Origin of the sequence: Paenibacillus zeirhizosphaerae, assembly GCF_030705605.1 — a bacterium.
In the GTDB taxonomy this organism is placed as follows: Bacteria; Bacillota; Bacilli; order Paenibacillales; family Paenibacillaceae; genus Paenibacillus; species Paenibacillus zeirhizosphaerae.
Genome location: NZ_JAPCKK010000034.1, coordinates 173015 through 230685 on the forward strand (window position 1 = coordinate 173015; position 57671 = coordinate 230685).

Sequence of the window (57671 nt, forward strand, 5' to 3'; positions counted from 1 at the left end):
GTCGGCGCCGGGGTGAGTCCTCCTCCTGACAGCGTCCCCAAAGCATATTGAATCTTCTCTGCTTCGGCATTGATAATGTGGCTCAGCCCTAGCTCCTGCATTGCGATTGATGACAAGATCAAGTTGATGGATTCGTCTCGGGTGATGGTGATCGTAGGAGAAATATTAGGTATATTTGCCTGCGACATGTTTATACATCCTCTCCCTTACTTTAGCCGCTTAATCCGGGGTTGGATTAAGTTCTACAACAATGTATGTAATTCTGCTGAAAGTGTTATTGATGAACGCCTATTTGGGCGGCCATGCCAAATAATTTTTAAAGAGAAGTCATAGTACAAGGCAAGCGGCTTATATACTAAACCATCGATAACAGGTTTCCTTACTCGTCGACAGATGAACTTGTAGGAAAGGAGGGGTTAGCCCTGTCACAACCATCAATCCCCAATATTACACCGCTGATCACCGTCACGAAGAAAGAAACCATCTCGCTCTTATTGGGTTCAATAGCGATGAACGAACTGTCCATGTCCCATATCATTAATGCGGAGGCCGAGAAAATGCAGGCTTTCGTTCAGCATGCCGAACGCTCCATGTCGGTCAAGACGAAGGACTATATCTCATTTAACAATGCGGTCTCCAGATTTATGGAAGAAATAACGATGGAGCAATGGCTGAGCCTTAACAAGCTGGATCGTGTTATTCAGCTTGTTGAGGAACATTTCCACGAAGGGGATTATGACAGCGCGGACGATTGTAGGGAAACTTCAGAAGAATACTACGATGAATAAGGTTAACTCTGTAAGGAGGTGAGGCAATTGCGTACTATTGCGGTTATAACATAACGAATCACCAGCAGACATACTTCCCGGGAATTGCCGATTGTACAGTAATGAATTCAGACTTCCTCAAGGAGTGATAACATGTCTTATCCGAACATCCCGAATATTACCCCTAACATCACGGTTGACTACTGTGATGCCGTTAACCTGCTGCTGATTTCCATCGCCATGGAAGAAATCGGCCTCAGCCACATCATTAACGCCGAAGCAGAGAAGATCCAGTATGTGCTCGGCACCCTGAATGGAGCAGCCCCATCTGCCTCGATCGATGACATCTTAAAGGTTAACAAGGATGTTCGGGCAACTTTGTCGGAAGTCGTTCGCAAAGAACTACTGCTGCAAATGAAGCTGGAGACGATCCTGTGCGCCAAGAATCCTTGTCAGTGAATGCCTGTAACTGCTTAGAACATCGATTTTCAATTACTTAATTTTCCGTACATTTAAGGAGGAATTTATTCATGTCTTACCCTAACGTCCCGAATATCACGCCTACAATCACGATCGACTACTGCGATGCCGTCAACCTGCTGCTTGTCTCCATTGCAATGGAAGAAATCGGCCTCAGCCATATCATCAACGCCGAAGCCGAAAAAATCCAATATGTTCTGGGAACCCTGCATGGAAATGGCACATCTGCCTCGATCGACGACATCCTGAAGGTCAACAAGGATGTGCGCTCTACACTTTCGGAGGTCGTTCGCAAGGAGCTGCTGCTGCAAATGAAGCTGGAAACGATCCTGTGCAGCACCAACCCTTGCGCAGGCGGTGGTACCCCTACTCACCAGCCTTGCCCTCCTGACGGCCACCCAGGCTCAGGTTCATCCTACCCTGTATACCGTTAATCGTCCCGCATAGACGATTCGGTTAAACTAACCCTAACACGGTTCATCTAACAATAGTTTTGTACGACTGCCAACGACATGGTCGATGGCGGTCGTTTTTTTGTATATGGATAAGCTTTGAAAAAATGTCCAGCGTGGCGGGCACCCTGAGGGCGCCTCCACACGCTGAACCTTGGCTTGCGACTTACATTTTATTGGGTTCTCCGTTCATTCTATGTGGTCTCAATCTCCGGCGTGCCTTCTCCCCTGACAAACCGGTCGCCCAAAACATTCATGAAATACTGACGGTTGTAGAGCATGCTCGGATGCTGCGGGCTGAAGGCGAGCGCCTTCTCGTTATGCTCACTGGCCAGCTCACGCTGTCCGAGCTTGTCATAGCACAGGCAAATCTGCAGATGAGGATACCAGGTGGTGATCATTCTGCTGGTCATGGCCATGCTATCCGGCGGCGGGTCCATGGAGATGGCCTGCTTATACCAGTAGACGGCGATCTGATGGTGGCCCAGATGCAGAAAGATATCGCCCAGATTGGAGCAATATTCCGGCCGCGGTGCATCATACCACAGCGAGCGGCTCATGGCGGCGACGGCTTCTTGATGCTTCTCCATTTTATTGTAGCAATCGCCCATTTTCAGGCAGGCTTGTATGTTATCCTCTATCCAGCCTTGCTTCGTATCCAGGAATTTGATGTAGTATTGGATTGCCTCTTCATGTCGTCCGTTATCCCGCAGCTCGTTGCCGTAGTAATACAGATCACGTGGTGTGAACTCCTCGCCTCTGCGCTCCCGGGCCATATAAATTTGCAGGTTGCGGTCCGTATACGGCTTATTCTTATTGTGAGCTACCGCCACTTCACTATTGAACATCGGTCCGTCCGTGATCAGGACCTCATGCACCGGTCCTTCCCATTTGAAATTGCGGGATCTGCGCACCAGCCTGAACCTGCGCAGGCTGAACGTCACATTGCCCGAAGCGTCGAAGCCCAGATTGTACGGCATCGTTACCCGGTCCGTGCCCGGAGGCAAAGTGCGCTTCAGCTCCTTTAATCTGGCCACACTGGTCTCGTCGATCACATCATCGGCATCCAGCCACATAATGAACTCCTTCGTGGCCTTGCTGAAGGAGAAGTTACGGGCAGCGGCGAAGTCGTCGATCCATTTGAAATCATAGACCTGCTTCGCATATTTCGAGGCGATTTCTTTCGTGCGGTCGGTCGAGCCGGTGTCTACAATTACAAACTCGTCCACTACATCCTTGATGGAGGAAAGGCAGCGGTCCAGCCCTTCTTCTTCGTTCTTCACAATCATGCACAAGCTAATCGTAATCATCTTGACTCTCCTCTTCAGTTGTCTGTGGCAGATTCGGACACGCTCAGCTTCTCCAGCGCTTCCCGGGCCTGCTCCATCGAATCCGACAGCTCCAGCGATTTACGGTAAGCTTCTTCTGCCTTCGGAAGGTCCTCCATCAGCTCATAACAACTGCCGATATAGTACCAGGGCAAGAAGCTGCTCGTTCCGACCATGGTCAGGTAGGAAGGGTGCTCCTCATCCAGTTCGAGGCAATATTCGAAGGTTTCGATGGCGTCGGTGAAATTTTTCATACCCATCAGAATGATGCCTTTATAGAAGTGCAGGTCCACATAATCGGGGTACAGCTTAATGGCAAGCTCAATGCTCGGCCATCCGCCCTCATAGCTGCCAAGGGCCATAAGTATGGAATACTTCAGTTTATATAATAAGGAAGGCGGCTTTTTCTGGGCCTTCAGAAAGTTGCCGATCGATAAGTTCACCTGTTCGAAGGCTTCATTCAGCTTTTCGTTGCGGTACAGCTCGCTTGCGTAGTGATAATCGAGCCAAGGGTCGTGGTCTTCGTTCTCCAGCTCCTTCTCCAGAAGCCGCAGATTCCGTTCCTTCTTCCCCTTCTCTGTAACCGCATCCTCCAAATAACCGTGATGATGCAGGACAGCAGGCAGCTTGAGTACGGAGCTCGCCGTCAGGTCCAACGATTCGATGTTCAATTGCTCATGGATCGCCCCGGTAAACCGCAGCTTCGGATCATTGCGGAACAGCCGATATTGGTTCATAATATGAGAACGGTCATAGCTGATCGGGTAGGTCCCGTAATAATTGACAACCTTGATGCGGCCGAAGTAGCATTCCGGGTGTGAGAGGACGTCCCGCAGATGCTCCCGCTCCTCCGGATCCACCTGTTCGTCCGCATCCAGCCAGAGAATCCATTCCCCCTTCGCTTGCTCCAGGCCGTAATTCCGTGCATCCGCGAAGCTATCGTTCCACTCATAGTCGAAGATGACCGCTCCGTACTCCGACGCGATCTCTTTCGTCCGGTCTGTTGAGCCGGTATCCACGATAATGATTTCATCCACCACATCCTTAATGCTCTCCAGGCACTGTGGCAGCCATTTCTCTTCGTTCTTGACGATCATGCATAGGGATAATATTCCTTCTTCTTTCACCTGCACCCCACACTCCTCTCCCTCTCAGGATGTTGTCTCGACCGTAATTCCGAATAGAACGGTCGACAATTTACGGGCCGCCAAGTCGCGTTTGATCAAATAACGCCGTGCTATAGGGGCCAAATACTCATTTTTGTTCAAACCCTCGCCGAAGTCGACCGCAATCATATCCGGCTCGCCTTCCGCCGCGAACTTCATTGCGCGCACAAGGCGAACATCCTTGTCTGACAGCACGTCGCCTTGATACAGCCACAGCACGTACTCAGACTTCATCTCTTCAAAGACGCTGTAGGTGTTGTGGAGCTTGTCGTTGACTTCTGTTATGGAATGGAACTCGATGGGGTAGGAGCGGGCAATCTCGCTGGTGGCGTCTGTGGACCCTACATCGACCACGATGATCTTCTCGAAATCATTCGTCAAGGATGCCAGGGTGTCGCGCAGAATATTCTCCGCATTCATGACCACTAGACATCCTGCAACCGAGAGCACCGGCTTGTAAATGATCTGGTGGATATTGCCTCCCCATTTCTGGGTTGCGATCGCGGCGTTCCGCTGCAGCAGCAGCGAGAGGTTGCTGTCGGGGAGCTCATTCTGGGTTGTCGCATGGCCGACATGATGGATGAAGGAGTCCAGCACCACACGCATCCCATATCCGCTCCGAAGCATCCTTAGGCTCAGGTCATCGTCCTCGTAGTTGCCAAGCCCATAGATTTCATCGAATAGGCCGACTTCCTCCAGCACAGCTCTCTTGGTCAGCAGACAGAATCCGACGAGCCTGCGAACCTCGTTATAGATCCCCGCATAGATTTCTTGATGCTGTCTTGAGAAGCTCTCCAGCCCCTCCATCGTGGTGTACCCTACGCTAATCTGCTGATGACCGCTGGAGTAGTTGGTCACAGGCCCCACCATTCCGATTCTCGGATCCTCATTCAGCGCGCGCAGCAGATGAGTCATCCAATTCTCGGTAACGACCGTATCGTTGTTCAGAAACATGATGTAATCCCCGTTCGAGCGCTCGAACCCCTGATTACATCCTTTGGCAAATCCCTTGTTCTCCCCGTTCTCAATCAGGATCACGTCCGGCTGCGAGCGCAGGTAATCCAGTGTCCCGTCAGTCGAACCATTATCGACGAGGATGAGCTCATACGGCTCCCGGGTATGGCGCCGAATGCTGTCAAGGCACGCTTGGGTTAGCGCCATCTGGTTCCGGGTTAAGATCACGATACTGATCAGAATAACATCGCCCCGCTTTCCTGGTTTATATCAGTATGTTTGCGAGCAAAACCATGTGCAGAGAGACTTCTCAACTGGTTCCCCCTATATTTATAAGCGCAGGAGCACGGAAGGATGCCTGTTTACGAGACATTTCAGTTTTTTTATTTCACACGATTCACTGAGCTATTTGTCCCTGAATATACTTCATTAACACTTATACAAAGGAGGAAGGAGCATGCAGCAGCCTTATGATGAGTTGTTAACGACATTCTCCAGAACGAAGGAGGATGCCGCGAGACGAATCATGCAATCCTTTCAAGCAGCAGGCTTGCAGAATATCGACCTGCGGGCTCAGCTCGGGGACACGATCGCCACGCCGAAGAATACGATCACAGAGGAGTTAAGAAGGACCTTTGACCAAATCCAAGGGGCCTTAAATGAGCATTATCCTCATCACGAGGACACTACGTCATACCAGGATTTATGGAGTGAAGTGAACCGTGTTGCTTTTCCCCCTTTAAACAGATAAGCCTCACGAATCCGGAGGAACAAGGCCACCCTCTCTTCTTCACTGGAAGGGTGGTCTTTATCATGCGCAGCGCATGGATTCCAGGCCTGCGTAACATAAAGCGCCAAGGCTCCACATAAAATGAACCAGTTTTGAATACCGGATAGAAAGGTTGATTGTACATGGAATTATTCGACAAGGCGGATCGCCTGGGCATCAAATGGATTTCCAACACAGAGGGACACGATACGCTGCTCCACATTGAAGATCTCAGCTACTGCATTGTACGTGCCCCGCTAATCTGGTATTCCGAGCAGCCCGCCTCCACGATTGACATTGTGACGGAGAGCAACACCTTGACGCTGGAGGCCGAATCGGAGTTCCAGGAGAGCTCCACCGGGCGTTATCTTCATATCAAGGACATTACGTTCTTCGTGCAGGTGAACTCCCGCGCCGAGTATGCCGTGATTCCGAAATCCGGTGCTTCGGACACCCTCGTCTGGCATCTTCCCATCATCTATAACTGTCCGTTCCTTCCTCCATGCCATCTCTCCCTTCATGTTCAATCAGAGCCCGCAGCTCCATTATGGGAGACGTGGCTGGACCAACTGCCTGAGATCACGACCGACATTTCCTTGCCCGCCGAGCTGCACGTGCTTGAAGGAAACACACACCGTACTTATATGGATTCCTTCTCCATGGAGAAGGGCTTGAAGAATCAGCCGTTCTATCCCAAGGTCCGTGAAGACTCGCCCCACCCCTACCTGATCACCCAGCGCGTGCTGGGTCGGGATGCCGTGATGAACCTGGCCCAATCCGCAGACCATAGCGTCATCAAGCTCGGAGATATCGTCACCTGCCGAACGGTCATCACCAATACCGGTACGACCACCTGCATGTATGTTCAGTACCGGACCACCTTGCTGAGCTGTGCCCGTCTGGTGCCGGGGAGCTTCGTCATTAACGGTATTGAGGTCCCCATGGCAACGGATTCGATGAATGTGATCACGGTCATTCTGCGGAATATGCCTGTCGGGGATCTGCTGGACGTCTCCTTCCGGATGGAAATCCATGAGAAGGCCGAGGTTGAGAAATTATATATGAGCTCTGTGCTCGATTATCACTTCCAGCCGGTTGATGACCGCCTGCTGATTGGCAACCAGCCCAGCAATGTAGTGGAGTTCATATGGGGTGAGGCCGAGGGTGAAGGTGAGGCTGGAGATGAGGCGGAGACGGAGGAAACAAGCGGCTAATCATTTTGATCATAGGTGAAGTCACTATCCCTCCGCTATTGACATACTGTATGGTATCCAGAAGTTCAAGGAGGGAACTGTATGTCGCAAGCGAGCATCCCGAATATTACACCCACGATTACCGTGCGTCGGGAGGATGCCATTAATCTGGTACTGATATCCATTGGTATGGAGGAACTGGGACTCAGTCATATTATTAACGCAGAGGCGGAGAAGCTGCAGTATGTCTTGGGCACTTTGCCAGGCCTGCCGCCCTCGTTCAAGCCCACCTTCGCCGATCTCATGACGATCAATTGCAGCATTCGTGAGACCCTGCAAGAGGTGTACAAGAAAGAATTTGCACTGGCCAACAAGCTGGATATCCTGTCCTGCGCGATTGAGGATGAAGATAACAACTGCTGCTGTTAAGCGGCTTCCAACTTCAGGAGAATCCTATCAGGGGCTGCCAAAAGTCATGAAAATGGCTTAGGGCGGCCCCTTTTTCAATATGCACGTGGCAGCGGAGAGAACGAAGCCATTCCGGAAAAGCGGAGCGGTCGCCTTTGGCCCGAAGGGTCAACAGCGATTGTAGGAATGCTTCGTTCTCGGAGCCGTAGATATAGGTGTCTATCCTATGAGATATGAGTCTATTTCTACGAGAAATAGATTTATGCCGTTGCTGCTATACCTAGAAGAACATAGGTTATAGGGAAATCAAATCCATTGAAAAGGTGTGGAAGCTATGAAATGCTCTTGCGGAGAATGCCAGCGTCAACATCACCATCAACCACAGCCACAGCAGCAACCGGTTACTAAACGGAAATGTATCTATAAAACGAATTTCAAATCCTACTATGAAGAAATTGTGTATGTACCGAAGGTAAGAAGATATACCAAAACCGTCGCGAAGAAGAGACCTTGTCCAAACACGAACCCTTGTCGTAACCGCTGCCGTTGCCACTGTAGTTGCGGTTGTGGCTGCAGGTAAGCATTCCAAGCCCATATGTATGTAGGTAGGTAGGTATGATTACGCGATCTGAGGGAGGAGAGGGAGCAATCCCTCTCTTCTTGATTTGCACAGGCGGTTACCGCTCCCCTAATTTAATACACTCGTCCACGCTTTCATGAAAATCCTCATGCCTCGCATGCTGCGGACCCTGGGTGGCGGAGCTGGAAATCCTTCTGGCTACAACCCATTTTTGGCTCAGTGTATGAAAAATCTCAATCAGTTCCTGATCGCTGGAATCATAGACTATCAATATTTTCCAATCCCCTTCCACTCTAGCCGTGTCAAACCAATCTTCATAAATCGCCAGATGGCAGGAATAATATATGCCCTCGAATTCAATCCCCTTGGCTGTGACATGCCCCAAACTTACATTTTTCAATACAATCAGTTCCTCTCCGGTAGAATATATTAAGAATGTATTCAGGGACAGCCGTTTTATTACATATATTCGAAGATACTTTAAATTCCATATTTAATATTTTATGGTTCCGTTTGCAACATTAATTAAGTAGCGGCCATAGTCCGTTTTCTCGATTTTTTCACCATTGATGAGCAGCTGCTCCCGGCTGATCCATTGGTTCAGAAATGCGATTTCCTCCGGAGCGCCCACCTTGATCCCTTGATGCAGCTCCAGCGTCTTCACGAATTCCGTGGCCTCCGCCAGACTCTGATGGGTCCCGGTATCCAGCCATGTGAAGCCTCTCCCGAGCAGCACGACCTCCAGCTCTCCCGCTTTCATGTAGGCTTCGTTGACGGCGCTGATCTCCAGCTCTCCCCGTGCCGACGGCTTAATGCCCTTCGCAATCTCCACCACGTGATTGTCATAGAAGTACAGTCCCGTGATGGCGTAGTTCGATTTCGGTTGCTGCGGCTTCTCTTCGATCCCAATGACCTTGCCTTGCTCGTCGAATTCAAGCACCCCGTACCGTGCAGGCTCGTTGACATGATAACCGAAGATCGTCGCTCCCACGCCCTTGGCCAAGGCATTTCTTAGCAATACGCGCATCCCGCTTCCATAGAAAATATTATCCCCCAGAATCATCGCTACAGAATCGCCGCCAATGAAGGATTCGCCGAGAATAAAGGCCTGCGCCAGCCCTTCCGGGCGCGGCTGAACCAAATACTGAAGATGGATGCCGAAGCTTGAGCCGTCCCCAAGCAGCCGTTCAAATCGAGGGGTGTCTTCCGGGGTGGAGATGATGAGAATGTCCCGTATGCCTGCAAGCATCAAGGTGGAAAGCGGATAATAAATCATCGGCTTGTTGTATATCGGCAGCAGTTGTTTGCTAGTGACCAGGGTGAGCGGATACAGCCGGGTCCCGCTTCCTCCCGCAAGAATAATTCCTTTCATGCTGATTGCCTCCTTCGTTCATGTCACACGATAATGGATGATTGCGTATTATTCCATGGTATGTGCGGCCGTATGGATAAATGCACAAGGAGCTAATGCCTGCATACAATGCCTGAGAGGTGAAACCATGAGTGACATGTTCAAGAAGGAGCAGCTTGCTAAATTCAACTTGTCCTTGAGACGCAGGATTCGCAAACTATATACCTCTAAGGGTGGACCCGTCGGGATGCCAGTCATTATCCGGTTCAGGCATAAAGTAACTTCGTCCCGAATTCATGCCTTACAGAAGCATATGGGGTCTCACTCCTTCTCTATCAAGCATCACATTCCCCTACTTAATGCATTATCCACCCAAATTACAATCAAGGGTCTGAAGCGGCTATGCAGTTGGAAGGGGGTTCATCGCATCTATTTGGATGACCTCAACAAAGCTTCCTTAAATGTAGCGCTTCCGTCGATTGGTGCCTCGATTGTGCAAGAGAACCCGGGGCTCACCGGAAAAGGTATCAACATTGCAGTCCTGGACACCGGTGTGTACCCTCATCCTGATTTGACGAAACCTGTGAACCGGATTGTGGCTTTCAAAGATTATATTCATAACAAGTCCGCCCCCTATGATGATAACGGTCACGGCACCCACATTGCGGGTGTGATCGCAGGTAACGGCTTGTCGAGCGACGGGAAATATAAAGGGCCTGCTTCGGAAGCCGGGATTGTCGGGGTGAAGGTGCTGGATGAGTTCGGGGAAGCATTTGACTCTACGGTCATTAAGGGAATTGAGTGGTGCATTTCGAATCGGATTCGATACAGTCTGCGTATTATTTCGTTGTCGCTGGGCAGAGCGCAGCTTGCCCCCATTAAAGATGATCTCGTCGTGCAGGCTGTAGAAAAAGCGGTGAGGTCCGGGCTCGTGGTGGTTGTCTCCGCAGGCAATAGCGGTCCAAGCCCCAGATCCATCGAATGCCCCGGAACCAGTCCATCCGCGATTACGGTCGGCGCTGTGGATGACCGGGGTACGGTGCAGCAGAAGGATGACCGCGTATGCTCCTTCTCAAGCCGTGGTCCCATTTCCGGTACAGGCGGTTCCAAGCCGGATATTGCAGCACCGGGTGAAGGAATTATTTCGCTTCGTGCCCCAGGGTCAACCCTTGTCCGTGAAAGTCCCCGTAAAAGCATGGGATCGCACTATTTTATATTATCGGGAACCAGTGTAGCCACTCCTATCGTCTCCGGCGTGGTGGCACAAATTTTGCAGGATCGGCCTCATTTGACCCCGCTCCAGGTGAAGACTCTGTTGAAGAAGAATGCCTATCGCAGGAAAGGAATGAGTCGCCATGCGTATGGCAGTGGTGTGCTCAATGCGAGGTTTCTATCAAATAGTAAAGAGTAGAGAGTAGAGGCTTGCGGATGAGGCGTTCTTGGGTGTTCTGAGACGCTCCGAGAACGAACCATTTCTCCAATCGCGGTTACCCCCGAATTTCTGATTCGTATTTTTTAGCGGATGAAATTCGGGGGTAAAGGCGAGCGCTTCGCTTTTCCGAAATTGCTTCGTTCTCTGCGCTGCTGCGTGCTTATTCCTACCTCAAACCATCCATAGTATTGCACAAAAGTGCTATATACGGAAACAGAACCCAGTTCTATAATATCTCTTAACAGGAAGTCTTCCATTTCGCTGCGCCTAGCAGGGCGCACAACCTATCACGCGAAAGGAGGAATGCGCGGTATTCCACGTTAGTATACACATGACTTGCCTCATGACGATACAAAATGAAAGCGCCATCTTATTGAATTAACCGGGAGGAGTTTAGATGAGAACAAGGATCAGGATATTCGGATGGATGACAATCTTCACTTTGCTGCTGATTCTGGCCGCGGGAATCGGAAGCTTCGGCAGCTCAACGGCCGTCGAGGCACAAGCTGACAGCTACAAGTTTGATTTTGGCAGCGGTGGTGTAGAGGCAGGCTATATCGGTGTCACTGCAACGGATCGATATGACGCCACCAAGCATTATGGCTTCAATACTCCCGAGAACATGCGGAATGTGCCTGCTTCCGGGACAGGCGTGGGAAGCGACGCCGTACAATTCGTCACCTACGGCACCAAAAGCGACAATACCTTCAATGTGGACTTGCCTGACGGGCTATATGAAGTCCGTGTGACCCTGGGAAATACCGCCCGGGCCAGCGTTGCGGCGGAAGGTGTGTATCAAATTATGAATATGACGGGGAACCAGGCCACGGATTCCTTTCAGCTTCCGGTTACGGACGGGCAATTGAATCTGCTCGTCACGGAGGGAAAGGCCGGTACCTCCTTCACCCTGAGCGCGCTGGAAATCCGCCTGCTCTCCAGTCAGCCGGTCACGAACCGGACGATCTACATTGGCGGGGATTCTACGGTCTGCAATTACTACCCTCTGAACTCCAGCGTGCAGGCCGGTTGGGGACAGATGCTTCCGCAGTTTGTGGATCAGAGTGCATTTGTCGTCCGAAATCTGGCCACCGGCGGCCAGATCGCCAGAGGCTTCCGCAATGACGGACAGTTAGAGGCGATTCTGAAATACATTAAGCCAGGCGACTACTTCATTCTGCAGCTTGGCATTAACGATACGAACAGCAAGAACAATACGACAGAAGCGGAATTCAAGGAATTGATGCGGGACATGGTCCGGCAGGTCAAAGCGACGGGCGCAACGGTGGTTCTGTCCACTCCACAGGGAAGAGCTACGGATTTTAACGAAGCAGGCGTACATTCCTCCGTGAACCGATGGTACCGACATGCCACTATGGCATTGGCGGCAGAGGAGCATGTTCCGCTGGTGGATCTGAATGTATTAAGCTCGGCCTATTTCACATCCATAGGACCGGAGGCTACGTTGGGACTCTATATGACAGGAGATTCACTGCATCCGAACCGGGCGGGTGCCACGCAGCTTGCCCGCCTCATGGCGGAGGAATTAAAGAGACAGGGCTTGGACGGGTTGTAAGCTACGCACACAGCAGCGGAGAGAACGAAGCAATTCCGGAAAAGCGAAGCGTTCGCCTTTGGCCCGAAGGGTCAACAGCGATTGTAGGAATGCTTCGTTCTCGGAGCGACTCAGAACACGAACTTACTTCAATGTACGAAGCCGCTCGTCCAGCATTCGAAGCGCTTGCTGTATCACTTCTGTAGGCACTCCCGCATACCTGTCCCCAATGGTTACTTCGTAACGGCATGGAGACGAAGCCCCCTCCTCCGTGCTGAGATAACTGGTTAGCCCCACCCCTGTAGCTGCATAAATCTCAAGCAGCACAGGCTCAAGCTTCTCCTTCGGCACATGGATGTGTACATGAAACATGTTGGATACAGGAACCTCCGGCAGGGTAGTTACACCGTGACACTCGTTATACAAGGCCGCCAGCTCTACGGCCTCCCTGTAGTACCGCTGCATTTGATGCTCATGCTGATTGAAATAATAATCGGCGCTCAGAATATAGGGGTAGAGGCTGATCAAATCACCGCCATGACGTCTTTTCCATACCTTGGACTCCTCCATAACATCGCGATCCCCCGCCAGTATGGCCCCCGCGACCCCTCCGATGCCTTTATATACCGATATGTATACACTATCGAACAGCTTGCTGATTTCTGCGGCAGACTTCCCATAATATGGCGTAACCTCCAGCAGACGCGCTCCATCCATATGCAGCTTGATTCCTTGATTGCGGCAATAAGCCGATATGGCCTCCAGCTCCTCATAATCGGGCAACTGACCGCCAATCTCGCGCTGCGGCAGTTCAAGCAGCAGGCAGGCAATATCCTCCGGCATTTGCTGCACATCCTCCAGCGTGATCACCCGGTCTTTATCTGCCAGCAAGACGCTCTCGATCCGATGCAGCTCCTGTAGACCGTGCTCCTCATGGATTTCCAAATGGCATAACGGATGGTACGCCACCCTCTTCAGTTGGTTACGATCACACCAAATCCGCAGGGCAATCTGCTGGGCCATCGTCCCGCTCGGAAAAAACACGGCTGCTTCCTTCCCCAAGTAGTCGGCCATCCGGTTTTGATAATCCTCAATGACCTGTCCCGATCCGTAATGATCACTTTCCAGACTGCCGTCCACAGCATCCAGTGCATTCTTGAGCACCTGCACATCACGCTTGCCATGACCCGTCAGGGGATAATCCGCCTGCTTGAACGCCTCCAGCAGCGTTTTTCTTTCGTTCATCTATCTGTTCCCCTCTCTGCGACTTACTATAGTTATGCTTAATGTTATCATATTCAACATTCTAAAAGGCAGATATCCGCCAATACTAAAAAGAAAAGCCGGTCGATACCCCATACAAAAGGGATAAAACCAGCTTTAACACCTTCAACCGTCTACCTCATATAGCTCCTGAGGAGCCTAGTGAACTTATAAATTACAAAAGGAAAAATCAACTCAAGGGGATAGGCAGGCATGTGATCTCCCCTAATTCGGATACAACCGGCACGCAGTCTTGACCTATTGTAGAAATGGGATAACATGTGACACCTGTTGGAATTGGGATAGGTACGCATGTCGCACCTGGCGGAACTGCTATACAAGTTGCACCGGTCGGCAGAAGGACAAATACACATCCTGTGGTTGGCTGTGAAATACAGGTTGCACCGATGTTAGACAGATAGTAACATGCTATACCTGGTGGTGGGTTTATACATATTAGAGATGATCCAGTCTGGATGGGTACACATGGTAAGAATGTTGCGCCTGTCGGACCAGTTGGTCTTGTCGGACCGGTTGGGCTCGTTGGGCCTGTTGGGCCTGTCGGGCCTGTCGGGCTTGTTGGGCCTGTTGGGCTCGTTGGGCCGGTTGGGCTCGTTGGGCCGGTTGGGCTCGTTGGGCCGGTTGGGCTCGTTGGGCCGGTTGGGCTCGTTGGGCCGGTTGGGCTCGTTGGGCCGGTTGGGCTCGTTGGGCCGGTTGGGCTCGTTGGGCTCGTCGGGCTCGTTGGGCTTGTTGGGCCTGTTGGGCTCGTCGGGCCGGTTGGGCTCGTTGGGCTCGTTGGGCTTGTTGGGCTCGTTGGGCCTGTCGGGCCCGTTGGGCCCGTTGGGCTGGTGACTCCTGTTGGGCATTTAGGGTATTTCAGCACCGTTTCCAATTTGTTACTGAGCAGCCAATCCTTCTTGGCTGTTTCTTTTAGCGTTTTACGGATGCTATTATTTATTGCCAACAAGTCACTCATGGACGGTGCTGGCACGGATACTCCAGGCAAAGTACCCAATACGTATTGCAGCTTCTCCCCCTCAGCATTCAAAATATGACTTAGTGCCAGCTCCTCCAACGCGATGGATGAAATGATCAACGTTATCGCTTCTTCTCTGGTGAGCGTGAACGACGGTGTAATGTTGGGCACATTGGCTTGAGACATCCAACCACTCCTTTCATTTTGATCAGTCCAGCCTAATCATCTGCCTAGGTACAGGTGTGTGTACCGGATTTACTAATAACCAAGACGAAAATGCTTTACAGAAGGAAAGCCGATTCAGAGCGGGATGGGCAGACATATAATCTCCCCTGTTACGGATACAATCGGCAAACAGGTTTGACCTATTGGGGAAATAGGATAACATGTAATACCTGTTGGAATTGGGATAGGTACACATGTCGCACCTGGCGGAACTGCTATACAAGTTACACCGGTTGGCAGAGCGACAAGTACACATCCTGTGGTTGGCTGTGAAATACAGGTTACACCGGTGTTAGGCAGATCGTAACATGCTGTACCTGGTGGTGGGGTTTCACATCCTAGAGCTGATCCATTCAGGACGGGTACACAGGGTAAGAATGTTGCGCCTGTCGGACCGGTTGGTCTTGTTGGACCGGTTGGGCCGGTCGGAGTTGTCGGACCCGTCGGACTCGTTGGACCGGTCGGAGTTGTCGGACCCGTCGGACTCGTCGGGCCTGTCGGGCCGGTGATTCCTGTCGTGCCTGTGGGGCACTTGGACGCCTCCAAGGCCATTTCCAGCTTGTTGCTAAGTATCCAATCCTTCTTCATCGTTTCTTTCAGTGTTTTAAGGATACTTTCATTGACGGCCAACAATTCACCCACCGTCGGTGGCGGTAAGCATATTCCGGGCACGGTGAGGGTGCCCAGTACGTATTGCAGCTTCTCTCCCTCGGCATTCAAAATGTGACTTAGTGCCAGCTCTTCCATCGCGATGGAAGAAATGATCATTGTTATCGCATCTTCTCTGGTGATCGTGAACGATGGGGTTATGTTGGGCACATTGGCTTGAGACAATCCGTTCACTCCTTTCATTTTTCATCAGTCCAGTCTATTCATCCGCCTATGCGCAGGTGTGAGTATGTATCAGATTTTGCAAAAAGGAGACCGCCTTAAGCAGATCATGGGCTTAGGCAGTCCCATTTCATCCATTTCAAGATATTCCATATCATGCAGATACGTTTTTATGGCAAGCAATATGGATAAAAATCAGGGGCTGGATTGCCAGTAACATAGCCTATTGCTGTAGGACCAAATACCAGTATGATCGTGCCTGGAATTAGTGGGACACATGTTGTACCTGGCGGGTCTGATAGGGTTGAGACTTGCACACATGGTGTTGGACCATCTATGATGGGCTCACAATGAAATGGCCCGATCCCATATAGAACTGGTGCACACGTTGCTACGCAGCTTGGGCCCGTCGGGCCGGTAGGCCCTGTCGGAGTCGTTGGACCTGTCGGAGTCGTTGGGCCTGTCGGAGTTGTCGGACCCGTCGGAGTCGTTGGGCCTGTCGGAGTCGTCGGACCCGTCGGAGTTGTCGGACCCGTCGGAGTCGTTGGGCCCGTCGGAGTTGTTGGGCCCGTCGGGCCGGTGACTCCTGTCGTGCCTGTGGGGCACTTGGACGCCTCCAAGACCATTTCCAGCTTGTTGCTAAGTATCCAATCCTTCTTCATCGTTTCTTTCAGCGTTTTAAGGATACTTTCATTGACGGCCAACAATTCATCCACCGTCGGCGGCGGCAAGCATATTCCGGGCACGGTGAGGGTGCCCAGTACGTATTGCAGCTTCTCCCCCTCGGCATTCAAAATATGACTTAATGCCAGCTCCTCCATCGCGATGGAGGAAATGATTAATGTTATCGCATCTTCTCTGGTAAGCGTAAATGACGGGGTTATGTTAGGTATGTTGGCTTGAGACAATCCATTCACTCCTCTCATGTTATCTGTCCAATCTATTCACCTACGGGCTCGCGGGTATGAGGCAATAGCGGATTTCGAGAAAATACTTCAACGCAAATAAGGCCGTCCTACAAGCAGATCATCTGCTCATAGGACGGCCTCGATATCTATCTATCTCTAGTCTTTAACCTGAAGAGTTCGAAGCACACAAGACGCTTTGCAATTTGTTGGTCAGGATCCAGCTTTTTTTCACGGCTGCCCGCACGGTTTTACGGATACTTTCATTGACAGCCAATAATTCACCAATGGTCGGTGGCGGCAACGATGCTCCTGGCAGGGTGCCCAGTACGTACTGCAGCTTCTCCCCTTCGGCGTTCAGAATGTGGCTTAATCCCAGCTCCTCCATCGCAATAGAAGCAATGATCAACGTTATTGCCTCTTCCCTGGTGAGCGTGATCGTTGGTGTAATGTTGGGTATATTCGCTTGAGACAATCCAACCCCCCCTTTCGTCTTGCTCACTCTATTCTATTCAACTATCAATCTACAGGTGTGGTATATCTATCATTACAAATGATATTTTACAAAAGATAGGAAACCAGATCATACCCTCATAACCACTAGGTGAAAAAATGCAAATGCTGTGCTACAATACTTGAATTGTGATGTAACTTAGGGAGGGTTATTGGAACACCATGCTTATTATTGGTATAGCCGGCGGCACCGGCTCCGGCAAAACGACGGTAGCCCGCTCCGTCATCGAACGTCTTGGAACAGGCAAAGTGACCTTCATATCCCAGGATAACTACTATAAAGACCATGTACACCTCAGTATGGCCGAACGCGAAGCTATCAATTACGATCATCCGTTTGCCTTTGACAATGAGCTGCTCATTGAGCACCTCAAGCTGTTGAGGGAAGGGCAGCCCGCACAAGCCCCCGTCTACGACTTCTCGGTGCACGGCCGCTCCACCACCGAGGCCTTGGAACTCAAGCCGAACAATATCGCGATCATCGAAGGACTGCATGTGCTGTCTGATGAAAATCTGCGGAATATGCTGGATATCAAGGTATTCGTGGATACCGACCCTGATGTGCGCATTCTGCGCCGGGTGCTGCGGGATATCGAGGAACGCGGACGGACGATTCAATCCATTCACAATCAGTATCTGACCACCGTGAAGCCGATGCACGAGGCCTTCATTGAGCCGTCCAAAAAATACGCCGATCTGATCATCCCGGAGGGCGGACAGAATGAGGTAGGCATTCAGTTGCTGGCTGTGCTGACCGAGAAATATTTGACCGGCGACCGGAAATGGTCCGGGAATAAGTAATGTTAGATGATGAGCTGCCATGGAATTCTCCTGGCGGCTTCTTTTTTGTGGATGATTTTCCTCAGCTTGAAGCATGATAAGAAATGCAACTAACAATGGAAAAGGAGTCCTCAACCATGCAGCAAAATCAGACACAGGGCCAGGGACAGCAGCAGCCGATCCTGTCTGTTCCCCCGCAAGTGATTACGATCAAGGACCATCTATACTTAAAAGACCAGTTATCCTGGGAGCTTATCACGATGAAAAAATGCAGCCATTTTGCCGCCGAATGCTCCGACCCGGAAATTGCCCAAGCGATTCAGCAGGCCGGACAGATGCACGAGCGCCATTACGAGCTGCTGCTGAAGCATCTGCACAATAACAATACCATGGAAATGCAAAGGGTTCAGCAGTTTCAACAATAACAAGGAGGATTCGCGGCATGAATCAGAACCAGAGTCAGAATCAGAACCAGAATCAAAATGCAAATGTGATCAAAAATCCGAAGCCATCCTACGAGCCTCAAGTCAAAGGACCGGAGATGAACGACCGGGACCGGCTCAATGACCTACTGGCTACGGAAAAATACCTGACAGACAGCTTCAACACCTCTGCCCGCGAGGCCAGCCATCCGTCTCTGCATCAGGACATCATGACCGTGCTGAACGAGACGCATCAGTGCCAATACGATATGTACCAATTGATGTTCCGCAAAGGGCATTATAAGCTGGAGGCCGAGCAACAGCAGAAGCTGGACCAGACCTATCAGCAATTCAGCGGCTATTCCTCGCAGTTCCCATATCAGGGTACGACGATGCAATAGGCTGGAGCTCCCCAAACCTATGAGAACCCAACACCTTCAAGGGCTTGCAGCCATGTCCCAAGACATGGAGACAACCTTGAAGGTGTGTTTGTTGCCGGTTATGAGCTGCGCTTTAAACAGCATGTGCTTTTTTTCAGAGAAGACTTTCTAATCATATAAACGGTCTTCTTCCTTAGCAACGGCCACTTCTTCGCTGCCGGTGGCAGCACCCTTCTCCTCAACCCTTGCTGACGCTTCAGCCGTCTTATTCTTCTTATGGAGCGGTATTTGCCGCTTTTCTTCCGCAGTTTTGGCCTTAACCGCAGCCTTACCGATCGACAGCGTTTCCGCTTGACAGGGGCTACGGGAATTTGCGGCAGCAGCCTGGCCGGGATGAGGTGAAGCGGATTCGCCTGAGGCTGGATCACCACGGGCTGGGCTATTAGAGCCGGCGGCCCAACAGGCTTGGCAAACAACGGAGGCTGTACAGCCCTGCATTCTTTCTCCGGCCCGGGCTGCGGGTTAGCCACAGGCGCTGGTGTACAAGCTCCTGCCCAAGGGGTCATGGCAAGGAATGAATGATAGATCGGTGCCGCAGGTGAATGGTGATCCCACCACTTCTTATCTTCCCCGGCGAAATGCACAATTTTGTTGTCCGGATTGAGACCTTCGTAGGCGAATGTATTAAAGCGCTGATCCAATTGCAGGTAGTTGGAGCCATACATGAAATTCAAGGCATCCTGATCGGGCATGGTCGTTATAGGGTATTTGCGTAAGAAATACAGCATTTCATCATACCAGTTCTCTTTTTTGCGGATATTGTCCAAATGAAACAGAATGACGCCAGAGTTAAAATATGTGTCTCCGCACAGCCCAACGGTGGGAAAATAATCTCCCAGGCCTTCCTTTCCCTGATCCAGTATCGCGCCCAGATAATGCTCTCCCAGGTCAATGCTCCACAATTCGCTGATATCCATATTGACCCACACGTCACAGTCCAGATAAATGACCCTGTCAGCCGGAAGAAAATTCGGCAGCAATAATCGATACATACTGGCCTTGGTCCAATGATCAATCTTATGCACCTGGGCCGAAGCCTGAAGCATATCCTCAGGGATTGTCACATGATAGAAAAAGATATAATGATGATAGGCCCTGGCAAGCGCAGTGAGCTTTGCTCTGTTTTCTTCAGTTAAGGTTTCATCATACAAAATGTGTATATTTATTGTTTTCTTGATATTGGAAAAAACAGATGCAAGAACAACGGCCGCATGCTTCGCATATTCCCCGCTTCGGTCATTGAGCGAAAGAACCAGTTCAACCATTCTCAAGGATCGCCACCCCCTTAAAGTAGTATTGGGTCTCGTCTTCTGTTTCATTGGACTACTTTAAGTGTATGTTTGCCCTTGGGAGCGGATTGGACTATTCCCTATTGGCCTTCGATTTATTGCGAATCCGCATGGCAACAAGCTGACGCCGATAGAGTACCTGCGCCAGCTTGAATTTTGTCACATCAACCTCATCGCTATACGGTTTAATTATTCACTAAACCGGACGGCCAGTTGCCATACCAGGAGTAGCCGGTTCTTCTTTCCTGATCGATCTCACTGAGCTTATATTTCACCACGCCATCCCGCCCGACGAAGATCGCCTTATTCGTTCCAATCTCGTAAAAGCGGGCCCAGATCGGAGGCGCACTCGGGTCCTCCACGACAACCACATCATCGCTGGTCTTGACGACCTTGATGCCGGTGATCTTGACATTTCTGAACCAATTTTCCGCGGCTTGAATGGCAGTCGTTATTTGCGGTGTGGCTGGTCTTGTTTTCAGAAATTTAACGATTCCTACGCTTTCACCCGTACAAAGGGAAGGCACTTCATAGGCTCTTGCCCCGGCAGGCGCCAGGGTTACCGAATCATGCTGCTGCCCCCACACGGTTAATTGCCCGTTCACCTTCACCTGGGTGGCCAATATAACGCTCACACCTTTGGCAACCGCCGCTTTGCTGCGATCGGCCAAGGCTGTGTCTACAAAGGAAAAATCCCCTTTTTTATTGGCTACCTCATCGAGCAGGATCATGACATTCATCATGGCATTGTCGTTATACGTAATGTGCTTGTGGTAGCTCGTACCTTGGTACACCTGCGGCCAGCCGCCGTTGCTGTACTGCATGTTGAGCAGGAAGCTGATGCCTTTGATCGCTGCTTGCGAGTATACACTATCTTTGGTTTTTTGGTATTCGCTTGCCAATCTTCTGATTTCGGTATACGTAGCCTTGTTGTCAATCGTGGACTTGGCCCATTCCCCGCTGGTGACCGAGTAATCCTTCTTCCAGCCGCCATCCGGCTGCTGATTTTTCAAAATATCCGCGATGCTTGCCGTCGTACCTGAAGCATCCGCAGCGAATACCGCTGCAGAAGGTTGAAACGCTAATCCGGTTACAGTCAGGACCATGGTTAGAATCCATACGAGAGAGATCTTGCCCCATTTTGCTTTGAACATCCTACTCATCTCCTCTTCGTTTTTTGTAAGCGATTACATTTCTTGTCCACATCATACGCCGTCGCCCATCATATGTCAATGTTTTCCACAATTTATAATCATTGAAGAACCTGAATGACATTTTTTTATCGCCTTTCTCCGGGATGGTTGAGGACCCTGTCACGGGAAACGCCGTTTAGGTTAAGGGGTTCGAGGTGGCCATTCTCCCGTGAATTCTTGTTCATCATAAGTCACAAAGTTACTCAGAATCTCTTCCCGGTTATCCAGGAAAAGCTGATCCGCCACCGCTGCGACCAGCTTCGGAATCGCATATTTCATGCCGGACAGCGCCGAGGCCGACAGGCCGCAGCTCACCAGCGCGGAATAGTTGAAGGAAAAGAGTCCGTGCAGCAGCTTCTCTCCTTGCTCATCACGGCTGGTAAATGCAAAGCCGGGAGTTAGGTAGGGATGCGTATCCAGCAGCGGATGGGCCGTGTCTGCCGGTGGCGTGTAACGGTCGCCCCAGCGTGCAATATGGCCTTCCACCAGCTTCAGCTCAGGGCGCAGGGCAGGATCGGTCAGCAGGCCTGTGCTAATCACCAAAAAATCAAAGCTGTACGTACCGTGCGGCGTGGTCACTAGTACTCCCTCACCAGACGGCTCCACATCTAACCACGGTGAGCCCAGGTGGAGCCGAAAGCCCGGCCAGGAGCAGGCGCGCGCAAAGGTATCGTTGGTCGGCGGCTGATTATGCTTGAAGAAATGAGCGATCACGGCATACTTTTCCGCATCCGACAGCGTTGGAAAGCGCTCGATCATGCCGGAGCCCTCCATCTGGCGAATCGGATTGATGCGCGGCAGCTCCTTGCGGCGGACGAACACATGTGCCTCTGACACCCCTTCCGTGAGGGCAAAATTAGCGTTATCGAAGGCCGAGGCACCGCCGCCCAGCACAGCTACCTTTTTTCCCTTTAACCGCTCAAAATCAATGGCTTGCGAAGTATGAGCATAGAGATGCTGGGGCAGCTTCTCCGCAATCATGGGTGGCACATGCCATTCTCCTCCGCCCTGAATCCCGTTAGCGAGGATCACCTTACGTGCCAGTAATGGATCGGACGGTGCTCCCGCCCCTTCAAGATGAAGACGGTGAAGACCTTCTTCTGTTGGCTCAATCAGCTTCAATCTGACCTCATTGCGGACAGGAAGCTGCAGCACCTTGCGATACCAGCGCAGGTAGTTCATCCAGTCGCCGCGCGGAATCTTGACCACCTCTTCCCAGCCCTGCGGTCCGGTCTGCGCCTCCCACCAGGAGCGGAAGGTCAGGGAAGGAATGCCGAGGTCGATGGAGGTCAGATGCTTCGGCGTACGCAGTGTCACCATACGGGCGTAGGTTTCCCACGGGCCTTCGAGCCCTTCCGGGTTCTCATCGATCACCAGAATGTTGGATATCCGCTCACGCAGCAGTCCAAAGGCAGTCCCCAAGCCGCATTGGCCGCCTCCTACCACCACCACATCATAGACATGCCCTGCCGGATGGCTGACAGGACGCACCCAATCCGCACCTCCGAAGGCCAGGTAAGCCAGATCTGTCTTCACTCTCTCGTTCAGCGCTTCTATGCTCATATGTTCTGCATCCTTTCGAGTGGCGGCGTAACGATCCGTATACTCATTTCCGCTCTATGTTATGTAAGCTGTCTTCAGCTTATCGTTTGGCTGGCACCATTACAATTTGTCGGCAGGGTTCTTGTCACGATTTCTAAATTCCCGATTCCCGATTATTCATCATGACCATCTGTCATTTGCAGCAGCGTGTGAGCCGCTTGAAATGAACAAAGGCCAACCAGAAAGAACAACTCTGGTTGACCTTATGATATGCTGCTGTTCTCCTATGAGACCGCTCGAATCTCTCCAGACTCAGTCAATCAAGCGGTGTGCATACCACTTTTTGCCGCGGAAGCGCCATAGGAAGACCGCTCCCCGTATCCCCCATTCCAGGTTCATCGCCAGCCATACGCCGATAATGCCGAAGCCCAGCACAATGCCCATAATGTAGCCAAGCACGACCCGGAACAGCCACATCGACAGCATGGAGGTAACGGATGTGAACTTCGAGTCTCCCGCCGCCCTGAGCGCCGAAGGAAGAATGAAGCTGAGCGCCCATAACGGAACCTGAGCAATGGCATTCATTAGCACAACCCAGTAAATATCGTCCACAATCTCCGCCGGCGGCTGGAACAGACTGACGAGCGGATAGAATAAGGACATGAGCAGCACACCCATAATGATAAACGAGAGGGTGCCCAGCCACAGAAAGGCTTTCGTAAATTTCTTCGCATCCGCAATATTCCCCCGCCCCATACACTGGCCAACGACGGTCACAATGGTCAGGGACAAGGCGGTCGCGGGAATCTGGAACACCCCGGCCAGCGAGGAAGCAATCGCATTGGTCGCAATGGCATATGTACCCAGGCTGACAATGAAAATTTGGGTCAGAATCTTGCCGCCGTTAAAAAACATCTGCTCTGCGGCAAACGGTACGCCAATGAACATAATTTTCTTCAGCATGGCATAGTTCACCCGCAGCAGATCCTTGATTCGCACGTGCAGCTCGGCATCCATTCTGACCAGATAGTAAATCGCACAAAATGCCCCCGTAAACCTGGCGATATTGATGGCCAGCGTCATACCCTGCACGCCCATATCCATGATGTTGATAAACACGACATTCAGAAGCACGTAGGATAAATTCATGATCAGGGAAAGCGCCAAGGATGCCCTTGTTCTCCCGATCCCCCGCAGTACACCGCAGACCGCTTGCTCAATCGCAACGCCCACGTAGGATACACCACTGCCGATCAGATACACTCGGGCTTGATCCAGTACATCCGGCGAGGCTGTGCCGAACAGTATACTCAGAATCGGGTTGTGGAGCAGGATGACCACAAGACTGATCACAAGCGACAATAAAGTCACTGAAGTCACCGAACCGGAGGCTGCCTTGGACACCATCAGGCTGTTGCCGCTGCCCTTATACTGGGCCACCACCACCGTTCCCCCGGTCGCCACCGCGACAAACACACTCACAAGGAAAATGTTCAGCGAATCGATCATATTGACCGCACTGACCGCCGCCATGCCCGCCGAGCTGATCATTGCGGTGTTCACCAGGTTCAAGCCGATCAGGAATAGCTGATCGATCAGCAGCGGAATAAACAAGGCCTGAATCTGCCGGTAATCAATAGACTCCCCGCTTAAATATCTTTCCAGGAAGGGCTGTTTTCTGTTTTTTAAGTTGGGCTCCCCCATATCATCACATTCTTTTCGTCACATTATTATAGGAGTATCACACCCAAATGGCATCCTGTCAATGATTAGGAGGGATTTTAAAAATTCCGGCAGGGCCACTATCTACTTCATATACTCTTCCACCAGCTCATAACATCTTTCCTTCGTAACTCCCGCCTGAGTAGCGACATATTGCAAGCCTTCCATCGTTCCGCCTTCATATTGGGCCGCTTCCTTTGCTGCGGTTTCGTCCCGTTGTTGGATCCAGTTCAACTGCTCTTCCTTTAGTGCCGCCATTTCGCTGTCAGGCAACTGCTGCTTCAACTCACTATAAATCTCGTTTAGAGCGGTATCCCACCGTTTATAGGTTTCTTCTGCCGCTTTATTCATGGACACTGTTGTTCCCTCTTCGTTCAATGCTTTTAAGTCGGCCAAGCTCTCTTCCACCTCGTCCAGCTTTTGAAGGTACTCCTGTTTGGTCTCCACAGAAGCCGTGCCCTGCTCGGCTGGAGACGCTGCGTCGGCCGGGTTCTCTTCTTCAGCAACGGCCGGAGGAGCCTCTTCGGCAGGCTCCTCCTGTCCGGTTGCCGGCTGTTCCACTGTCGTACTGTTCCCTGCTGGCTCCGTCGCTTGGGTTTGGCCTACATTCGCAGCTTCGTTTGTACTGCCACACCCGGTCAGCACAGTGCCCACGAATATAGTCAAGATTAGCAGTTTTTTCATTTAAGATCCCTTCATTTCTTTAATTTTATAGAATAAACATTTGTAACCCTATACATTAGACACAAAACAGTTTAAAAAAGTTTCATTTATTTCCCAATTCATTAATTCGCCACGACTCAGTAGCCTCCAAGACCAAAAAAAGACGCCACTTAGGAAGCGACGCCCATTTTCCATCCTTAACGTTCCCTCTGCACGATATAATCCAATAAATGCTTCAGAAAAGCGTTGCTGCGCGGCAGCTCCTGCAAGGCTTCCACGGCCAGACAATAATGATTCCACATTTCTCTGGCGGCACCCTCCCGGCCCAGCACTGTGACAAAGGTCGAGTTGTTGTTCTCCACATCCTGACCTACCGGCTTCCCAAGCAGGAGCACATCTCCCTCCAAGTCCAGCAAATCATCCTTAATCTGAAAGGCGATGCCCGCATGATAGGCAAACCTCTTCAGACCGTCGATCTCCTCCTCCGCAACCCGGGCCAGAATGGCAGGCATCACCAACGAAGCCTCAAACGCTATGCCCGTTTTGTAAAAGCACAGCGTGTTCAGTTGCTCCAGCGTTAACGGTTTGCCTTTGGAGTCCAAATCCATCATCTGCCCCATGCACAAATCCTCCGCCTTCTGGGCCGAGTACCGCATCAAGGCAAGCACCGCTTGCGGGTCAAACGGTTCAAGTGACGACTGTTCCTGTACCGCCCGTTGGATCAAGAGCAACCCGGTTAATTCTGCCGTGGCACTGTTGTGCACCTCGTGCAGCGTCGGGCGTCCTCTACGGGCGGACGCATTATCCTGCGTTGGCAGATCATCGAAGATCAGGGATGCGGTATGCATATACTCCAGCGATCTCAGAAGCGGCATGATGGCTGCGCCATCCAGTCCGTATTCGTGAACCCCCATGACCCAGGTCATGATCGGCCGCAGCCGTTTCCCGTCCCCATTGAGACTGTAATTTGCCGCATCAATCAGCGGCTCTTTCATCGGCGGCATGCCTTCATGCTTGGAAATCTGTAAATTGCGGTTGAGCTGGTCACGAACCTGATGGAGTGTTTGGACAAAATCTTCTTTTTCCTTGCGGTCATTCTTGAAATGGGTGATCACCTGGTCCCGCAGCAGCTTATCGAAGAAATCCACATCCACCGCTTTGCGGACCATATGCTGAATCAGACGGTTGAATTCTGGGATATCGAAAGTCAGGATCTCCATGATCTCGTTGTATTTCTCAACTCCGACACGCTCCTTGCAGCGCTTGAGACCATTAATGGCACGATCCAGAATAACCTCGCGGCTCTTGGGGTCGGATTGATACACGTTATGGATCAGATGGGAGATGACCGCCCAGTATAATTCAAAAGGGTTGATCAGATCGGAGCGCTGCTCCCGGTACGTTAAATAATAGGTATAAGGCGTGACTGCGCCGTCTCTCATATCGTCAAACATGTCCGCAAAATCATCCGCCAGCTGATTATAGATGCCATAATAGAAGGTTCGATGGTCAAAGCCCTCATCCTCAGGCGCGCTTAGCACAGAACGGGCGATCAGACGGGAGGAGGACGATTTGAGAATGATGGGGATGTAGAGATCTTCATTTGCGTAATCCGCATGCGACAGGTCCTTCATCCGATCTATCTCCTGGGAATGAAAGAACACATAAGACTGCTCGAAAAAAGTTCTCTGCGTTTCCGGCCGCTGCACACCCTTAATATACTCGAAGGCATCACGCAGCTCCGCATGTACATAGCGGATCATGGCCATATTGCTTCCGGTCCACTCACCCAATTTGGGCACAGTGCCCGTCAGCAGCGCGGTGCGGATCATATGGGAATACTTCTTTTTTTCTTGAAGGGTCAGCACCTGTGAATCCAGTAAATCGTCAATGAAAGGATAGGTCAGGCCATAGGAGTAACCAAGCCTGATCGCCTCATCCAATCTGCGGGAACGTTCCTCACGCGATGTATCATCACCCATCTCTTCCATCACATGCAGCACAACCCCGAGGATGATCTTGATCAGCTTACGCTGCGCCTGCTCGGCGTCCAGTCCTTCGGGAATATGGGTGGATACCCTTCGAAGCTTGTGGATCAACCAGATCACGGCATTCTCGATACCTTCCTTCTGCCCCCACCGATATAGCTTGGACAAGCTAATAACCTCCGGCTGCTGTCCGCGTTTCGTGTGGAGCAGGTGTTGCTTAATATCAGCAGCCATACGCTGTATCCGCGTCTGCGTGTCAGGCGAATCCAGGGCTTTCCCCAAATCGCGCATGTACAGATAGGACACACTCCGGTCCAGATAATCATCCAGCTTGCCTGTGTGATTGAGCCATTGAATATACATATGATAATCCCGGTTATCAGGCTTTCGCTTGGCCTTTGTAAAAAAATCCAGCCATGAATGACGACGGATATGGTTCTGCTGCCACAGTTGGAAATCTTGAGTCAGGGCAGAGAGATACGACTTCTCCGTAACCTGCTCATAAAGGGACGAAAAATACCGGGCGGCCTTCTCCTCCGCAAGCAAATAGCATGCATCGGCGTCATTTATCATTTCCTCGTACATACGGTAGCATTACCTCATTTTTTTTTAATGTATTAACTTATCTTATTTATCTTTATCGTAATACGGGAAAGAATCGTTTAAGTTACGAAATTGTTAAGGATGACTAGTCGTAAGGGTATACTTCGATATACTATATAAGGAAAAAGTGCCTACTTCTATTCACCGTCAGTACTGTATAAAATAGAAATGTGCCTGTCTCCGTTCAGCAGACGGCTAACCTGCAAGAACATCATTAAAGTTCAGGAGGAGTTTTATCATGCCTAAAAACCTGCAAGATACCGTTGCTTTGCATAATGGTGTGGAGATGCCCTGGTTCGGCCTCGGCGTGTTTAAAGTAGAGGACGGTCAAGAGGTGATCAACTCTGTGAAATACGCCATTAAAGCCGGGTACAAAAGCATTGATACCGCAAAAATTTATGAAAACGAGGAAGGCGTCGGACAGGCCATCAAGGAATCGGGCATTGCCCGCGATGAGCTGTTTATTACGACAAAGGTATGGAACGCGGATCAAGGCTACGACTCCACACTTCAAGCATTTGAGACAAGCCTGCAGAAGCTGGGTCTGGATTATTTGGATCTGTATCTGATTCACTGGCCTGGGAAGGACAAATATAAAGAAACCTGGAAGGCGCTTGAGAAGCTGTACAAAGACGGAAAAGTCCGTGCCATTGGTGTCTCCAACTTCCAAATTCATCATTTGGAGGATTTGCTGGCTGATGCCGAAATCAAGCCGATGGTCAACCAGGTGGAGCTTCACCCTCTTCTCACACAAGTAGAGCTGCGTGAATATTGCAAAAAGCAAGGCATTCAAATTGAAGCCTGGTCCCCGCTGGCGCAAGGCCAACTGCTGGATAACGAGGTGTTGAAGGAGATTGCCGACAAGCACGGAAAATCCACAGCTCAGGTTATTTTACGCTGGGATTTGCAAAACGGAATCGTCACGATTCCTAAATCCATCAAGGAACAGCGCATTATCGAAAATGCTGACGTGTTTGACTTCGAATTGTCCGCTGAAGACATGGAGAAGATTAATGCCCTGAATCAAAATCATCGCGTAGGCCCAGACCCGGATAAACTTTTTTTCTAATTGTTGAGGAGGTGCCCCAAAGGTCCGTTGACCTGGGGCCCTCTTTTGTAATACCCCCCAAATGCTTTTCCAGTAAAATCTCACCCCGGATCAGAATTCCCTTTCTAAATTGAGGTTCTCATCTTTTAAAGTTATTTTCGGCGATTTTTGATCATTGTTTATCGTTTTATGTATATTTATAATCACAAATCGGATATGATGTAAATAATATAATCGTAATTTGAAAGTGAGGTTTACTGATGGCAAGGGCATCCTTCACACCTGAGAATTTACCGCTGGGTAATGAAAGAATTGATCAGCTCATGTTCCTTAGGGAATTGATTGATGCTAACAAAAAAGTCGCCCAGTATCAAGTGCTGCTCCAAAATACCAAACTGCCCTCCCATTTGTTGTTGAACCCGGTAATGCTCAATGAAGCAGTGCAATCAACAAAAATAGAGGGAACTCAAGTGACGCTCGATGAGGTCCTTGAAGTAGAGGCTCAAAGTAGAAAAAACAATAAAGATGTTCAAGAAGTACTCAACTACTATCAAGCACTCCGTGATGGAATGGATAAACTGGCTTTCTGGCCGATCTCTACCAGACTGTTCAAAGCGATGCATGTAACACTAATGTCAAATGATGTTCGCGGCGGCAACCGCTCCCCCGGAGAATTTAGAAAAATCCAGAATTTTATCGGGCCAGAAGGATGTACACTGGAAACAGCAACCTACGTCCCTCCGCAGCCTCAACTTGTTGACACTTACATGAGCAATCTCGAAATCTATATTAATGACCCGCAAGATCAACTTGATGAACTTATTAGAGTGGCAATTATACACGCACAATTTGAAACAATTCATCCATTCCTTGATGGAAATGGAAGAATCGGCCGCATATTAATTCCCTTATATTTATTCAGTAAGAAGATCATTGACTATCCTAACTTCTTTTTAAGTGAAGCATTGGAAAGGGATAAACATAAATATTATCAATTTCTTAATGACACAAGATATAAAGGGGACTGGAATCAATGGATTCGCTTTTTTCTGGAAGCGGTAATACTTCAATCAGATAAAAATATCCGCTTAATCAATGGTATTAATCGACTATATGAGCATGATTTAGACGCAGCTCAATCTTTGATCAACAGCAGTGGTGTCAAAAAATTAATTGATGCTATTTTTCAGAAGCCTATATTCACAGTTCATAGTATTGCGTCAGCCGCCGAGATTTCCGAAGCCACTTGTAGACGATATTTATCCATATTAGAAGCGAACCGAATTATCTTTTCCGACGGAAGACAGCGGTCAAAAACCTACTATTACTACAGTCTTCTTGATCAGTTACGTTGATCATACTTACAGAGTCTGTCGGCCATAACTAGCCTCCTAAAATCATGTGTTATATTGTAGGAGGCTTGTCTGGTTATGCTGGATTCGGAACCTCCACCCCATTCAAAACGAGATGTGGACGAATGTCCGCTTTCAGCGAGGCCGAAACTGCGCAGTATTTCTCTTCCGCCATGTGAATCGCTTTCCATACCCGGTAATCCGGAATATTGCCCTTCACGTGGAAGGTAAGATCAATTTCCGTAAAAGCTGTAGGCATGCTTTCGGTACGGATGCCGTTCGCTTCAATTTCAATGCTGTCAATATCCCCCAGAAAATGATTCAAAATCATCGTAATATCGATGCCCATGCAGCCTCCGAGTCCAGCCAGCAGCAGCTCCATCGGAGTCATGCCTTCCCCGTCACCGCCGTATTTGTCTGTGGCATCCTGGTTCACGGAGTAACCGGACGGGCCTGTCGAGGTAAACTTGCGCTTTCCATTCCAGACTGTTGCAACCTTCATGCTGATTTCCCCTTTGCTGTTATAATAATGCTCTTCAACTCCACCTTTAATAAGCTTCATTCAGCCTGCGTTCGATCCGCTCGAGGATCGCCGCCATTCCTGTACTCAATACCCAGTAGATGACTGCTATCGCCAGGTAAAACGGCATGTACCGATAGAACTGCGCCTGCAAAAGCTGCGCCTGACGCAAGAGCTCACTCACCCCGATGACCGATACGAGCGAAGTCTCCTTCAGCATACCAATAAACGTATTGCCCATCGGCGGGATTGCGATCCTGGCAGCCTGCGGCAAAATGATGCGAAGCAGCGCCTGCCAGGATGTCATGCCTATGGCATAAGCGGCCTCCGTCTGCCCTTTGGGAACCGCCAGAATGGCTCCCCGGAACGTTTCGGACAAATAAGCCCCCGCATTCACACTGAGCGCTATAAACGCAGCCGTCAGGGAGCCAAGCGTGACCCCGTAATCCACAAGCCCGTAATAAATGATCACAATCTGCACCAATAACGGCGTTCCGCGGATAATGGATACATAAGCCCGGGCGACCCACTGGACAAAACGCGGCCCTCTCAGGCGCGCGATTGCAGTGATGATCCCGATCACGAGACCAAGCAGCATCGATACCACGGTGATGAGAAGTGTATACAGCGCCCCTTGGAGCAGGAAGGGCAGATTCTCAAGCACTAAATTGAACATATCCATCTATCAGATCTCCTTTACCCGAAAAAGGAAAACGGGACGATGCAGCCACATCCGGCTGCCAAATTCGTCCCTTGCTGTCCCCTTTTACTCAGCCGGCGGCGCTTCACCAAACCATTTTTTGAAGATTTCATCATAGGAACCGTCGGCTTTCATGTCAGCGAGCGCTTTATTCATGGCTTCCTTCAATTCCGGGTTGTCCTGACGGATCGCTACACCCGCCTGGTCAGATTTGATCGGCTCGCCGACCGCTTTGATCTTAAATCCGTTCTCGTCGACAATCGGTTTTAAAGCATACATATTGTTGATGGTGGCATCAATCCGGCCTGCATTCAAATCCTGAAGCGATGTAATGACATCGTTGTAGGTTTTGATTTCAAAATTGCCCACTTCAGGCAGCACGTCATTGCGCAGGTAGGATTCATCGTTGGTTCCAAGCCCCACACCGATGGTTTTGCCTGCGAAGTCCTGAATTGTAGTGATATCTGTGTTATTTTCACCGACGATGATTTTTACGCTGTTGGTAATATACGGATCACTGAAATCAATGACCTGCTTGCGTTCATCCGTGATCGTCACCTGACTGACGATGGCATCCAGCTTGTCAGCCTGCAGGCTTGGAATCAGACTGGAAAAGTCCTGGGCCGAGAATTCCGCAGTGACCCCGAGCTTGTCGGCAATGCCCTTGGCAATATCGACGTCAAATCCTTCATACTCTCCATTCTTGCCGAGGGAGTTATATGGAGGGTAGGTCCCCATAATGCCGACCTTGATCACACCTGCCGCTTGAATTTTTCCAAGCAGATTGGATGCGTCAGCCGCTTCGCCTGCACTGTTCTCCGCATTGTTGTTGCCCGCTGTATTGGCCGCCGAGCCCCCACACGCGCTTAACAGCAAGCTGAGCAAGGCCAGCGCCATGAATGAAACGACCCAGGTTTTCTTTGTTGTTTTCATCTTCTTTGTCCCTCTCCTGTCTATACTTGTGATGTAGTATGAGTGTATCTACAAACCCTATCCCTCTCTCAGGGCTAAGGCTTGCCCATCAGCCCGTAAAACTCAAAGTTAGCCGCTTCCGCCGCCAATTCAGAGCTGCTCTGACCGGCAATCCGGTCATGTGTTCCCTCCGAGCCGAACAACCAGCGCAGCATTAATCCTTCGATCATGCTCATTAATAATGCCGCCCGCAGTTCAACATCCAGGTTGCCCGGAATCATGCCAAGCTCAATCGCCCGTCGGATATTCCTGCGAAACGCAAGCTCCATAGCATTTTGAGTATCTGCAAGCTGCCTTTGCACCGTTTCGTCAACCCCGCTGCCTGTAAGCAGCAGCTTCATAAAGTAACGATGATTGGCAGCAAAATCAAACATACGCGTGAACAGGTTCTCCGAAGCTCTGACCATATCTTCGAGGGTTCCGCTGTCCTTGCGGTAGCCCTGGCCGATCGCGTCAAGCAATTGGTCGCGGCCCTCGGTAATAATCTCTAGCGCCAGCACCTGTTTGCTTTTGAAATACCAATAAAAGGTTCCCTGAGCAACTCCCGCCTCACTGACAATATCGGACACCTTGGTTTGATGATAACCGTATGTAGCAAAACGCTTCAGGGCAATCGACATCAATTGGGCTCTACGGTCATCGCCGGCAGCAGGTACTTTATCCGTCACCATCCGCATCTCCCCTTCCTCGACTGACTCATCAGTCAGGTATGTATTAAATCCTATAGGTTAACACGGAATTTGTCAATGGTATAAATGATAAGAAAAAATCGCCAAAAAAGGTCGAGCGCAGGGATTAATTCCCCCTGTTCTCGACCTTTTTTCTTTCATGCCTTATATATGCAACGCGTCCAGCAGCCTATAAATCGCTGTAATTGCTTCGGCACGCGTTACGGCACGATCCGGCTGGAAGGTGCCATCCGGGTAGCCTTTCAGGATACCCGCATTCACGGCTGTAGTGATGGAAGTACGGGCCCATGACGGGATGCCGCTGGCATCCGTAAATTGGCCGCTTACTCCGCTTCCAGAGCCGCTAGTCCCACTGGTCTCGCTGGTCGCATCCAGCGCATTGGCGAGCATGACGGCCAGTTCAGCACGGGATATGAGCTTATCCGCGTTAAAGACAATGCGGCCGTTCTCACGCGAGCCTTGAATCAAGCCCGCCTCCAGAGCCGCGGCAGCCTGCTGTCTCGCCCAATCCGGAATTTGCGCGTCATCCGCAAAGGAAGTCGCGGTATCCGATGCGCTGATACCCAGAGCGTGCGTCAGGATTTTAACAAACTGAGCTCTTGTCGTTGGTTCATCCGGGTGAAAGCTTTGGTCCTCAAATCCTTGAATCGCGTTCATGCCGACCAACCGCTCCGCAAACGGCAAAGCCCAATGGCCGGTCAAATCACTGAACACCTTCGGCTCATAGCTGAATACCGCGAACTTGGCAAAATGATTCACACTGGCCGTTACGGTACCGTCGCCATTGTTAATTCCACCGATGAACACCCATCTTCCTTGCTGCTCATGATAATAGTAAACGGCAGGCTCGTTATTGGAAGACACCGCGCCCGTATCATAATGGAAGGTAAGCTTCACAGCCGTACCCAACGTATTGCCTGCATCGTTGGTGAGCCCCACGACCGGACTGATTCGTGTCATACCTGCTGCTGCAGGCACCGCCCCCTCCTCAAGCACGACGGCTTTGATTTGGCTGTCCGTATTCCACACGCCGGCTGGCACATCAATACGGATTACTCCGGCTAATTCGCCCTTGATGGCTTGCCCTGCAGGAACTTCAATCAGCTTCGATGCAGGTTGTTCGGTGTCGCCACCGGAATGGCCTTTGTCTGAATCATCCGAGTGCTCGTCATCTGAGCCGCCGTTATCGCCGGAATCTTCATCGTCGTCATCATCGGAATCATCATTGCCGTTTCCAGGATTCTCCCCGCCTGCAAGCACATGAACTGTACGGATCACCTCTGCAGCCGGGTTGCCGGCCAGGTCGCTCACGTTATAACGCAAGGTGTAGGTCCCGGCGGTATTTGTATCCACCATGCCGCTTACCTGCACATCGCTGGCCAGGCCAACATTATCAGCGGTATCCGCCCCGGCTTCTGTGTAGGAAGAACCTACCGTCAGATTGACCGTTGGAGTGCCTCGCAGCGTAATGACCGGAGCTGTGCGGTCAATGTTCACCTGCACCGCTTGCGTTTTTTGCAGGTTCAAGTTGTCGGTAGCACGGAACGTGAGCGTGTGCCCACCTTCATCCGAGACCTCGATCTTCTCGTCAGCCGTGTAAGGATCGTAGTCGCTGCCATCCATAGACAGTTCAAGGGCAACCTCTGTTATAGGATCCGAGTAGACCGCATACACACTGGTCATGACGCTTTGATTCGTCCATGATCCGCTCTCATACACCTTCCCGTCCACGGTCGTCATGGTAGCCTTCAATTCAGCAGGCGAGGTATCGCCAAAACCTTTTACAGTAACCACAAAAGTCTTGGTTACACTCACGCCTCCACGTGTCATGGTCGCCGTAAGGGTCACATCCGTATCTTCTGCCGGATAACGAACAAGCAGGCGTCCATCATGACCGATCAGCTCCGAATTGGAGCTGGCCCACTGCACGCTCACCCCGTGCTCCCCTGCCGCAGGCAGCTTCAGATCATCCACAATCGCGCTCGTATCCCCGAGGCTGAGCTGCGCAGCAGTATCCTGCACCGCCTGCTCATCGCTGTAAGGTGCCACATCTACAAAGATCGGATTGGAGTAAAACCAGAGATCCGAATAGTTGCGTTTGTTAATTTCAGTAAAACGGGTCTCATTGTCTACCGTCGTGTTTTTCACATCAATCAGCGGCTCGCCATTGCTGGTTTCACCCGCTACATCCACGCCCAGATTGGTGCCGCGCAGGCGGAAATACTGATTTTTCTGCGCTGGTCCAAGCTTGTAGGTGATCACGTTGTAGCCGTCCTCATCGGTCGTCCATTCGTTGCTCGTAAAACGTTTGAGCACTTTGGTGGTATCATTGGTGCTCTTCGTATATCCAGCAGTGCCAGGTGTGGCCAATCCGGTAACGTCACCTGCAATCAGGTCCACGTGATCCACGGCGACGGGATCGTCGTTATGGTTGCGTTCAGGGCTTTTGAAACGGATCGTCAGCTCCATGTCGTCCCCTTGCGTCACCTTCAGGTCTCCGCCCATCTCCGCCTCTTGGCCCGCACCGGCAATGCGGAAGTCCAGCGCATTAATCAGGTCGCCGAACACGGAAAAGGATTTACCTGAACGCATGCCATCCACGACAGCATGCATGTCAGAGCCGTCCACCCAGGTGTAGTTTTTGGAATAATCCCCCGGCATGTATCCGCTGGAGTAACGACGGGTGCTATCAATGCGGAAGTGATAGTCCGAATTGGCAAAATTCCAGAACCGGCGTCCTTCCCCCAGAAGCGCATCCCACACTCCGCCGAGCTGTGCGACCATAATGTCAGTCCCGCCGTACGCCTGAGCCACTTCGCCGCGGTCCGGTGCCATCTGATTGCCGAGCATGCCCTCGAAGCCAAAAGCAATGTCCGGTGCGATCGTGTTGAAGTCGCGGATATCCTCGATTTTAAATTCCTTGGGATCTCCCTTTTTTCTGGAAGGATGGTTAATGATCATATAGCTGTTCGGATAATTGTCCTTCAACCATTGAACAGCCTTGCGGGCATCCGCTTTGGTGCTGTAGGCCCTGCTATCTGCCGCGCTCCATCTGCTCACGTCCTGCGGATCGTACAAGCTCTCGCTCCGGTTCGTAAACAAGTATTCAAAATGGCTGATCGCCTCAACGATGTTCGCAGCCTTTAATTCCTCCGGCAAAATGCCCACCCCCACATGATCGTAGGTAGGCATGTCCCACTCGAAGCCGGTAAAGATCACTTTATCCTTGTATTTCCCTCCAGCCTGAAGCTGCTCGATCTTGGGCAACTGATACAGCCCGATTCCCTTCGACAACGGAATAGGACCCCCGGGCACCGCGGCACCGGTATCATCCCGGCCCTGCATGCGCAAATGGTCGGAGATGCCTAGCCAATCCATGTTGTTCACCTCGAGGGCATGATCCAGCACATCCTCCAGGGACGTCTGGGCGTCATCGGATTGATGGGTATGAGTATGATATTCGCCCGTCATCCATTTACCGCTGCTTGGTGCCTGATTCTCTGTCCCGGGAGCAGCGTAGCCCGTTGGAACCGCAATTCCTGCTGCAAGCAAACTGCCTGCAAGGACGCTTGTCGTCATTCGTTTAAACCATGATGTAGATTTCATACAAAAACATAGCCCTCCCAGTCGGCTCGAATACATCCACTTTATCAAACCGCTGTTAGCGCTGTGTTTTAGAAAGGTAAAATATATGACGTCTTTTGTAAAAGGATGTCGAAATATCGGAGCAGCTTCAACCGAAGCGCTGTGTTTTATACCATTTATTGCTTTGCCGTCCCGCGATCTTGTCCAGAATGATGGACCCGAAGGCCTTCACGGAAATGATCAGGAACAACTGGGCATAGGTGAAATAAGAAAGACACGAAATTATGAAATTTTCCGTATTGCTCTGTCCAATATCCGACGCGAGCGCCAGATTGATCTGCAGCACGTAGATAAAATACATCAAGGCCCACGCCACAACCAGATAGACATAGACATCCCCTGCGAATTGGAACGGTGTCGACACGTCTGGCATGAACAAGTGAACAATCTGATAGACAATATTGGCGACGAAAATGATATCCGAGATCACAATTGCCAGCATGAACCAGAAATAACTAGCGGCATAATACATGACGTGCAGCTTGATACGCCAGCTAGATTTGTTAAATAAATGATGGAAGTTGTCCATGATAACGTGAAAATTGCCTTTGGACCAACGCCCGCGCTGCTTCATATAAACACTGAGCTTCTCTGGCTCCTGCTGATACGCCTCGGCCTGCGGAGCCAACGCAATTAACTGGCCTTTTTTCATGATTTCAAAGGATACCGCGGTATCCTCCGTAATGGCATCTTCATCCCAGCCGCCAATTTCACGCATAAGATTTGTCTTTACGATAAAATTCGTACCCGGAATCGTGCCGATCTTGAACAGCTCCCACAGTCCGGTATGATGCACCCGCTGAATCGTAACGAGCTCCTGATTAATACATTTGGACAGGAAGTTCTGGCCCCGGTTACGAGCCTTGTTGCGGCCGAATACTGCTCCATATAAATCGGGCTTTTCCAGCGCCTTCTGTATCAGGAACTGCAGGGCGTTCCGTTCCGGCGCCGCATCGGCATCGTACACACAGATCCAATCTCCCGTGGCCAGCTTCAGCGCATCATTCAATGCTCCCGATTTACCGCCTGTTCCGGTACGCTCCATAATCATGAAATCGCGGTGCTTATAGCTGGATCTGTTCTTCAAGTCTCTCAGCTTGTCCGCCGTCCGGTCTGTGCAGTTATCCGCGATCACAATAATCTGCACTTTATCCTCCGGATAATTCAAGCGCAGAATATGTTCCGCTGTGATCGCTATAACCAGATCTTCATTATGCGCTGGCACAAGCACCGTGACCGTAGGAAAATCGTCCATATTTTCCGGAATGACAAACTTCGTCCGGCTCTGCCGGATCAAAAAGCGGATGGCCCCCGACATAATAACAATGGCCTCCAACACCGCAATCCAAATACTTATAATAGTTACAAGAAGTACAAAATCAGTCACTTGGTCTCCCCCGATCGTATTTGCGATTCACTTGTGCCCGAAAGACCAGTGTGGCCACCGTCAGAACCAATATGGTAGCCGTAAAAAAAGAACTGACAATAATACATAAAGGGATGAACCAATCCAAGTAGCTTACCATCTGTCTAACCTCTTCCCTTAAATATACTCTCCAATAAGGTCTGTCTCCGTATTCCTTTCCAAAGCGCTAATCACGCCGTCAATATGCTCATACTTGCCGAACTGTTCGGGCTGAAATACAAGAGCGCCCGAGCGGACCACCAGCTTGAGCGGCCCGCTTTTCAAATCCGTAAAAGGAACTTCCATCATCGCCTGCTTGATTCGATTCGTCAGAGATTCCAAAAATTCCGAAGGGGTCATCGGACAGATAATGACAAAGCGGCCATTGTCTATAAAAAACTTATAATCCTCATAGCGAAGCTGCTTCTGAATGGTGTCGGACAATTCGAGGAGAAGCGATGAGTAGCCCTCTGAACCTAGAGACTCCTGAACAAGCGGCAAAAAATCAATTTTGAACATGGCGATGCAGAATCCGTACCTGTCCGGGTGCCTGCGGGCCAGATTGGACTGTTTGACGATCGCATCGGTGAATGCTTCTTTGTTCCCCAATGTAGTATGCGGGTCAATTTGCGGATTTTTCTGCTCCAGCTCCTCCAAGCGTTCCATGAGCCGGATGCTCCGGATCAGATACGTTTTAATAAGGGCCGCCACGAGTACATTGGCAGGGATCAGCAGAATCGTAGAAATGACCAGAGCCTCCGCTGGTGCGTAGGTAGCGATCCATACCAAATAGATGACGAAAAACACAAATATACCCACCACCGACACCCCGATCGGCAGCAGCAAGCCGACAATCAGAGCTACTAGAATCGCCGCATTAAAAAGCAAATCCAGCGCCGTATAGGTTTGGGTCAGATAAATATCCAAAAAGACAAACTGCTCCTGCAGCAGAGCAATCACAATCAACAGTATGTATCCCCATTTCACGCCCTGCAGGGGCGTCTTGCTTTTCATCTGAGTCATTCTTTCCGCTATCATCATGTCACCTGCACATTCTATAATTATTGATTTTCTTGAACTGATTCTTCTGCAATGAGAGGAAACAGATTGTCAAAGATATGCGTATCCTTGCTGAACACATACCCTCCGGGATAATCCGCATCCTGACCGCGAAATGCCAGCATACGCTCATCCAACTGACGGGCAAATTCCGTGTCGCCTGATTTTAATGCCAGCAAAATGGCAAGAGCATAGACGGAAGGAGATTCATAGGCGGCATCGGGCTGCCTTGTATCTCTGTTGTAGCGTCCTATGATTCGATGCCTCTGCTCGAACTCGGTCTTAAGAAACGTGACAAGCTTATCGGAGGTGCGGCCGATTTCCGCACCGTTCAAAGCGACGAGCAACTGGTCGATCAGGTTGACCGAGTCATCATAAATATAGGTTTTCTGATCGATTTGATATGATTTTGGATAAAAGAGGCCGTCATCCGGCATATCCGTCAGCAGCTTCTTATGACGCTCATACACAGACGGCTCCAGCACTCCGTTTCGGGTCATGTTCGATAATGCGGACATGTCCAGGTAGGCGAGGCTAAGGGCAGATGACGACTCGTTGCGTGAGAAGTCATGATAATCAACAAACCATCCCTCCCTCATCGCTGATGCGACAAGCGTTCCTGTCAGCTCATCCGCCGTCACCCGGTAGCTCTCCTCATTCCATTGATCCGCTGCCTTCCATAAGGCATCGATAATCCGGAAATCATCGCCTAGCGCATTGGTGTGCACATTCGATTTCCCGTCCTCTGCCAGCTTCCAGGCAATATAACCCTCCGGCATGATGAACCGTTCCTTTAACACGTCATAGCTGCGGTCAAACAGGGGCTTGTCCTGTCTCAGCAAAGCATACTGCATCCACAAGCCAAGCGATTCCGAGAGCGCCTCTCTTCCCGCAGCGATCTCCGGTACCGTAGACGTTCCGTCCTGAAGGTAGCTTGCTAATGTACCATTCGTATTGATCATGTGCTGTTCGATAAACTGTTCCGTGGATGAATTCGGAGATTTCCGCATGGTTTCCTTCCCATACATCATAGAGGCAATACCGCCGCCAATAAGAAGCACTGCTAGTAGGGTAAGCGCATATCCTGAGAGTCTTTTATACATGTAGTCACCTCTGATGAATCTGTGCATGAGATCTTCTTTTTTTTAGGCCATACTACCTATTGAAGCACAAGTGGCAGGAATATACCATACACAATCCTTTCCTATGTCTTTCTTTTTTGTGAAAAAATAAAAAAACCAACCACCGACGACCCTCGAGCCGTCAATGGTTGTAGTAGGGAACTCCTACATTTCTGCAGCTTGCATCTATAGTTTAGCGGTTCACCCTCTACAAAATCTCTACAAGCCTGTCCCTAGACCCACAAAAGCAGCTATCCCGGCATATATGGATAGCTGCTTTCTGCTTCTTTGGTCTTGACCCGTTTAGTTTATTCACGGGACAGGGCATATAGGTTATATTTAAATTCATGTACACCCAATGTTGATTTCGTTTGGAGGCAAATGACAATGGAACTGAACGCCCGGCATTTATCCGTCTCGTTCTCCGATGCGGATATCGTGAAGGATGTTTCCCTGAAAGTGAAAAGCAAGCAGTTCGTCGGCCTGATCGGTCCTAACGGCTGTGGCAAATCCACCTTGCTCAAAAGCATTTATAAAGTGATCAAACCGCGTGGTGAAGTGTTCTTAGCCGATACGGACCTCATCAAGTCAAGTCCCAAGGAAGTATCCAAAAAGCTCGGTGTTGTCGGGCAGTTTAACGAGCTGAGCTTCGATTTCACCGTACGTGAGATGGTGATGATGGGCAGAACCCCGCACAAGGGCTTGCTGGAAACCGACAATGACAAGGATTACAGCATCGTGGATGAAGCCCTGCACAAAGTAAATCTGGCAGCCTACGCGAGCCGCAGCTATAATTCTTTGTCCGGTGGCGAGAAGCAGCGGGTCATTCTGGCACGCGTGCTTGCACAGCAGCCGGAATTTCTGATTTTGGACGAACCCACCAATCACCTGGACATCAAGTATCAACTGCAAATTCTGAATATTGTGCGCAAGTTAAACATTGGCATCCTGGCGGCGCTTCATGATCTTACATTGGCCGCAGAGTACTGCGACTACTTATATATGATGAAGAAGGGCGAAGTGATCGCGAGCGGAATTCCTGAGGAGATTTTAACGAAGGAACTGATCGGGCGAGTATTCGACGTGAACTGCGAGATCTACCGCAATCCCGTAACCGGCGGCCTGGGAATCGCTTATTTGGAAACCTATTGAGCAGCCCTGTGACCGAAAGCTCCCTTTCCATGCTCTGAGACGCTCCGGGAACGAAGCATTCCTACAATCGCTGTTGACCCTCCGAGCCAAAGGCGAGCGCTCCGCTTTTCCGGAATTGCTTCGTTCTCTCCGCTGCTGCGTGCACGTCCCTACCTAAACCAGTTCTTTTGGTTATTTATAGATGAAGAAACAACCATTGACGGCAGTTAGGCCATCGATGGTTGTTGTATTAATTCCTTCTTATTTGTCGATCAAATTGGTCAGCTTCAGCATTCTTGCGATCATTGCTGTTGCTTCCGCACGCGTAATTGTAGCTTGCGGGTTGAGCATCTTAGGACCATTGCCTTGAATGATTCCTGCGTCAATCAACTGCGCCACATCCGCTTTGGCCCAGTTCGATACCTTCACCCCATCTTTATATTGAGCCAGTGCAGAAATATCCTGACCTGCCGCATCCTCGGATTGGATCAAACGGTACGCGCGGGCGATCATTGCAAACCCTTGTTCTCTCGTAATTTGCTTGTCGCCGTAGAAGCTGCCGTCCTTATAACCACGCACGATATCAAATTCATCAGCAATGGCTACTGCTTTACCATACCATGCAGATGCTGGTACATCAGCAAAGCTGGATTGTGCTGCTTCTGGACGCATCAGACCCAAGCCGATCACCACGATCTCCGCGAACTCGGAACGTGTTACACTGCGGTCTGGCGCGAACGTGTTGTTCCCGTTCCCTTTCAGATCCAGTCTTGCAGCGATGTTATTAACATCCGCTTGACCCCAATGGGATCTCACATCAGCAAAATCCTGCGGGTTCCAGATAACAGAGTAGATGCCGCTGCTGCGCAGATCGTTAATTTGTGCAAAATAACGGTCGTTGATTTTCGTTACAACCGTCGGCACATGATAGACGCTGCCGTCCGGGTTCACCACCACACCAGTCGTAATCCGGTTTGGATCGACGCCTGCTGGCAGAGCGATATATTTCACGGCATATCCGTTCAGTTGGCCAGATCCTACAGTCTTTCCGTCATTGCTAAATGTCAGATCCAGATCCACTGGATCTACCAGCAGCTCGTAACCTGCCGCTGTTGCCTTGCTCTTCGCGGACGCAATCACGTCTTCTGCAGCACGCTTAATGTCAATACGAACTGCAATATCGCTTAGCGCAGCGTTGTTCAATTGATCAGCCACAGCAGACAGATTCATTTTTCCAACAGGCACTGGATAGATCGCCAGCAGGTTGCTGATTTCCAGGCTTGCTCCCTTATCTGCCAGTTGCTTAAGGTTTTCTGCCGTCAAACCTTCTACCTTCAGGTCGCCTTCATTCGGTGAGTGAATCGCCAAATCCTGGCCTGTACCTTCCGTTATGGCATCGGTCAGCTTGTCTTGATCTACCTTAATCGATGTTACGGTGCGACCGTCTGAAGTCGAGGTTGTGCCGGTTGCGAACGGATTTTCGTTGCCATTCAAGGTAACATCCAGATCAGCCTTCGGATTCTCCGGAGTTTCAGGTTTCTCTGGCGTTGTTGGTGGTGTTCCGCCACCTCCGCCTCCGTTATTGCCGCCGTTGTCGTCATCGTCATCATCGTCGTCGTTATCGCTGACGCTGGTTCCTCTGTAAACCGTCAGCGTATAGTCTTTATACTGGCCGTCTTCTTCGGTTACACGAACAACAACGGTATTGGCACCGATATTCAACGCAAGATCACCGCTGAGGCTGCCGCTGGTTACTTCCTGCCAGTCACCACCATTCACCTGGATCTCGATCTTGGCATTTGGATTCAGCGTCGTTGGGGTGAACTGCATCTGATACACACTGGAGCCCACGCTCATGGTGTAAGATGTCCGTTCCGGATCAAATGCCGGATTCAGGCTTCCTGTAGATGGAACAAGCGAAGTCAGCTTGCCGTTGGTGCTCGCTTTTTCACGAGCAATTTCAATCGTGTACTCGCTCAAAAGGTTTCCGTTCTTGTCATAGACCCCAACGGTCACGATATTCTTGCCTTCCTCAAGCGGAAGGTTGTCCCAGTCGCCCGCAGCGACCTCTTTACCATTCAGGTTAACCCGTACCTCTGTATCTTCCGGATACTGTGCAGCCGGGTTAATGCTGATGTTGTACACATCGTTCGGTACATTAGCTGTGTAGTGATCTTGGTTTGGATCAAAGCCCGGAGCCAGATCGATCCCGGAGCCGTCCTCGTTCTTTAATTGCAGTTCCTTTAAGAGGGACCCTTCCAGTACGCCCACTTCCGTTGTTGCCGTGATGAAGTCACTTGTGAAATCGGAATTGTACTCAACGATAACTCCCGGATCTTTATAGGCGCTAGTGCCGCCATGCGTATTGTTTACGCCTAAGTAACGTATATCCGTATTATCGGTGTCCAGTAGAAGTGTAAGGTGGACGTAGTCGGCTCCATTAAATGTATATTTAGCCGACGACTCAAGACCTGTGTACTGATTTTTTGTTACATAAATGGTTGGAAGATTATTACCAGTGTCCCAATTGGGAGCCTTAGTTTTAGTAGCACCTATAAAGCTAATAAAGTTCCAGCCACCCGAGAAGGGAGTCTTAAATTCTTTAAACATGCTGGCGATGGCCAACATTTCCGCAGGATTACTTGCTGTCGGCTCCACAAGATGCCCGTTATTGGCTGTTGCAGTCGTCACAGCATCCTTAAAAGTCATGCTGCTCTGTCTTGCCACGTATACAAAATAACGCCCATCATAAGCGCGCGCAGATGTTTTCCCATCACTCAACGGTGCCCCTGGCACTACGTTTACTGTGACCTTTTGCGTTTGCCCTGAATCTTGCTTAAATGTCATACTTTGAATTGCTGCCTGGATATCTTCATAGGTATTGGAGCTTGTAAAATTGAATATCCGATTGGTAGCTGTAGATTTGTCAGTGGAAATCCCGCTGATTTTTATACCATTCGTCAACTCGGTAATACCGCTGGCAAGCGTTCCGACATCAACCGAACCGTTATTTACAGCCACGGTGAAGTATCCACCCGCTGCATGAACTGCACCTGTTCTTTCAAATTTTGCATCTGAAAGCTGATAGGTCAATTCGGATACTCGAACAGGAGTACCAGGATCAAATGTCAGTGCATCCGCTGCTCTGACTTGTGACGGATGAAATGGCAGTATCGTCAATACCATAACGATTGCCACTAGCAAAGACAATATTCTTCGATTGTTTAATTTCAATTTATTCCCGCTAACGAAAGCCTATAGGGATTCTATATTGCAGCTTCTTTCTGTTAGCAGATTCCTCCCTTTTTCATCGGATGTATTATTGTCTAATATTTGGTTTAAACCCGTTCTTTTTCCCCAATCCCTTTTCAAATATTTTGCAAGGGTAATGTTTGCTCTTTCCCCGGTCCCCCTTTACTCGTCAATTAACTTCACATAGCCTTCTTGAGCCGGGATTGCAAACAGGCTGTCACCGTTACACAATCTCCTTTTGTTGAAATCTGAGACATTCTGTTTTCGTCAAATTCCAACATCTTTAATAACTCATAGTTTAACGGTCCTACCTCTACAAAATCTCAACAAACCGAAAAGACGCTCATAGGCAAATTCACTCTCAACAAAAGAAGCTGTCCCAAAAGAGTCCACATAACATGGGAACATTCCAATCTCCAACACAAAAGGACCTCGAATTCCACTAGATTGTGAAGATTGAGGCCCTTTTGAAACAACTTGCTTATTTGTCGATGAAATTAGTAGTTTTAAGCAATCTTGCGATCAGTGCCGTCACTTCCGCACGTGTTACCGTGCCTTGCGGGTTGAGCACAGCACCATTGCCCTCGATGATGCCTGCCTGGATCAATTGCGCTACATCCGCTTTCGCCCAGTTTGATACCTTCGCCCCATCTTTGTATTGCGACAGTACGGAAGTATCCTGACCAGCCGCCTTCTCGGATTGGATCAAGCGATACGCACGAGCAATGATGGCGAAGCTTTCTTCTCTCGTAATCTGCTTGTCGCCGTAGAAGTTGCCATCGTTATAACCACGCACGATATCAAATTCATCCGCAATTGCGACTGCATTTTTATACCACGCCGATGCCGGAACATCCGGGAAGTTCATCTGCAGGGATTCCTGGCGCATCAGACCGAGACCGAGAACCGCGATTTCCGAAAACTCGGAACGTGTTACACTGCGGTTCGGCGCGAACGTATTGTTCCCGTTGCCCTTCAGATCCAGTCTTGCCGAAATGTTGTTGACATCCTCTTTACCCCAGTGGGTTCTCACATCAGCGAAATCCTGTGGATTCCAGATGACAGAGTAGATACCACTGCTGCGCAGATCGTTGATTTGTGCAAAATAACGGTCGTTGATCTTCGTTACAACGGTTGGCAGGTGATATACGCTGCCGTCCGGATTCACCACGACACCTGTCGTAATGCGGTTCGGATCAACACCTTCCGGCAGAGCGATATACTTCACTGCGTAGCCGTTCAGTTGACCGGCTCTTACCGTTTGTCCGCCATTGCTAAAGGTCATATCCAGGTCGACTGGGTCAACCAGCAGTTCATAGCCTTCTGCTGCTGCTTTGCTCTTCGCAGATGCGATGACATCTTCCGCAGCGCGTTTAATGTCGATGCGGACTGCAATGTCGCCCAGTTCAGCATTGCCCAATTGGTCAGCCACCGCAGACAGGTTGATTTTTCCGACTGGAATCGGATAAATCGCCAGCAGGTTGCTGATTTCCAGACTTGCTCCCTTATCGGACAGCTTTTTAAGTGTATCGGCCGTCAAGCCTTCTACCGTCATATCGCCTTCATTCGGCGAGTGAATTACCAAGTCCTGACCTGTACCTTGGGATACAGCATCGGTCAGCTTGTCTTGGTCCACTTTAGCCGACGTTACAGTACGACCATTTGAAGTCAAAGTTGTGCCTGTTGCGAATGGATTTTCGTTGCCATTCAGGGTAACGTCCAAATCAGCCTTTGGAGCTTCCGGTGTAACTGGAGCCGGTGAAGTCGTGCCACCGCCACCTCCGGTGTTGCTGTTATTGTCGTCGTCATCGTCATCATCGTCGTTGTCATCTATCACAGTGGTTCCTCTGAAAATGGTGAGCGTGTACAAAGTTTCTCTACCGTTCACCGTTACCTTCACTTGAATCGTGTTTTTGCCTTCATTCAGTGGCAGGTCATCCGTTGCTGCACCGCTTTTCGCATCAAACCATTCGCCATCATTGAGGGAAATCTCAATCTTGGCGTTCGGATCAAGACCTGCGATCGAGTCCAGTGTTGGTGTGAGATATACGCTGTACGTTGCAGTGGTTGCAGTGTAATTCAGCACATTCTCATCAAACGCCGGAGAAAGCACAACCGGATTACCATCAGCGCCAGTCACTTCCAGGCCACCGAGCGCTTGTTTGTCCACGATGGCCAGCCCTGGGCTTACAACCGGAACGCCTGACGGCATACCTGTCTGCGCCTTTGGCGTTACTTCAAAGAACAGATACTTGCCAATCTCCGCGTCGGTAATCGCATAGGTCAAGTCTGTTGCTCCGACAATCGGTGTCTTATCGCTGCCGTCGCTTTTGCTGCCGCTATACCATTGATATACCGATCCGGTTACGCTTTCTACATCGCCATCTTCATCCGAGTAGGTATAACTTCCCGTTAATGTTTGTCCTGCCTCAGTAGTGCCTGTGATGTTTACATCCGTTGCAACAGGCGGAGCTCCAGCCGTGCCAAAGAAAACATCATCCAGGAAGTTCCCAACGTTGGCACCGCCTCCAGCAGAAGATACGGCTGTGAAAGCAAAGCGGGTCGTTGCTTGACCTTCAGGCACAACATAGTAACCTGTATAGTAACCCCACTCCGTATTTTCGTCAGACATCGTAAACGAATTCGAATACGGGCTGGTCAGTGTCGACGTTCCTGAGCCAGTTGTCTTCGTATAGGTAATATTAGCACCGCTGATTTCTGGTGCGGATAACGTCGTTTCTCCAGTCGGCTGTGTGAAATTACCCGGGGCTCCCACCTGCAGCTTCATCACATCTGTGCCTGTATTCCCTCTGTGGGCCAAATGCCAGACCAGCACTTGACCAGGTGTTGTCTTGACATCCTGATACAAGGTTGACTCTTGATAGGCGTTCAACTCTGCATGTTGATATCCTTCATATGCAGATACTCCCTCATTTGAATGTGACCATATTTCCATTTTGTTGTCTGTCGCAGATGTTTTCCATGCTACAGTCGGATCAGATTCGTCCACGATGTTCCAGCTACCTGGATAAGCCGGCGCTTCAAAACTGCCATTTGTAAGCAGATTGACCTCCGCAGTCGCCGCGTGAGATGCGGGGGCAAAGCCAAAGGTCTGTGCAGCAATCAGGATTGATAGCGGCAAATATAATTTCTTCTTATGATCCTTCAATTTCACAACCACAGTTTCTGCCCCTTCCTAAAACACTTTCGTCATTTTTCTACATTTTCCGTACTTCATATTCTAACAATCTAATCTCTACAAAAACTCTACAAAATCTCTACAAGCTGCAATAGGGCCTTTTATTCGCTTTTTAAAAAAGGGACTTTAAGCATTTTTTTCACTTAAGGGTGTTGACAATTTTCTATTCCCACATTATATTTATCTCAACATAAAGATTATTAATAAAGAGATTTCGTTAAGGCTGGTGATTGTCATGCCTCTTCAACTGAATGATGCTCAGGCCACTTCACTCAAGTTATTCGTTGTTCTCTCCAAAGCCTACAAGGCTATTTCAGAACAGGTTATAAAGGATATAAAACAATACGGTTTATCCCCTTCCGAATTTATGATTCTGGAGGTGCTGTATACGAAACGGCGCATCCCCCTGCAGCAAATTGGGGGAAAAATATTAGTGACAAGCGGCAGCATTACCTACAATATCGACAAGCTGGAGAAGAAGCTGCTGTTAAGACGCGTTCCTTGCCGGGAAGACCGCAGAGTGATTTATGCCGAAATTACCGACGCCGGGGACGAGTTATTCAACCGGATCTTCCCGGAACATGCGGAAATAGTTCACCATTTAATGAGCGGCGTGCCCCAGGATGAGCAGGAGGCGGCGATTGCACTGCTCAAAAAATTAGGAAAAAGCGTGAAGTCAGATACGAACAAAGGAGGCTGATGATTGATGCAACCAAGAGTGTACACCCCTGCCATGCAGGGAAGCGGCGAATTTGACGGCGGGAAAATTAAAGAGCAAAAGCCGATCGGCTTTTCGGGCGAAGGGTCGGTTATCAAACGTGTAGGTCCCCTGTTCTATTGGGCATGGGGAGCTTCAAGCGCGGAAGCCGTGATCGGCCTGCATCCTCATGAAGGCTTCGAGATTATGACCTATATCGTACAAGGCGAATCCTCTCACAAAGATACCCTGGGAACGGACAGCGCAGTGGGCGCAGGCGGCGTTCAGGTCATGCAAACCGGCTCGGGAGTCAGTCATCGGGAACAGCTCAGTGCGGATACGGAGTTTTTTCAAATCTGGTTTGAGCCTTATTTGGCAGAAGCGATGCTGAGAAAGCCCACATATCACCAGTATGAACATGAAGATTTTTCGATAGAAAGCCACGAAGCCGGCTATAGCGTGAAAACGGTGATTGGCAGCGGTTCCCCGATCAACCTCGTGGCCGATGCCGAAATGTGGGATGTTGAAATCAGCGGCGGAGCCCGATATGGGCATACCGTGCCGGGCGGCTATACTTTGACAGCTTTGGCTATTCGCGGGGCTGGAGTATGGGGAGAAGCCGACGTATCGAAGCGACAGAGCCCTTTTCGCCATAAGGATTTCATTGTAGGATATGCGGATTCAGATACATCAGTTGAAATTACAAATCCGCATGATGACATCCTGCGGCTGATTCTGATCAAGGTGCCGACAAACGTAAGCTACCCACTTCAACCCAAACGGTAATTGCTCTATCCCTTACGTCGAACGGATTCCGTGACTGTTGTGCCGACATCAGGCAAATTTGCCGCGGCAATAAAAAACTCCAATCAGCTTAGCCGAGGTGCTATCGATGATAATGAAGCCCTTCCATACAGTTCGAGCACTTGTCCGGAAACCGTAGACCGTCACTCGTGTAATATTCCGGATTCGTCTCATCCAAAATAAAAGGGCTTTCGCAGGACTGGCATGCCATTAAAATGGGGTCTTGTACACGAATAATCAGTGATTGGGCCCGCTCCGCCAATAAACGCTCCCATCCCGCGTCGTCCATATCATCGCTCTGTTGCAGCGCTTGGATCACATGACGAATTTCAGCCTGCACTTTTTTGAAATCGATGCGTTCCCACAACGCCAAAAAAGGAATATACTTCTTATCCCTGGAGCATAAAATTTTGTACAAAAACAAGAAGATCACGCCTCGATTACGTTCCTTCAAATACTCCATACTAAGCGGTGTCACGTTATTCTCCAGCCAGCGATCCCACTCTTGCAGGAACTCCCCAGCCCGTCTCTCCCTCTCGATCACCCATCCACGGGAAGTAAATACAATTAAAGGGTACTTGCCTCTCATCTCCGTTTCCAGAAAATCGGTCCGGATCATCTGATCCACTTTATCCATGATTTGCTCTAATGTAAGGTCTTTAAAGTAACCGTATGAAGGATTTTGATCTAACCCAAGCTCCAGCAGCTTTTGTTCCTTTGAGCCTTTCAAAATTTTCGCAAGCGTCGTCCTTCCGCCCTGGGCAATGATGTCGTCGGCTGCTCGCAAAATAGCCCGCAATTCAGGCTCCGGCAATGGTGTCAGGCGTTTTTTCATTGGCACCCGCGCTCTTCCGTTTCCTCCCATTTTATTCATCGCCCTCCTGCCTCTCGATCATGAACCCGGTCGCATCCTTGCCACTATCCATACCACCTTGTTGCCCCCAATTCCGGTGTGGGAGCGTAGCATAAAGACTTTCCTGATCCGCAAAGCTCTCCATTTCCTCCCATGTAACACCATACGGAACTCCCCAGCCCGTATATCCGGCAATATACGCAAACGTCTCGTCAGACCAAGAATCTTCGCCTCTTTGCGGCTCTTGTTGGCGTTTCCGCCTCTTTTCCTTACGGAGCTGTTTTTCTCTTGCTGCAGCCTGCTCACTTTCTTTAGCCTTCCGGACGGCATCATCGCTTAGCTGTACTCCCAGCATACGGAGTTCTGTAATGGCCGTCTCTGCGTTAACACCAAAATGCTTGCGATAACCACGAATGTAGCTACTCCCATGATAAGTTTTTATCCAACTTGCTGCAGCCGATTGCAGCCGTCTCTCCCTGTTCATTCTTTTGACTCGAGGTTCGGGATAGTCATCAGCCGCACAAATGCTTTCGAAGTGTGACCAAAGTCAGATCAGCGCGAAGAGGTACACCGACGCTCGGATCGTCATAGGGGAATGGCTCAATCTCTCCAGTCCGTTGATATCCTCTTCGCTCATACCAAGCAATCAACGCGTCCCGGGCGTCGATGACCGAAATCTTCAGGGAGCGCGCGCCGCGTTCGACCACAAATGTCTCGGCGGCCGCCATGATCGATTTACCGAGTCCTGCAGTTTGGGATACCGGGCTGACGGCCAGCATCGACAGATACCACTCTTCGTTTTCAGTCGGGCGAACAGCGACACATCCTTGAACCTGATGGGATGCCTGGTCCCTTGCGAGCAGAATTGTTGTTGATCCAGTTTCGATATTTTGCACAAGGGCTTGCCGGTCGACACGTGGTCCTTCAATCAGATTGGCTTCTGTCGTCCAGCCTTGGAACGAGGCGCCGCGATACGCCTGATTGACAAGTTCAACAACGTTGTCGAGATCATTGTAGCTAGCAATTGTCAGTTGCATATTATCATGTCCTCCTCGATTGTCCGGTTTAAGTTGTTTTGGAGCGAGTCGTGGTGACACGCTTCTGCCCAAACCGCTGCTCATTCGATCTATTATAACAAGAAAACCGATTCCGTTGCGTCTTCCAATTTGACCATGCGAAGACCCGACGGAGTAACCCTCCGCCCACTATAGTTGGGTTACTTGCCCTCTTTTAAGCACATACATACTTTGTTAGAAAATTTATCTCCCATATGTTCAGCCAAGATAATCCTTTCTTCCATCGATATTTGGTTATAATCCAAAAATTCCCGAAACATGCTATAATCCTTCATTTCAATTTTGTGGAGCGGTTGTCCCTTTTGCAATCTGAACAGTTTTTGGAGCTTACTCCAAAGCTTCTGTGCTCCTTCCCTTTCGAAACTTATTCTTTCCATCTTTTCTCTTTGTTTTTCCAATAGATCGTGATATTTTTTTATGGCTTCATTTTTACCACGAGCAACCATCATTTTGAAATTAATCGGCTTCACACGCTCAATAATTTCATAATCGTACCAGAATGGCTCTTCAAAAAGCTCGTAATCCATGACCGTCTGTATGATGTCATCTTTATCTACTCCCGCAACATCACATCCACTTTCCACCAAGTGCTGCAAAAGCAGGTTGTCATCTATTTCAGACAAAACCTCAGTGTAACATACAGAAACAAATTCCCTGATCTTATCTTCATACTTTTCCTCAAATCTATTATGTAAAAAACCGATACCACTTGTATAGCTAGCTGTAGTTTGACCCGTATATTCTTCAAAAAAATCTTCAACACTAGCATAATCATCCATTGAAAATGATTCATCTGTCCGAATCAACATACCCGAACAATCCCACGGTGGATCGTAGCTGTGAGTAATCTTATACTTAGGCGCGAACATAAAATCATACGCTAATTCCTCTGCTAAATGAGCCAATAATACCGGAAACTTCGCATCAATCCTGCCCTTTATTTGCTCCGAGATATCTTCCACTGAATGTTTCAAAATTCTACCCCCTCCAATAAAAAAACCATGCTTAATAAAAATTAGGCACGGTTCTTCCGTAGACTCACGTTCATTTTCTTCGAGGTCCCCAGACGCCCACATATCGATGATCGTGCTGGCATGAATTGTTTTGTCTTAACTTACTTAGGAATAAGACAATCACCGTTATTTCCGTAAAATCACATCTAGCTCCACCCTGATCCTCCGCTCTTCACCACTGCCTGTTGTAGGGAATCTAAGCAAAGGCAGTCCATAGGCTTTAAAAATATTATCCTTCAAATGGTCTCGTTCTTGCTGCCTTAGATTGTTTTCATGAAAGGCAAATCCATCAACCTCGATTGCAAGAACTGGAGATTTATCAAGCTTGTTATAAAGAACAAAATCAACTGAAGCACCATTTTTTATATAACGGCGTTCCTCTTCCTTAAGCTTGTCCAAGTGAACAAACAAGTTTCCAAGAAACACTTGAGTCCCTATTTCAAGCATACTGTACGGTGATTCGTGCAATATATCCTTCAGCAAGGTTCGCATGATATTCTCCGACGCATACTTCGACTTTTGCGTAATACGCTTCTTAAATGCCTCTAACTTGTCTGAATATTCCTTGTACAGCAAATCAAAAACAGATACGACCTCGCTCTCCACTATGTTGTCATCGACTGTACTATACTCCATATACCGAATCAAATCACCAATTTCGTTGCCATATTTACGGAATAAAGAATGATCTGTGACCAGAATGAATTTTTGCTGAGCTCTGGAGACCCCTACATTGATCATACAAGGATCATTGACAAATCTCAGACCCATTTTTCCCGCTTTAGAACTATCTAGTACTGACGACATGATCATGATCGGCTTTTCACGACCTTGGTATTTATGTATGGTGTCAAATTCAATGGTCTGTGATAGCTGTTCTGACGCTTTATTAACCTGTTTTCGATAAGGAGTAGTAAACCCAATATCATTATGCCTGCTCGCTGCTGTCTTCAGGTCCACAAGCACCTCTTGTTTAATCACATCAAGCTCTCGTTGATTAAACTTTCCTTTCTGACCGTGTGTCAGTTCTCTCATATGATTTCCGGCAGTTGTCCGATAGATTAGTAGGGGACTGTCCCCTTCCTGTTCAGTAGTATACGCTATAAGCTGCCCATCATAATACTTCCTATTACAAAATTCGATAATTTTGGGATGACATCTGTAATGTTCCCTCAACATGACTTTAGGAATAGAATCCCCATACAACTTGAGCATAGAAGACAAAAGATTGTGTCTGAAATAATCGTAGGGTCCACCTTCTTCCACTGTGACGCCATTTAATTTCTCCTCTATGCTCATGTCAACTATCTGAGGCAGTTGTTTTATATCACCCACAATAATAACGTTCTTGCAGCAGGAAAGAGCAAGCGCCGCTGTCAAAAGATCAACCTGTGAAGATTCATCTATTATGACGTAATCAAAAAGAAAGTTGTTAGGCACACAATTTCGAAGAGAGTGTGTCGTGCTTAGCATTATAGGATATTGCTCCAAGAATTTGGCGAAATTCTTCATGTAAGAGTCGGCGGTTTCCTTAATAGGCGTATGGCCGTGATACTTCTGATAGAGTTTATGACGGAGCAATTTCTCTGAGTATTGCTGATGCTGCATTAATAATGTTTTAAAAGAGCTTTGATCCAGTTCACGTTCAATAGCTGATACTTGCTCAGTCAACTGCTCGATCTTCATCTCATAATATTTTCTTTGGAGATTTAAAATCACTTCCAACTCTCGATTCTTATTAAGTCGTTTAAAATTGATGAATCCATGTCTTAATAATAGTTTTAATTTATGAAGGATACTGTCAGTTTTACCTTGCTCCACAGCTATATGATTGTCTACTAAGAAGGATAAGATTTTATCTGGTGTTTGGCGATAAAACGATAGTTTGCCAATTTGCTCAACATCCTGCTTAGCATAATAAGTATTGAAATGCTCCCATTCTAACTGGTAGGCAGATAACAACTGTTGCAGTTTGGCCTTATCCCTTTCCAATTCCATCAACTTTTGAATCTCGACATCAATTTCCTTAATCTGTTTCAACAGTTCTCCTTCGTCTATTTCACTTTTCCAGGCAGTTACGTCCTGATAAGGCGGATTATCAAAAAACTTCTTCTTATTTTCCGCATTGCCTAGAGCAGCCACAAGAAATTGATAACCTTTTGCCGTCATCTTTTCCCACACATTTTGGACAGCGGCATTATTACCTGACACAACAGCTACCTTCTTATTCTGCATAACCACAAGGTTGGCTAAAATGTTAAGGATGGTTTGTGTCTTTCCAGTGCCAGGTGGGCCCTCAATAATGGAGATCTGACTGCACATTGCCCTATCCAGTGCTTCCTTTTGACTTAAATTAAAATTGAACGGAAATATCGTATGAGAAACGGGTTTAGACTCTACTTTTATCGGATCCCCATTTAGATAAGAACTCAATACACTGTTCGGACTAATAAAAGAGAGCTTTTTATATTGCTTTTCCAGGAATGCTTCCTCTTCTGTACTGCGCGTATGATGAGAAACTGTCTCTAAATAATACATAATAGCCTTAGCTGTAGTTGTCATTACACTGCTGCTCTCTATTCTAATCGAATCTGTATCATATACGCGACTGGTGTTATTGTTGAATTTTATTCTGATGTTGGACCCAAAATCTATTGTGAGTTTAACATTATTAAGCGGGATATTCTTATGGTAAACCACCATTGCATTGGTAATCTCGGTTATAATCGGGTTCTGCACAAACATAACATCCCTTAGTGCATACGGGTATGTTTTTAAAGATCCTTGATAAGTGATCCAAACTACCGTATCTCTGACTTCGTATGATTGAATCTCGGTAGTTTTGTCCTTGCCCTTGACTAAAACTAAATAATGTTCCTCGTTCATAAAAATACCTTCCGATTTTAATGTTTTGTTACCCATTGCTTATCATTTTCGTTTTAGCATCGGGATAAAATGAATTGTTTTCCCCTCAAAAACTCTACCGTCCTGTCAACATCCACCATTGCTGATACATGCAGCTCTTTCTGTTGATCTTCGCTTAAATAAAACGAAAACTTCGTTCTATAAATTTCATAGGGAAATGTTATGTCCCACAATTCTTGAGTGTTCCATTGCCTATTTGAAATAGACTCCAGTAATTCGAGTATACCCTCCTGGCGTCCTGCGAGCTTGATATGATCCAGCCCAGTAGTGGTGACTTGTTCTACTCCCATTGCTCTAATCATCCACATCAACGTGTTAGAGATCACGGTACCTGCAAATAATTCAATCAAGGTTTCATTCTTACCAGAAAAAACAACTCTTTGATCTGGCATTACACCGAGTTGAGCGTAAATTTCACGCAATCCTTTTAATTCTAGCGTCGCAGCATCATTCAAATAGGAATACGAATTACTGGAGCAAAGCACCTCCTGCATTTTCTCGCTAATCTTCTGATGAATTGTCCCACCAGATCCAAGAAACACAGGTTTTTTCGCGGCAATGGCGGGTATCACATATACCTTATCCTTTTTATGATCTATCGATTCGATAGCCCAAAGCTTTCCGGCAAGAATGAGGTTATTTCCCACCTCGACGGCAGGGGTTTTATCTATGGCACCAATTCTTCGATTTAAATGAAACACATCATATTCTTCTTGTATCGAGAAAACGCTGTAGAATTCCTTATTAAAATATTAGAAAACAAAAAGAACTCACTCTTTTCCGACGATGAAGACGAAAAGAAGCAAGTCCTTCAGAAATACGTTGACCGTGTAGCAATCCAGTCATCAAAGGGTATTAACCATTTTGATGCCGATATCACGTACAGGGTTTTTAGCAATGGAGGCGAGGGGAGTCGAACCCCTGTCCGAAGATAACGACACATAAGCTTCTACGGGTGTAGTCACAGTTTTGATGTCACCCGAGTATCGCCCCGTAACCGGCTATACGTTGGGTCAGCCTGATTGTCTTCTTCAGCACACCCCAGGCGGAGATGTGACAGCGTATCCCACTAAAGTTGGGCCCTCATCCCGGTACATGGGCGATACAGAGCGAGAGCACGTGTGCAGGTTATTAAGCTGCTACAGCGTAGTTAGTTGTTTGTTTGCCGTTTAATAGGCTTTAGCGTTGATGAAGCGGACGCGTCCCCACTACCCGCTACTCATGCTCGAACTATCCCCGTCGAATCCATAAACGCCCCCTCATTTAAAAGGGCTCCTGGATTAGATCCGGCATGGCCGGGCATAAGCATTGATCTATCCCACATCCTCCCCCTCCATAAAAAGGAAGGATACTCAGAAGCATCAAGGTGCAGTGCTCATAAGAACACTACTCCCTCATTGTACCATACATCAGCCTCAAAATATAGACATTACGCTATACTGAGCGTATATAATTTACCCCAACTCAGGTCGGCTGAACCTGTACAAGCAGCATGTTCCTGTTCATCCAAATCTGCTTAACGAGCAACCTTTTGCTTCTCGCGCAGCGCTCGCTGGATGTCTCGTTGGGCATCTCGTTTGGCCGCCGATTCACGCTTGTCATACTGTTTCTTACCTTTACCAATCCCAAGCAGCAGCTTCGCATAGCCGTTGCGAACATATATCTTCAACGGAACGATCGAGTAGCCGTCCTGCTTCGACTGGCCCAGCAGCTTGTTGATCTGCACCTTGTGCAGCAGCAGCTTGCGCGTACGTGTCGGGTCGGTAGGATTATGACGATTGCCCTGCTCGAACGGGCTAATATGCATATTATGAATATGAATTTCCCCGTTACGGATGGTTGCAAATGCGTCGTTGATGTTCGAACGCCCGTTGCGTATTGACTTGATCTCCGTTCCTGTCAGCACCATGCCCGCTTCGTAGGTATCCTCAATAAAATAATCATGGGAAGCTTTCTTGTTCTGGGCGAGCACTTTCCCGTCTGCTTTTTTACCCATGACGATCACTCCTCTAACAAAATAACATGCTGGCGCAGCCAGATATTAATTGTAGCAAATGCAGCTCGGCAAAAGCAAGGATATACGGCACGGCGGGCCGTATATCCCCTAAGGTAAACAGCCTGTCCTTGTGACAGGCTGTTGCCCGAAGCTCCTTATACTGCCTGCCCATGGCTTTTTCAGCTACTTTTTCTTCTTACGGACGAAGGTCGCCGTCGCATTTCCGCCGCTGCCGCCTTTGGACTTCTTACGCTTGCGCCGTACCGGGCCAGCGTTCTCACTGCCCGGTGCAGTGGATTCACCGATGAAGATGCCGCTCGCCGCTGTCTTCTTGCGGCGGCTTCCACCACCGCTGCCACCCGCAGCCGGTGAGCTGTAGCCACCCTTGCCGCTTCCGAACCCGAAGCTGACCGCAGGAGCCGAAGCG

General features: G+C 49.3%; 51 protein-coding genes and 1 other RNA gene (2 of these 52 running past the window's edge). 16 read left to right on the top strand and 36 right to left on the bottom strand.

Annotated elements, in window-relative coordinates:
• A protein-coding gene (locus OIN60_RS22060; RefSeq protein WP_305757025.1) for an alpha-helical endospore appendage domain-containing protein crosses the window boundary here: on the bottom strand, positions 1–188 show its start. Its footprint begins 961 nt before the window's first position; 188 of the gene's 1149 nt are visible here — the first part of the coding sequence; the start codon lies at positions 186–188; its stop codon lies beyond the left edge, outside the window.
• A gap of 270 nt (positions 189–458) precedes the next feature.
• Here OIN60_RS22060 and OIN60_RS22065 point away from each other — a divergent pair, with 270 nt between their 5' ends.
• The 3 genes from OIN60_RS22065 (at position 459) to OIN60_RS22075 (ending at position 1681) form a co-directional block, all read left to right on the top strand.
• Positions 459–788: an alpha-helical endospore appendage domain-containing protein gene (locus OIN60_RS22065; RefSeq protein ID WP_503122970.1), complete on the top strand. Its 330-nt coding sequence runs from the start codon at positions 459–461 to the stop codon at positions 786–788.
• A 132-nt stretch (positions 789–920) separates the two neighbouring features.
• Positions 921–1226: an alpha-helical endospore appendage domain-containing protein gene (locus OIN60_RS22070; protein WP_305757027.1), complete on the top strand. Its 306-nt coding sequence runs from the start codon at positions 921–923 to the stop codon at positions 1224–1226.
• 71 nt (positions 1227–1297) lie between these two features.
• Positions 1298–1681 (top strand): alpha-helical endospore appendage domain-containing protein, encoded by a 384-nt coding sequence (locus OIN60_RS22075; RefSeq protein ID WP_305757028.1) that lies wholly within the window; start codon positions 1298–1300, stop codon positions 1679–1681.
• A 212-nt stretch (positions 1682–1893) separates the two neighbouring features.
• Here OIN60_RS22075 and OIN60_RS22080 read toward each other — a convergent pair whose 3' ends face one another.
• From OIN60_RS22080 to OIN60_RS22090, 3 genes are read right to left on the bottom strand one after another with little or no spacing between them, the layout of a single operon-like run.
• On the bottom strand, positions 1894–3009 hold the full coding sequence (locus tag OIN60_RS22080; protein ID WP_305757029.1) for a glycosyltransferase: 1116 nt from the start codon (positions 3007–3009) through the stop codon (positions 1894–1896).
• 14 nt (positions 3010–3023) lie between these two features.
• Positions 3024–4154 carry a glycosyltransferase gene (locus tag OIN60_RS22085; protein WP_305757030.1) on the bottom strand — a complete coding sequence of 377 codons (1131 nt, stop codon included), beginning with the start codon at positions 4152–4154 and terminating at the stop codon, positions 3024–3026.
• Positions 4155–4178: 24 nt separating this feature from the next.
• A complete protein-coding gene (locus OIN60_RS22090; protein ID WP_305757031.1) occupies positions 4179–5375 on the bottom strand; it encodes a glycosyltransferase family 2 protein in 1197 nt (398 codons plus the stop codon).
• 229 nt (positions 5376–5604) lie between these two features.
• Between OIN60_RS22090 and OIN60_RS22095 the strand changes: the two genes are divergently transcribed.
• The 3 genes from OIN60_RS22095 (at position 5605) to OIN60_RS22105 (ending at position 7538) form a co-directional block, all read left to right on the top strand.
• Positions 5605–5898, top strand: coding sequence for a hypothetical protein (locus tag OIN60_RS22095; protein ID WP_305757032.1), 294 nt, complete (start codon positions 5605–5607; stop codon positions 5896–5898).
• Between the two features lie 161 nt (positions 5899–6059).
• A complete protein-coding gene (locus tag OIN60_RS22100; RefSeq protein WP_305757033.1) occupies positions 6060–7130 on the top strand; it encodes a hypothetical protein in 1071 nt (356 codons plus the stop codon).
• Between the two features lie 81 nt (positions 7131–7211).
• On the top strand, positions 7212–7538 hold the full coding sequence (locus tag OIN60_RS22105) for an alpha-helical endospore appendage domain-containing protein (RefSeq protein WP_305757034.1): 327 nt from the start codon (positions 7212–7214) through the stop codon (positions 7536–7538).
• 656 nt (positions 7539–8194) lie between these two features.
• Here the strand turns inward: OIN60_RS22105 and OIN60_RS22110 are convergent.
• Positions 8195–8497, bottom strand: coding sequence for a hypothetical protein (locus OIN60_RS22110; RefSeq protein ID WP_305757035.1), 303 nt, complete (start codon positions 8495–8497; stop codon positions 8195–8197).
• Between the two features lie 93 nt (positions 8498–8590).
• Positions 8591–9469 (bottom strand): glucose-1-phosphate thymidylyltransferase RfbA, encoded by an 879-nt coding sequence (gene rfbA / locus OIN60_RS22115; protein WP_305757036.1) that lies wholly within the window; start codon positions 9467–9469, stop codon positions 8591–8593.
• Between the two features lie 127 nt (positions 9470–9596).
• Here rfbA and OIN60_RS22120 point away from each other — a divergent pair, with 127 nt between their 5' ends.
• A complete protein-coding gene (locus OIN60_RS22120; protein ID WP_305757037.1) occupies positions 9597–10859 on the top strand; it encodes a S8 family peptidase in 1263 nt (420 codons plus the stop codon).
• A gap of 418 nt (positions 10860–11277) precedes the next feature.
• The gene (locus OIN60_RS22125) at positions 11278–12453 is read left to right on the top strand and encodes a rhamnogalacturonan acetylesterase (protein ID WP_305757038.1); all 1176 of its coding nucleotides are present in this window, start codon (positions 11278–11280) and stop codon (positions 12451–12453) included.
• A 123-nt stretch (positions 12454–12576) separates the two neighbouring features.
• Here the strand turns inward: OIN60_RS22125 and OIN60_RS22130 are convergent, their stop codons facing one another.
• From OIN60_RS22130 to OIN60_RS22150, 5 genes are all read right to left on the bottom strand, one after another.
• Entirely contained in the window at positions 12577–13677 is a 1101-nt protein-coding gene (locus OIN60_RS22130) for a threonine aldolase family protein (protein ID WP_305757039.1), read from the bottom strand.
• Between the two features lie 208 nt (positions 13678–13885).
• Positions 13886–14857: an alpha-helical endospore appendage domain-containing protein gene (locus OIN60_RS22780; protein ID WP_503122969.1), complete on the bottom strand. Its 972-nt coding sequence runs from the start codon at positions 14855–14857 to the stop codon at positions 13886–13888.
• 114 nt (positions 14858–14971) lie between these two features.
• Complete coding sequence (locus OIN60_RS22140; protein ID WP_305757041.1) at positions 14972–15730, bottom strand: alpha-helical endospore appendage domain-containing protein; 759 nt, start codon at positions 15728–15730, stop codon at positions 14972–14974.
• Positions 15731–15897: 167 nt separating this feature from the next.
• Positions 15898–16635, bottom strand: a complete 738-nt coding sequence (locus OIN60_RS22145) for an alpha-helical endospore appendage domain-containing protein (RefSeq protein WP_305757042.1) — start codon at positions 16633–16635, stop codon at positions 15898–15900.
• A gap of 163 nt (positions 16636–16798) precedes the next feature.
• Positions 16799–17107 carry an alpha-helical endospore appendage domain-containing protein gene (locus OIN60_RS22150; RefSeq protein ID WP_305757043.1) on the bottom strand — a complete coding sequence of 103 codons (309 nt, stop codon included), beginning with the start codon at positions 17105–17107 and terminating at the stop codon, positions 16799–16801.
• A gap of 200 nt (positions 17108–17307) precedes the next feature.
• On the opposite strand from OIN60_RS22150, the gene udk reads away from it, so the two are divergent.
• From udk to OIN60_RS22165, 3 genes are all read left to right on the top strand, one after another.
• Positions 17308–17946, top strand: coding sequence for a uridine kinase (gene udk / locus OIN60_RS22155; protein WP_305757044.1), 639 nt, complete (start codon positions 17308–17310; stop codon positions 17944–17946).
• Positions 17947–18062: 116 nt separating this feature from the next.
• Positions 18063–18350, top strand: coding sequence for a hypothetical protein (locus OIN60_RS22160; RefSeq protein ID WP_305757045.1), 288 nt, complete (start codon positions 18063–18065; stop codon positions 18348–18350).
• A gap of 17 nt (positions 18351–18367) precedes the next feature.
• The gene (locus OIN60_RS22165; RefSeq protein WP_305757046.1) at positions 18368–18748 is read left to right on the top strand and encodes a spore coat protein; all 381 of its coding nucleotides are present in this window, start codon (positions 18368–18370) and stop codon (positions 18746–18748) included.
• Positions 18749–18846: 98 nt separating this feature from the next.
• Here OIN60_RS22165 and OIN60_RS22170 read toward each other — a convergent pair whose 3' ends face one another.
• The 6 genes from OIN60_RS22170 to OIN60_RS22195 all read right to left on the bottom strand — a co-directional run bounded on the left by OIN60_RS22170 (position 18847) and on the right by OIN60_RS22195 (position 27769).
• Positions 18847–20052 carry a glycosyltransferase family 8 protein gene (locus tag OIN60_RS22170; RefSeq protein WP_305757110.1) on the bottom strand — a complete coding sequence of 402 codons (1206 nt, stop codon included), beginning with the start codon at positions 20050–20052 and terminating at the stop codon, positions 18847–18849.
• Between the two features lie 209 nt (positions 20053–20261).
• The gene (pelA, locus tag OIN60_RS22175) at positions 20262–21230 is read right to left on the bottom strand and encodes a pectate lyase (protein WP_305757047.1); all 969 of its coding nucleotides are present in this window, start codon (positions 21228–21230) and stop codon (positions 20262–20264) included.
• A gap of 180 nt (positions 21231–21410) precedes the next feature.
• On the bottom strand, positions 21411–22832 hold the full coding sequence (locus OIN60_RS22180) for an NAD(P)-binding domain-containing protein (protein ID WP_305757048.1): 1422 nt from the start codon (positions 22830–22832) through the stop codon (positions 21411–21413).
• Between the two features lie 291 nt (positions 22833–23123).
• Positions 23124–24515: an MATE family efflux transporter gene (locus OIN60_RS22185; protein WP_305757049.1), complete on the bottom strand. Its 1392-nt coding sequence runs from the start codon at positions 24513–24515 to the stop codon at positions 23124–23126.
• A gap of 102 nt (positions 24516–24617) precedes the next feature.
• The gene (locus OIN60_RS22190; RefSeq protein WP_305757050.1) at positions 24618–25217 is read right to left on the bottom strand and encodes a lysozyme inhibitor LprI family protein; all 600 of its coding nucleotides are present in this window, start codon (positions 25215–25217) and stop codon (positions 24618–24620) included.
• A 176-nt stretch (positions 25218–25393) separates the two neighbouring features.
• On the bottom strand, positions 25394–27769 hold the full coding sequence (locus tag OIN60_RS22195) for a polyprenyl synthetase family protein (RefSeq protein WP_305757051.1): 2376 nt from the start codon (positions 27767–27769) through the stop codon (positions 25394–25396).
• Between the two features lie 256 nt (positions 27770–28025).
• Here OIN60_RS22195 and pgoN point away from each other — a divergent pair, with 256 nt between their 5' ends.
• Both pgoN and OIN60_RS22205 read left to right on the top strand, forming a co-directional pair.
• Positions 28026–28856 carry a glyoxal/methylglyoxal reductase gene (gene pgoN, locus OIN60_RS22200; protein WP_305757052.1) on the top strand — a complete coding sequence of 277 codons (831 nt, stop codon included), beginning with the start codon at positions 28026–28028 and terminating at the stop codon, positions 28854–28856.
• Positions 28857–29095: 239 nt separating this feature from the next.
• Positions 29096–30190, top strand: coding sequence for a Fic family protein (locus tag OIN60_RS22205; protein WP_305757053.1), 1095 nt, complete (start codon positions 29096–29098; stop codon positions 30188–30190).
• A 73-nt stretch (positions 30191–30263) separates the two neighbouring features.
• On the opposite strand, the gene OIN60_RS22210 is transcribed toward OIN60_RS22205, so the two are convergent.
• From OIN60_RS22210 to OIN60_RS22245, 8 genes are all read right to left on the bottom strand, one after another.
• Positions 30264–30689 carry an OsmC family protein gene (locus tag OIN60_RS22210; RefSeq protein WP_305757111.1) on the bottom strand — a complete coding sequence of 142 codons (426 nt, stop codon included), beginning with the start codon at positions 30687–30689 and terminating at the stop codon, positions 30264–30266.
• Positions 30690–30735: 46 nt separating this feature from the next.
• Positions 30736–31383: an amino acid ABC transporter permease gene (locus OIN60_RS22215; protein WP_305757112.1), complete on the bottom strand. Its 648-nt coding sequence runs from the start codon at positions 31381–31383 to the stop codon at positions 30736–30738.
• Between the two features lie 90 nt (positions 31384–31473).
• Entirely contained in the window at positions 31474–32340 is an 867-nt protein-coding gene (locus tag OIN60_RS22220) for a substrate-binding periplasmic protein (protein ID WP_305757054.1), read from the bottom strand.
• 74 nt (positions 32341–32414) lie between these two features.
• Complete coding sequence (locus OIN60_RS22225) at positions 32415–33050, bottom strand: TetR/AcrR family transcriptional regulator (protein WP_305757055.1); 636 nt, start codon at positions 33048–33050, stop codon at positions 32415–32417.
• A gap of 162 nt (positions 33051–33212) precedes the next feature.
• Entirely contained in the window at positions 33213–36674 is a 3462-nt protein-coding gene (locus tag OIN60_RS22230) for an S-layer homology domain-containing protein (protein WP_305757056.1), read from the bottom strand.
• 127 nt (positions 36675–36801) lie between these two features.
• Positions 36802–38100: a glycosyltransferase family 2 protein gene (locus OIN60_RS22235; protein WP_305757057.1), complete on the bottom strand. Its 1299-nt coding sequence runs from the start codon at positions 38098–38100 to the stop codon at positions 36802–36804.
• Positions 38101–38256: 156 nt separating this feature from the next.
• Positions 38257–39156 carry a GGDEF domain-containing protein gene (locus OIN60_RS22240; protein ID WP_305757113.1) on the bottom strand — a complete coding sequence of 300 codons (900 nt, stop codon included), beginning with the start codon at positions 39154–39156 and terminating at the stop codon, positions 38257–38259.
• A 23-nt stretch (positions 39157–39179) separates the two neighbouring features.
• Positions 39180–40280, bottom strand: a complete 1101-nt coding sequence (locus OIN60_RS22245) for a glycosyl hydrolase (protein ID WP_305757058.1) — start codon at positions 40278–40280, stop codon at positions 39180–39182.
• A 405-nt stretch (positions 40281–40685) separates the two neighbouring features.
• Between OIN60_RS22245 and OIN60_RS22250 the strand changes: the two genes are divergently transcribed.
• A complete protein-coding gene (locus tag OIN60_RS22250) occupies positions 40686–41450 on the top strand; it encodes an ABC transporter ATP-binding protein (protein ID WP_305757059.1) in 765 nt (254 codons plus the stop codon).
• Between the two features lie 240 nt (positions 41451–41690).
• Here the strand turns inward: OIN60_RS22250 and OIN60_RS22255 are convergent, their stop codons facing one another.
• Together OIN60_RS22255 and OIN60_RS22260 are read right to left on the bottom strand one after the other, a co-directional pair.
• On the bottom strand, positions 41691–44615 hold the full coding sequence (locus OIN60_RS22255) for an S-layer homology domain-containing protein (RefSeq protein ID WP_305757060.1): 2925 nt from the start codon (positions 44613–44615) through the stop codon (positions 41691–41693).
• Between the two features lie 547 nt (positions 44616–45162).
• On the bottom strand, positions 45163–47862 hold the full coding sequence (locus OIN60_RS22260) for an S-layer homology domain-containing protein (protein ID WP_305757061.1): 2700 nt from the start codon (positions 47860–47862) through the stop codon (positions 45163–45165).
• 253 nt (positions 47863–48115) lie between these two features.
• Between OIN60_RS22260 and OIN60_RS22265 the strand changes: the two genes are divergently transcribed.
• Both OIN60_RS22265 and OIN60_RS22270 read left to right on the top strand, forming a co-directional pair.
• Positions 48116–48580 carry a MarR family winged helix-turn-helix transcriptional regulator gene (locus OIN60_RS22265; protein WP_305757062.1) on the top strand — a complete coding sequence of 155 codons (465 nt, stop codon included), beginning with the start codon at positions 48116–48118 and terminating at the stop codon, positions 48578–48580.
• 6 nt (positions 48581–48586) lie between these two features.
• Positions 48587–49363 carry a pirin family protein gene (locus OIN60_RS22270; RefSeq protein ID WP_305757114.1) on the top strand — a complete coding sequence of 259 codons (777 nt, stop codon included), beginning with the start codon at positions 48587–48589 and terminating at the stop codon, positions 49361–49363.
• Positions 49364–49463: 100 nt separating this feature from the next.
• Here OIN60_RS22270 and OIN60_RS22275 read toward each other — a convergent pair whose 3' ends face one another.
• From OIN60_RS22275 to rnr, 9 genes are all read right to left on the bottom strand, one after another.
• Positions 49464–50255, bottom strand: a complete 792-nt coding sequence (locus tag OIN60_RS22275; RefSeq protein ID WP_305757063.1) for an RQC-minor-1 family DNA-binding protein — start codon at positions 50253–50255, stop codon at positions 49464–49466.
• A complete protein-coding gene (locus tag OIN60_RS22280) occupies positions 50248–50718 on the bottom strand; it encodes a hypothetical protein (protein WP_305757064.1) in 471 nt (156 codons plus the stop codon). The genes OIN60_RS22275 and OIN60_RS22280 overlap by 8 nt, the downstream gene beginning before the upstream one ends.
• A 28-nt stretch (positions 50719–50746) precedes the next feature.
• Positions 50747–51271 carry a GNAT family N-acetyltransferase gene (locus tag OIN60_RS22285; protein WP_305757065.1) on the bottom strand — a complete coding sequence of 175 codons (525 nt, stop codon included), beginning with the start codon at positions 51269–51271 and terminating at the stop codon, positions 50747–50749.
• 179 nt (positions 51272–51450) lie between these two features.
• Positions 51451–52284 (bottom strand): hypothetical protein, encoded by an 834-nt coding sequence (locus OIN60_RS22290; RefSeq protein WP_305757066.1) that lies wholly within the window; start codon positions 52282–52284, stop codon positions 51451–51453.
• Between the two features lie 165 nt (positions 52285–52449).
• Complete coding sequence (locus tag OIN60_RS22295) at positions 52450–55209, bottom strand: AAA domain-containing protein (RefSeq protein ID WP_305757067.1); 2760 nt, start codon at positions 55207–55209, stop codon at positions 52450–52452.
• Between the two features lie 53 nt (positions 55210–55262).
• Positions 55263–55949 carry a hypothetical protein gene (locus tag OIN60_RS22300; protein ID WP_305757068.1) on the bottom strand — a complete coding sequence of 229 codons (687 nt, stop codon included), beginning with the start codon at positions 55947–55949 and terminating at the stop codon, positions 55263–55265.
• A 194-nt stretch (positions 55950–56143) separates the two neighbouring features.
• Positions 56144–56507: a transfer-messenger RNA gene (gene ssrA / locus OIN60_RS22305) on the bottom strand.
• Between the two features lie 257 nt (positions 56508–56764).
• Positions 56765–57244 (bottom strand): SsrA-binding protein SmpB, encoded by a 480-nt coding sequence (gene smpB / locus OIN60_RS22310; protein WP_305757069.1) that lies wholly within the window; start codon positions 57242–57244, stop codon positions 56765–56767.
• Between the two features lie 183 nt (positions 57245–57427).
• Positions 57428–57671 carry the final stretch of a ribonuclease R gene (rnr, locus tag OIN60_RS22315; RefSeq protein ID WP_305757115.1) on the bottom strand. Its footprint extends 2321 nt past the window's final position, so only the last 244 of its 2565 coding nucleotides appear in the window; the start codon falls outside the window, past its right edge; the stop codon is at positions 57428–57430.

What these genes read in the sequence shown, in the direction of transcription:
- OIN60_RS22070 (WP_305757027.1), top strand. Translation starts at nt 921, where the DNA reads ATGTCTTATCCGAACATCCCGAATATTACCCCTAACATCACGGTTGAC.
- OIN60_RS22075 (WP_305757028.1), top strand. Translation starts at nt 1,298, where the DNA reads ATGTCTTACCCTAACGTCCCGAATATCACGCCTACAATCACGATCGAC.
- OIN60_RS22080 (WP_305757029.1), bottom strand. Translation starts at nt 3,009, where the DNA reads ATGATTACGATTAGCTTGTGCATGATTGTGAAGAACGAAGAAGAAGGG.
- OIN60_RS22095 (WP_305757032.1), top strand. Translation starts at nt 5,605, where the DNA reads ATGCAGCAGCCTTATGATGAGTTGTTAACGACATTCTCCAGAACGAAG.
- OIN60_RS22100 (WP_305757033.1), top strand. Translation starts at nt 6,060, where the DNA reads ATGGAATTATTCGACAAGGCGGATCGCCTGGGCATCAAATGGATTTCC.
- OIN60_RS22105 (WP_305757034.1), top strand. Translation starts at nt 7,212, where the DNA reads ATGTCGCAAGCGAGCATCCCGAATATTACACCCACGATTACCGTGCGT.
- rfbA (WP_305757036.1), bottom strand. Translation starts at nt 9,469, where the DNA reads ATGAAAGGAATTATTCTTGCGGGAGGAAGCGGGACCCGGCTGTATCCG.
- OIN60_RS22120 (WP_305757037.1), top strand. Translation starts at nt 9,597, where the DNA reads ATGAGTGACATGTTCAAGAAGGAGCAGCTTGCTAAATTCAACTTGTCC.
- OIN60_RS22125 (WP_305757038.1), top strand. Translation starts at nt 11,278, where the DNA reads ATGAGAACAAGGATCAGGATATTCGGATGGATGACAATCTTCACTTTG.
- OIN60_RS22130 (WP_305757039.1), bottom strand. Translation starts at nt 13,677, where the DNA reads ATGAACGAAAGAAAAACGCTGCTGGAGGCGTTCAAGCAGGCGGATTAT.
- OIN60_RS22780 (WP_503122969.1), bottom strand. Translation starts at nt 14,857, where the DNA reads ATGTCTCAAGCCAATGTGCCCAACATTACACCGTCGTTCACGCTCACC.
- udk (WP_305757044.1), top strand. Translation starts at nt 17,308, where the DNA reads ATGCTTATTATTGGTATAGCCGGCGGCACCGGCTCCGGCAAAACGACG.
- OIN60_RS22160 (WP_305757045.1), top strand. Translation starts at nt 18,063, where the DNA reads ATGCAGCAAAATCAGACACAGGGCCAGGGACAGCAGCAGCCGATCCTG.
- OIN60_RS22165 (WP_305757046.1), top strand. Translation starts at nt 18,368, where the DNA reads ATGAATCAGAACCAGAGTCAGAATCAGAACCAGAATCAAAATGCAAAT.
- OIN60_RS22170 (WP_305757110.1), bottom strand. Translation starts at nt 20,052, where the DNA reads ATGGTTGAACTGGTTCTTTCGCTCAATGACCGAAGCGGGGAATATGCG.
- pelA (WP_305757047.1), bottom strand. Translation starts at nt 21,230, where the DNA reads ATGTTCAAAGCAAAATGGGGCAAGATCTCTCTCGTATGGATTCTAACC.
- OIN60_RS22180 (WP_305757048.1), bottom strand. Translation starts at nt 22,832, where the DNA reads ATGAGCATAGAAGCGCTGAACGAGAGAGTGAAGACAGATCTGGCTTAC.
- OIN60_RS22185 (WP_305757049.1), bottom strand. Translation starts at nt 24,515, where the DNA reads ATGGGGGAGCCCAACTTAAAAAACAGAAAACAGCCCTTCCTGGAAAGA.
- OIN60_RS22190 (WP_305757050.1), bottom strand. Translation starts at nt 25,217, where the DNA reads ATGAAAAAACTGCTAATCTTGACTATATTCGTGGGCACTGTGCTGACC.
- OIN60_RS22195 (WP_305757051.1), bottom strand. Translation starts at nt 27,769, where the DNA reads ATGTACGAGGAAATGATAAATGACGCCGATGCATGCTATTTGCTTGCG.
- pgoN (WP_305757052.1), top strand. Translation starts at nt 28,026, where the DNA reads ATGCCTAAAAACCTGCAAGATACCGTTGCTTTGCATAATGGTGTGGAG.
- OIN60_RS22205 (WP_305757053.1), top strand. Translation starts at nt 29,096, where the DNA reads ATGGCAAGGGCATCCTTCACACCTGAGAATTTACCGCTGGGTAATGAA.
- OIN60_RS22210 (WP_305757111.1), bottom strand. Translation starts at nt 30,689, where the DNA reads ATGAAGGTTGCAACAGTCTGGAATGGAAAGCGCAAGTTTACCTCGACA.
- OIN60_RS22215 (WP_305757112.1), bottom strand. Translation starts at nt 31,383, where the DNA reads ATGTTCAATTTAGTGCTTGAGAATCTGCCCTTCCTGCTCCAAGGGGCG.
- OIN60_RS22220 (WP_305757054.1), bottom strand. Translation starts at nt 32,340, where the DNA reads ATGAAAACAACAAAGAAAACCTGGGTCGTTTCATTCATGGCGCTGGCC.
- OIN60_RS22225 (WP_305757055.1), bottom strand. Translation starts at nt 33,050, where the DNA reads ATGGTGACGGATAAAGTACCTGCTGCCGGCGATGACCGTAGAGCCCAA.
- OIN60_RS22230 (WP_305757056.1), bottom strand. Translation starts at nt 36,674, where the DNA reads ATGAAATCTACATCATGGTTTAAACGAATGACGACAAGCGTCCTTGCA.
- OIN60_RS22240 (WP_305757113.1), bottom strand. Translation starts at nt 39,156, where the DNA reads ATGATAGCGGAAAGAATGACTCAGATGAAAAGCAAGACGCCCCTGCAG.
- OIN60_RS22245 (WP_305757058.1), bottom strand. Translation starts at nt 40,280, where the DNA reads ATGTATAAAAGACTCTCAGGATATGCGCTTACCCTACTAGCAGTGCTT.
- OIN60_RS22250 (WP_305757059.1), top strand. Translation starts at nt 40,686, where the DNA reads ATGGAACTGAACGCCCGGCATTTATCCGTCTCGTTCTCCGATGCGGAT.
- OIN60_RS22255 (WP_305757060.1), bottom strand. Translation starts at nt 44,615, where the DNA reads ATGGTATTGACGATACTGCCATTTCATCCGTCACAAGTCAGAGCAGCG.
- OIN60_RS22265 (WP_305757062.1), top strand. Translation starts at nt 48,116, where the DNA reads ATGCCTCTTCAACTGAATGATGCTCAGGCCACTTCACTCAAGTTATTC.
- OIN60_RS22270 (WP_305757114.1), top strand. Translation starts at nt 48,587, where the DNA reads ATGCAACCAAGAGTGTACACCCCTGCCATGCAGGGAAGCGGCGAATTT.
- OIN60_RS22275 (WP_305757063.1), bottom strand. Translation starts at nt 50,255, where the DNA reads ATGAATAAAATGGGAGGAAACGGAAGAGCGCGGGTGCCAATGAAAAAA.
- OIN60_RS22280 (WP_305757064.1), bottom strand. Translation starts at nt 50,718, where the DNA reads ATGAACAGGGAGAGACGGCTGCAATCGGCTGCAGCAAGTTGGATAAAA.
- OIN60_RS22285 (WP_305757065.1), bottom strand. Translation starts at nt 51,271, where the DNA reads ATGCAACTGACAATTGCTAGCTACAATGATCTCGACAACGTTGTTGAA.
- OIN60_RS22295 (WP_305757067.1), bottom strand. Translation starts at nt 55,209, where the DNA reads ATGAACGAGGAACATTATTTAGTTTTAGTCAAGGGCAAGGACAAAACT.
- smpB (WP_305757069.1), bottom strand. Translation starts at nt 57,244, where the DNA reads ATGGGTAAAAAAGCAGACGGGAAAGTGCTCGCCCAGAACAAGAAAGCT.